The organism is Candidatus Woesearchaeota archaeon, assembly GCA_016187565.1.
Lineage (GTDB): Archaea > Nanobdellota > Nanobdellia > Woesearchaeales > JACPJR01 > JACPJR01.
In genome coordinates this window covers 1-57,671 of record JACPJR010000008.1, presented here as the reverse complement: position 1 = coordinate 57,671, position 57,671 = coordinate 1, and the positions used below count along the sequence as shown (strand labels likewise).

The 57,671-nt window shown below is 40.3% G+C and carries 56 protein-coding genes (1 of these 56 running past the window's edge); 27 read left to right on the top strand and 29 right to left on the bottom strand.

The features are described from left to right. The 6 genes from HYW21_02110 to HYW21_02085 all read right to left on the bottom strand — a co-directional run. Window positions 1–30 carry the 5' end (the start) of a DNA topoisomerase IV subunit A gene (locus HYW21_02110; GenBank protein ID MBI2548122.1) on the bottom strand. The gene continues 1,056 nt to the left of window position 1, outside the view, so only the first 30 of its 1,086 coding nucleotides appear in the window; its start codon is at window positions 28–30; its stop codon lies off the left edge, out of view. Window positions 31–110: 80 nt separating this feature from the next. Then, window positions 111–1,856, bottom strand: a complete 1,746-nt coding sequence (locus HYW21_02105; GenBank protein ID MBI2548121.1) for a DNA topoisomerase VI subunit B — start codon at window positions 1,854–1,856, stop codon at window positions 111–113. A gap of 118 nt (window positions 1,857–1,974) precedes the next feature. After that, window positions 1,975–3,210, bottom strand: coding sequence for a hypothetical protein (locus tag HYW21_02100; protein ID MBI2548120.1), 1,236 nt, complete (start codon window positions 3,208–3,210; stop codon window positions 1,975–1,977). 30 nt (window positions 3,211–3,240) lie between these two features. After that, a complete protein-coding gene (locus tag HYW21_02095) occupies window positions 3,241–3,822 on the bottom strand; it encodes an O-methyltransferase (protein MBI2548119.1) in 582 nt (193 codons plus the stop codon). A gap of 27 nt (window positions 3,823–3,849) precedes the next feature. Then, window positions 3,850–4,473, bottom strand: a complete 624-nt coding sequence (locus HYW21_02090; GenBank protein ID MBI2548118.1) for a hypothetical protein — start codon at window positions 4,471–4,473, stop codon at window positions 3,850–3,852. Beyond that, window positions 4,452–5,111, bottom strand: a complete 660-nt coding sequence (locus HYW21_02085) for a nucleotidyl transferase AbiEii/AbiGii toxin family protein (GenBank protein ID MBI2548117.1) — start codon at window positions 5,109–5,111, stop codon at window positions 4,452–4,454. Before HYW21_02085 ends, HYW21_02090 begins: the two co-directional genes overlap by 22 nt. A gap of 122 nt (window positions 5,112–5,233) precedes the next feature. Between HYW21_02085 and HYW21_02080 the strand changes: the two genes are divergently transcribed. The 4 genes from HYW21_02080 to HYW21_02065 all read left to right on the top strand — a co-directional run bounded on the left by HYW21_02080 (window position 5,234) and on the right by HYW21_02065 (window position 7,764). Next, entirely contained in the window at window positions 5,234–5,488 is a 255-nt protein-coding gene (locus tag HYW21_02080; GenBank protein MBI2548116.1) for a SemiSWEET transporter, read from the top strand. Window positions 5,489–5,555: 67 nt separating this feature from the next. Continuing rightward, entirely contained in the window at window positions 5,556–6,734 is a 1,179-nt protein-coding gene (locus tag HYW21_02075; protein ID MBI2548115.1) for a 4-demethylwyosine synthase TYW1, read from the top strand. 14 nt (window positions 6,735–6,748) lie between these two features. Continuing rightward, window positions 6,749–7,015, top strand: coding sequence for a diphthamide synthesis protein (locus HYW21_02070; GenBank protein ID MBI2548114.1), 267 nt, complete (start codon window positions 6,749–6,751; stop codon window positions 7,013–7,015). Further along, the gene (locus HYW21_02065; GenBank protein MBI2548113.1) at window positions 7,015–7,764 is read left to right on the top strand and encodes a diphthamide synthesis protein; all 750 of its coding nucleotides are present in this window, start codon (window positions 7,015–7,017) and stop codon (window positions 7,762–7,764) included. The genes HYW21_02070 and HYW21_02065 overlap by 1 nt, the downstream gene beginning before the upstream one ends. Here HYW21_02065 and HYW21_02060 read toward each other — a convergent pair. Further along, entirely contained in the window at window positions 7,751–9,154 is a 1,404-nt protein-coding gene (locus tag HYW21_02060; GenBank protein MBI2548112.1) for an ATP-binding protein, read from the bottom strand. The genes HYW21_02065 and HYW21_02060 overlap by 14 nt on opposite strands. 127 nt (window positions 9,155–9,281) lie before the next feature. Here HYW21_02060 and HYW21_02055 point away from each other — a divergent pair, with 127 nt between their 5' ends. The 7 genes from HYW21_02055 to HYW21_02025 all read left to right on the top strand — a co-directional run bounded on the left by HYW21_02055 (window position 9,282) and on the right by HYW21_02025 (window position 15,531). Continuing rightward, the gene (locus HYW21_02055; protein MBI2548111.1) at window positions 9,282–9,602 is read left to right on the top strand and encodes a hypothetical protein; all 321 of its coding nucleotides are present in this window, start codon (window positions 9,282–9,284) and stop codon (window positions 9,600–9,602) included. A gap of 26 nt (window positions 9,603–9,628) precedes the next feature. Further along, window positions 9,629–10,558 carry a M28 family peptidase gene (locus tag HYW21_02050; protein MBI2548110.1) on the top strand — a complete coding sequence of 310 codons (930 nt, stop codon included), beginning with the start codon at window positions 9,629–9,631 and terminating at the stop codon, window positions 10,556–10,558. Window positions 10,559–10,626: 68 nt separating this feature from the next. Then, on the top strand, window positions 10,627–10,893 hold the full coding sequence (locus HYW21_02045) for a hypothetical protein (GenBank protein ID MBI2548109.1): 267 nt from the start codon (window positions 10,627–10,629) through the stop codon (window positions 10,891–10,893). Window positions 10,894–10,977: 84 nt separating this feature from the next. Then, window positions 10,978–11,976: a lipoyl synthase gene (lipA, locus tag HYW21_02040; GenBank protein ID MBI2548108.1), complete on the top strand. Its 999-nt coding sequence runs from the start codon at window positions 10,978–10,980 to the stop codon at window positions 11,974–11,976. Continuing rightward, window positions 11,942–13,006, top strand: a complete 1,065-nt coding sequence (gene pdhA, locus HYW21_02035; GenBank protein MBI2548107.1) for a pyruvate dehydrogenase (acetyl-transferring) E1 component subunit alpha — start codon at window positions 11,942–11,944, stop codon at window positions 13,004–13,006. Before lipA ends, pdhA begins: the two co-directional genes overlap by 35 nt. Then, window positions 13,003–13,977, top strand: coding sequence for an alpha-ketoacid dehydrogenase subunit beta (locus HYW21_02030; GenBank protein ID MBI2548106.1), 975 nt, complete (start codon window positions 13,003–13,005; stop codon window positions 13,975–13,977). The genes pdhA and HYW21_02030 overlap by 4 nt, the downstream gene beginning before the upstream one ends. A gap of 48 nt (window positions 13,978–14,025) precedes the next feature. Then, window positions 14,026–15,531, top strand: coding sequence for a 2-oxo acid dehydrogenase subunit E2 (locus HYW21_02025; protein ID MBI2548105.1), 1,506 nt, complete (start codon window positions 14,026–14,028; stop codon window positions 15,529–15,531). An 11-nt stretch (window positions 15,532–15,542) separates the two neighbouring features. Here the strand turns inward: HYW21_02025 and HYW21_02020 are convergent, their stop codons facing one another. Further along, window positions 15,543–16,769 (bottom strand): hypothetical protein, encoded by a 1,227-nt coding sequence (locus HYW21_02020; protein MBI2548104.1) that lies wholly within the window; start codon window positions 16,767–16,769, stop codon window positions 15,543–15,545. A gap of 100 nt (window positions 16,770–16,869) precedes the next feature. On the opposite strand from HYW21_02020, the gene HYW21_02015 reads away from it, so the two are divergent. Then, window positions 16,870–17,607, top strand: coding sequence for a hypothetical protein (locus HYW21_02015; protein ID MBI2548103.1), 738 nt, complete (start codon window positions 16,870–16,872; stop codon window positions 17,605–17,607). 2 nt (window positions 17,608–17,609) lie between these two features. Here the strand turns inward: HYW21_02015 and HYW21_02010 are convergent, their stop codons facing one another. Further along, the gene (locus tag HYW21_02010) at window positions 17,610–17,843 is read right to left on the bottom strand and encodes a YgjV family protein (GenBank protein ID MBI2548102.1); all 234 of its coding nucleotides are present in this window, start codon (window positions 17,841–17,843) and stop codon (window positions 17,610–17,612) included. 41 nt (window positions 17,844–17,884) lie between these two features. Between HYW21_02010 and HYW21_02005 the strand changes: the two genes are divergently transcribed. Together HYW21_02005 and HYW21_02000 are read left to right on the top strand one after the other, a co-directional pair. Next, a complete protein-coding gene (locus tag HYW21_02005; GenBank protein MBI2548101.1) occupies window positions 17,885–18,190 on the top strand; it encodes a hypothetical protein in 306 nt (101 codons plus the stop codon). Further along, complete coding sequence (locus HYW21_02000) at window positions 18,166–18,915, top strand: lipoate--protein ligase family protein (protein ID MBI2548100.1); 750 nt, start codon at window positions 18,166–18,168, stop codon at window positions 18,913–18,915. The genes HYW21_02005 and HYW21_02000 overlap by 25 nt, the downstream gene beginning before the upstream one ends. Here the strand turns inward: HYW21_02000 and HYW21_01995 are convergent. Further along, on the bottom strand, window positions 18,905–19,339 hold the full coding sequence (locus HYW21_01995) for a hypothetical protein (GenBank protein MBI2548099.1): 435 nt from the start codon (window positions 19,337–19,339) through the stop codon (window positions 18,905–18,907). The two genes, HYW21_02000 and HYW21_01995, sit on opposite strands and share 11 nt — an antisense overlap. Next, entirely contained in the window at window positions 19,336–19,578 is a 243-nt protein-coding gene (locus tag HYW21_01990) for a hypothetical protein (protein ID MBI2548098.1), read from the bottom strand. Before HYW21_01990 ends, HYW21_01995 begins: the two co-directional genes overlap by 4 nt. A 236-nt stretch (window positions 19,579–19,814) precedes the next feature. On the opposite strand from HYW21_01990, the gene HYW21_01985 reads away from it, so the two are divergent. From HYW21_01985 to HYW21_01975, 3 genes are read left to right on the top strand one after another with little or no spacing between them, the layout of a single operon-like run. Continuing rightward, the gene (locus HYW21_01985) at window positions 19,815–20,009 is read left to right on the top strand and encodes a MoaD/ThiS family protein (protein ID MBI2548097.1); all 195 of its coding nucleotides are present in this window, start codon (window positions 19,815–19,817) and stop codon (window positions 20,007–20,009) included. Window positions 20,010–20,017: 8 nt separating this feature from the next. Then, window positions 20,018–20,950 (top strand): TIGR00269 family protein, encoded by a 933-nt coding sequence (locus HYW21_01980; protein ID MBI2548096.1) that lies wholly within the window; start codon window positions 20,018–20,020, stop codon window positions 20,948–20,950. Beyond that, window positions 20,947–22,653 carry a tRNA uridine(34) 5-carboxymethylaminomethyl modification radical SAM/GNAT enzyme Elp3 gene (locus tag HYW21_01975; GenBank protein ID MBI2548095.1) on the top strand — a complete coding sequence of 569 codons (1,707 nt, stop codon included), beginning with the start codon at window positions 20,947–20,949 and terminating at the stop codon, window positions 22,651–22,653. Before HYW21_01980 ends, HYW21_01975 begins: the two co-directional genes overlap by 4 nt. Window positions 22,654–22,685: 32 nt before the next feature. On the opposite strand, the gene HYW21_01970 is transcribed toward HYW21_01975, so the two are convergent. Further along, window positions 22,686–24,050: a hypothetical protein gene (locus HYW21_01970; GenBank protein ID MBI2548094.1), complete on the bottom strand. Its 1,365-nt coding sequence runs from the start codon at window positions 24,048–24,050 to the stop codon at window positions 22,686–22,688. A gap of 105 nt (window positions 24,051–24,155) precedes the next feature. Between HYW21_01970 and HYW21_01965 the strand changes: the two genes are divergently transcribed. After that, window positions 24,156–24,395 carry a hypothetical protein gene (locus tag HYW21_01965; protein ID MBI2548093.1) on the top strand — a complete coding sequence of 80 codons (240 nt, stop codon included), beginning with the start codon at window positions 24,156–24,158 and terminating at the stop codon, window positions 24,393–24,395. A gap of 23 nt (window positions 24,396–24,418) precedes the next feature. On the opposite strand, the gene HYW21_01960 is transcribed toward HYW21_01965, so the two are convergent. From HYW21_01960 to HYW21_01940, 5 genes are all read right to left on the bottom strand, one after another. Continuing rightward, window positions 24,419–25,513: an NAD(P)/FAD-dependent oxidoreductase gene (locus tag HYW21_01960; protein ID MBI2548092.1), complete on the bottom strand. Its 1,095-nt coding sequence runs from the start codon at window positions 25,511–25,513 to the stop codon at window positions 24,419–24,421. Window positions 25,514–25,555: 42 nt separating this feature from the next. Further along, window positions 25,556–25,963 (bottom strand): vitamin K epoxide reductase family protein, encoded by a 408-nt coding sequence (locus HYW21_01955; protein ID MBI2548091.1) that lies wholly within the window; start codon window positions 25,961–25,963, stop codon window positions 25,556–25,558. 27 nt (window positions 25,964–25,990) lie between these two features. Next, the gene (locus HYW21_01950; protein MBI2548090.1) at window positions 25,991–27,187 is read right to left on the bottom strand and encodes a thioredoxin family protein; all 1,197 of its coding nucleotides are present in this window, start codon (window positions 27,185–27,187) and stop codon (window positions 25,991–25,993) included. An 18-nt stretch (window positions 27,188–27,205) separates the two neighbouring features. Further along, complete coding sequence (locus HYW21_01945; protein MBI2548089.1) at window positions 27,206–27,955, bottom strand: cytochrome C biogenesis protein; 750 nt, start codon at window positions 27,953–27,955, stop codon at window positions 27,206–27,208. A 190-nt stretch (window positions 27,956–28,145) separates the two neighbouring features. Next, entirely contained in the window at window positions 28,146–30,146 is a 2,001-nt protein-coding gene (locus HYW21_01940) for an ATP-binding protein (GenBank protein MBI2548088.1), read from the bottom strand. Between the two features lie 330 nt (window positions 30,147–30,476). On the opposite strand from HYW21_01940, the gene HYW21_01935 reads away from it, so the two are divergent. Both HYW21_01935 and HYW21_01930 read left to right on the top strand, forming a co-directional pair. Then, window positions 30,477–31,607 carry a hypothetical protein gene (locus HYW21_01935; protein ID MBI2548087.1) on the top strand — a complete coding sequence of 377 codons (1,131 nt, stop codon included), beginning with the start codon at window positions 30,477–30,479 and terminating at the stop codon, window positions 31,605–31,607. A 324-nt stretch (window positions 31,608–31,931) separates the two neighbouring features. Then, window positions 31,932–32,588, top strand: coding sequence for a hypothetical protein (locus HYW21_01930; GenBank protein ID MBI2548086.1), 657 nt, complete (start codon window positions 31,932–31,934; stop codon window positions 32,586–32,588). Between the two features lie 3 nt (window positions 32,589–32,591). On the opposite strand, the gene HYW21_01925 is transcribed toward HYW21_01930, so the two are convergent. The 3 genes from HYW21_01925 to HYW21_01915 form a co-directional block, all read right to left on the bottom strand. After that, on the bottom strand, window positions 32,592–33,272 hold the full coding sequence (locus HYW21_01925; protein MBI2548085.1) for a hypothetical protein: 681 nt from the start codon (window positions 33,270–33,272) through the stop codon (window positions 32,592–32,594). A gap of 26 nt (window positions 33,273–33,298) precedes the next feature. Beyond that, complete coding sequence (locus HYW21_01920) at window positions 33,299–34,180, bottom strand: rhodanese-related sulfurtransferase (protein MBI2548084.1); 882 nt, start codon at window positions 34,178–34,180, stop codon at window positions 33,299–33,301. A gap of 76 nt (window positions 34,181–34,256) precedes the next feature. Then, complete coding sequence (locus HYW21_01915) at window positions 34,257–40,298, bottom strand: right-handed parallel beta-helix repeat-containing protein (GenBank protein ID MBI2548083.1); 6,042 nt, start codon at window positions 40,296–40,298, stop codon at window positions 34,257–34,259. 94 nt (window positions 40,299–40,392) lie between these two features. On the opposite strand from HYW21_01915, the gene HYW21_01910 reads away from it, so the two are divergent. Further along, a complete protein-coding gene (locus tag HYW21_01910) occupies window positions 40,393–40,764 on the top strand; it encodes a hypothetical protein (protein ID MBI2548082.1) in 372 nt (123 codons plus the stop codon). Window positions 40,765–40,787: 23 nt separating this feature from the next. Here HYW21_01910 and HYW21_01905 read toward each other — a convergent pair whose 3' ends face one another. Further along, the gene (locus HYW21_01905; protein ID MBI2548081.1) at window positions 40,788–40,925 is read right to left on the bottom strand and encodes a hypothetical protein; all 138 of its coding nucleotides are present in this window, start codon (window positions 40,923–40,925) and stop codon (window positions 40,788–40,790) included. A 245-nt stretch (window positions 40,926–41,170) separates the two neighbouring features. On the opposite strand from HYW21_01905, the gene HYW21_01900 reads away from it, so the two are divergent. Further along, a complete protein-coding gene (locus HYW21_01900) occupies window positions 41,171–41,341 on the top strand; it encodes a hypothetical protein (protein ID MBI2548080.1) in 171 nt (56 codons plus the stop codon). Between the two features lie 219 nt (window positions 41,342–41,560). Continuing rightward, complete coding sequence (locus HYW21_01895; GenBank protein MBI2548079.1) at window positions 41,561–44,395, top strand: M1 family metallopeptidase; 2,835 nt, start codon at window positions 41,561–41,563, stop codon at window positions 44,393–44,395. Between the two features lie 17 nt (window positions 44,396–44,412). On the opposite strand, the gene HYW21_01890 is transcribed toward HYW21_01895, so the two are convergent. The 6 genes from HYW21_01890 to HYW21_01865 form a co-directional block, all read right to left on the bottom strand. Beyond that, window positions 44,413–45,603: a hypothetical protein gene (locus HYW21_01890; protein ID MBI2548078.1), complete on the bottom strand. Its 1,191-nt coding sequence runs from the start codon at window positions 45,601–45,603 to the stop codon at window positions 44,413–44,415. A 38-nt stretch (window positions 45,604–45,641) separates the two neighbouring features. Then, entirely contained in the window at window positions 45,642–46,694 is a 1,053-nt protein-coding gene (locus HYW21_01885) for a hypothetical protein (protein MBI2548077.1), read from the bottom strand. Between the two features lie 202 nt (window positions 46,695–46,896). Continuing rightward, entirely contained in the window at window positions 46,897–47,832 is a 936-nt protein-coding gene (dusB, locus tag HYW21_01880; GenBank protein ID MBI2548076.1) for a tRNA dihydrouridine synthase DusB, read from the bottom strand. A 23-nt stretch (window positions 47,833–47,855) separates the two neighbouring features. Further along, on the bottom strand, window positions 47,856–48,686 hold the full coding sequence (locus tag HYW21_01875) for a hypothetical protein (protein ID MBI2548075.1): 831 nt from the start codon (window positions 48,684–48,686) through the stop codon (window positions 47,856–47,858). Between the two features lie 60 nt (window positions 48,687–48,746). Then, window positions 48,747–49,748 carry a hypothetical protein gene (locus tag HYW21_01870; protein ID MBI2548074.1) on the bottom strand — a complete coding sequence of 334 codons (1,002 nt, stop codon included), beginning with the start codon at window positions 49,746–49,748 and terminating at the stop codon, window positions 48,747–48,749. 67 nt (window positions 49,749–49,815) lie between these two features. Further along, complete coding sequence (locus tag HYW21_01865) at window positions 49,816–50,148, bottom strand: hypothetical protein (protein ID MBI2548073.1); 333 nt, start codon at window positions 50,146–50,148, stop codon at window positions 49,816–49,818. 302 nt (window positions 50,149–50,450) lie between these two features. Between HYW21_01865 and nrdR the strand changes: the two genes are divergently transcribed. The 3 genes from nrdR (at window position 50,451) to HYW21_01850 (ending at window position 54,844) form a co-directional block, all read left to right on the top strand. Continuing rightward, window positions 50,451–50,912, top strand: a complete 462-nt coding sequence (gene nrdR / locus HYW21_01860; protein MBI2548072.1) for a transcriptional repressor NrdR — start codon at window positions 50,451–50,453, stop codon at window positions 50,910–50,912. Next, window positions 50,909–53,722, top strand: a complete 2,814-nt coding sequence (locus HYW21_01855; protein MBI2548071.1) for a ribonucleoside-diphosphate reductase subunit alpha — start codon at window positions 50,909–50,911, stop codon at window positions 53,720–53,722. The genes nrdR and HYW21_01855 overlap by 4 nt, the downstream gene beginning before the upstream one ends. A 126-nt stretch (window positions 53,723–53,848) precedes the next feature. Further along, window positions 53,849–54,844: a ribonucleotide-diphosphate reductase subunit beta gene (locus HYW21_01850; GenBank protein MBI2548070.1), complete on the top strand. Its 996-nt coding sequence runs from the start codon at window positions 53,849–53,851 to the stop codon at window positions 54,842–54,844. An 18-nt stretch (window positions 54,845–54,862) separates the two neighbouring features. Here the strand turns inward: HYW21_01850 and HYW21_01845 are convergent, their stop codons facing one another. Beyond that, window positions 54,863–55,609, bottom strand: coding sequence for a helix-turn-helix domain-containing protein (locus HYW21_01845; protein ID MBI2548069.1), 747 nt, complete (start codon window positions 55,607–55,609; stop codon window positions 54,863–54,865). 171 nt (window positions 55,610–55,780) lie between these two features. On the opposite strand from HYW21_01845, the gene HYW21_01840 reads away from it, so the two are divergent. After that, entirely contained in the window at window positions 55,781–56,374 is a 594-nt protein-coding gene (locus tag HYW21_01840; protein ID MBI2548068.1) for a hypothetical protein, read from the top strand. 123 nt (window positions 56,375–56,497) lie between these two features. Here the strand turns inward: HYW21_01840 and HYW21_01835 are convergent, their stop codons facing one another. Then, window positions 56,498–57,109 carry a hypothetical protein gene (locus HYW21_01835; protein MBI2548067.1) on the bottom strand — a complete coding sequence of 204 codons (612 nt, stop codon included), beginning with the start codon at window positions 57,107–57,109 and terminating at the stop codon, window positions 56,498–56,500. Window positions 57,110–57,671 lie beyond the last annotated feature (562 nt).

Sequence of the window (57,671 nt, the reverse complement as noted above, 5' to 3'; positions counted from 1 at the left end):
CCGTAATTGATCGACAACTTTTTTTGCCATTGATAATCACATCATCAGTTTTACTTTCCTTGTCTCTCTTTATTTTTATCTGTTTAAATGTGGTTTATTTTATTGTATTATTAGGATTCTTCTTCATTGATATCTTCATCTTTATCTTCTTGTCGTCCTAACTTTGCAAGACTTTCATCATAATCTTCACTTGCGTCAGCATCAAAACGAGTAAAGTCAATCTTTCCTCGTGTCTTCTCAAGGATGACTTTTAGGTTTTCCTCAACAGTTTCTTTTTCCGAATTTTTCAATGCTAAAATCTCTTTGAGGGCTTCGCTGACATGGGGAATATACGTTTCAATATAACCACGTTTTTTGAGTTCATCGCCAACCCGTCGTTTCTTTGCAAGGTATGAATACAGTTTTCTGCCACATTCCTGCAATGCCAGTTTAATCTCTTTAATTATTTCAGGATAATGAGCAATTGCTTCTTTGCTTTCTGAGGTAAAGGGAACCCAGACAGAGCCAATATGAACAATGATACTACATGCTCCTATCGGCAATGCTCCGGTACTTTGACTCAACCCATAGGAACGCCAGTTGGTTGATGTAATTGATTTTGTAACTGCACAGGCACCCTGCTGATACAAGAGTGGGACTCTATTGGCGAATCGCATCACTCGCATAGGCTCTTCTGCTCCTTGAGAACCACCGAAAGCTAGTCCTGCTTCAATGATAAAAGGATTTCCTCGGTAGACTGCAGGAGGCCGTGTTACTGAGGTATAAAATTCAGCATTGATTTCTTTACGTAACCCTTTCTCAAGCAGATCGCTTCCGATAGGAACAACACAGTCAGATGGTGGAATGATGAGCCTTGTTTTCCGGATACCTTCCATGAGTTTATCTGCCATCTCTCTGCTCATCTGCGACGGAGACGTCGTAGGAAGTAATGCAGCATTTTCACAGATCTGTTTCGCTGTTCCTGGACCAACACGGGAGAATTCGTTTGTCAAAAAACTCTGCAATGTCCGTGTTTCAGTATACTTGAGCATCTTCATCAGCATACCAAGCTCAACACCATAAGGATGTGGCTTGATTTCCTGTGCTTCTCTGGGCAACTCTTCACTTGCTCGAGGAAAAATAAGCTGTTCTGCTTTTGGGTTAGTATAAATAATCGTTACATGGGGATTGACAATGGCAGTTTCTTTCAGATATTCATCAACCGATTGGCCGCCTTTTAGGTATGAGCCTTCAAGGTCCAACTCAACGCGTGTACCATGTTCCTTTTCCCAATCAAATTCATCGTCCTTGATAATCTCTGGCTTATTGTTTTGGGTGTCAATCTGTAATTCATAGTAATGGGCCTTATGATTCTTGCCGATCTTTGAGGTAATCTTGATTGGTCTTCCGGTGGTGAGCTGGCCATACAGAGCAGCAGCAGAAATACCGATTCCCTGTTGTCCACGCGATTGGCGTAATCTGTGGAACTTACTACCATACAACAATTTTGCAAAGATATTAGGGATCTGTTTTTTCACAATGCCAGGACCATTGTCTTCAACAATAACACGGAAACGCTCATTCCCCATATCAACGATTTCAACCATTACTTCAGGTAAAATTCTCGCCTCTTCGCATGCGTCCAGGCTATTATCAACAGCTTCTTTGATGGCGGTCATCAATGCTTTTCGCTTATTATCAAATCCCAAGAGATGTCTGTTTTTTTCAAAGAATTCAGCTACTGAAATCTCTCGCTGTTGTTTCGCCATTTCATAGGCTTTTGTAGCACTATCAGTAATCTCTTTTTTGTCCATAAATTCATTTAAATCTGCTGAATGCTCAACTTCTTTCACGACTGGTTTAGATGCTTTCGCCATTATTCCCTCTCTTTTTAAGGATAGCCAGCAGGGGAATAGAGGATCTTTATAAACTTAATTATTGAGAGAGGAGAGAGAAACAGAAGGGAAAGAAAAATAAAAAAGGATTCTGGTGTGCTTAAACGTGCAAAGGATTGTTTTTTACCCGCAGAACACCATCTAATGTTCTTAATTGATCTCTTGCCATAGAAGTAACCGGATGATCAGTACGATACACGGCTAATGCAGTTCCTTCTCTTAGGGGAACAACCGTGTTGGTATTGATGTTGATATCATAGTTTCCTAAGACCGTTCCTACTTCGCCATTAACTCCCGGCCTATCATACTGGTGGATGAATACAACATCTACTGGTAGTGCTCTTGATCTATTTTGTGCATTGGCAAAGCGGGCATAGATATTCCCATCAACTTGTGGAGGATCTAATGAAAGACACTCTATAATATACCCCGCAGCTTCCAGAGCAACACGCTCCTGTGCCTCAACCGTTGATGCACCAAGATGTGGTGTCAGAACTCCTCGTTGTCCTATACCTATGAGGGGGCTTGTAAATAACTGGGTACCCTTTTTTTCTTGATGATACACATCACAGCAGACTCCACCAAGCCTTCCTTCACGGACAGCAGTAGCAACAGTTTCCTCGTTTATCAAACTTCCTCGTGCAGTGTTGATCAGTACAGCCGTCCGCTTCATATATCCTAATTGCTCAGAATCGATAAGGGGTCTTCCATCTCTCTGAGCAGGTGTATGAATCGTTACATAATCTGCCCCTCGTAAAACCTCCTCAATACTATCCACATAGTGAATACTTGTTCCAGATGGTCTGAGGGGATCATAGCCAACGACAGTCATATGGAATGCTAATCCAAGATGAGCAACCTCTCTCCCGATATTTCCACAGCCGATGATTCCTAATGTTTTTCCTCGAAGCTCTGTTCCCTCGAGTCTGGATTTTTTCCATTCTCCTGCTTGTGTTGCTGCATCTGCTTCAGGAATGTGACGGGCATAAGCAAGCATCATACCAAAGACCAATTCTGCCACCGAGGTTGTATTTGCAGCCGGTGTATTAAGAACTCCAACACCATAGTGCGCTGCAGCATTGAGATCAATACTATCAACACCGGTACCACCTCTGACAACGACTTTCAAACGATCTGCGCCTGCTGCAAATACTCGCATTCCTTCATCACCCTTAAGCGATGTTGCGCTTCTGACAATGAGTGCATCATAGTCTCCAATTGCAGCAACCAATCCATCAAGATCGCGGTGCTCGGTATCAACTTTAAATCCCGCCTCAGTGAGTTTTTCTACACCACGCTCATGCATGCCATCATTGGCAAGAACACGCCATTCCATCATTCCCCCCTCCTTCCTTTATTTCCCTTCTTATTTATTTATCTCTTTTCTGATGCTTACTTCCATAGCATCATTCCCTTCACGAAGTCCTAATGGAACGATAATTGTTTTACTTTCATATTTTCCCGAATGTTTTACAAGCTTAAGATAATCTTGAACTTTATCACGAAAGATGCCCACATTATCAGCGACGAGAACACTACCTGGCTTGAGGTTTTTCTCGAGGTGTTTAAGATAATCACTATACTGCGTTTTCTGCGCATCAAGGAAAATAAGGTCAAACAAATCAGAGAGTTGCGGCAAAATCTCAAGGGCATCGCCATGCATAACGGTAATCTTCTTGCTCAATCCAGCCTTTGCAATCATTTGCTCTGCAACTGTCGTGTGATGTGCGTCAATCTCAATGGTTGTGATTTTTCCGTCTTCGGGAAGAGCTTGTGCCATGAGAATTGCTGAATAGCCAAAGAGCGTTCCGACTTCAAGAATATAGTTTACCTTATGTTTTTTTATTAACTCATGGAGAATTTTTCCCTTTGCTCTTCCAACAAGGGGAAGAAACTGCTGCTGTGCCATTTGTTCGATTTCATCAAGTACCTGTTTTGCTCTGTCCATTCGTTCAGCGAGATAAAGGAAGTCTATTTAAACCTTGCTTTTTGCTGGAGTATGCTTTTTGTCACGTTTCGCTAGCGCATTTATGACTTTTATGTTGATTCGTTTTGGATAGACAGAAAGGTACCTTTTTAATCTCTTGACATCTATCTTTTTTTTAAACGTCTCGATAAGTTCTGGGGATAGTTTTTCTCTGAAGACAAAAAAGTCTATGAATGATTTTTCGATATCCGAATACGGGAGATAATATCCAGCATCATCCACAAATTCATAGCCAAAAATATATTTTTTGTTAGATTTTCTGATAAGCACATTCATCCCCATGCATTTTCTTATCCCCTGTCGTACCGGGTTTGCCGTAATAACCACCGGAATGGTTTCTTGCTCCCATAATCCATGAAAACTAAGTGCTGACTGAAGGCCAAGGTAAGAAGGTTTGAAACAAAGCACGCTTAATCCCACATCATCAAAGAGGGTGTAACATCCTTTGGTTATCCTTTTTACTCTTCTTTTTTTTACCAAGGAATTGAGTAGTTGTTTTGCATAGGCTGTGTTCTTCTTGTCCTTCACAATACGATTGATATCAGAGAAAAAGACAACAGGGCTTTTTTTGAAGAGCTGCTCAGTCCGTTCTAGGTGTTTTTGCTTCGCCATTTTCTCTTCAAGTACTCGAGCATATCCTTTGCTTGAGGGATAATTCCTTCAAGGATGGTTGTTTTAAGATCCTGTTTATCAAGTGGTTCTTGGTACTGTTTCATCAGCTGTTGGAGGTAGGGTGCTACGCTTTCCTGATTTGTCACGGACGGTGTTAAGAAAAAAAGGTCATACAGATCTCGTATTTTTCTTCGTTTCAGATAGGCATGAACCTTTTCGATGATGAACTCCTCAGGTGTTAAGGAATAGACACTGGTGAATGTTCCGTCTATATTCTCATAATCGAGCAGATGCCCCTTTTTTTTCTGAAAGGTTGCTTCGAATCTAAGGTTCACCCGTTCTAACGTCATTTCTGAATAAACACTATTCGCAGCAATTTTTCTTTTTTTGAGAGTAAATCCTTTTTTCGCAAGTCTGTTGAACAGCTCATTTATTTTGGTAACCTCCCGTGGGAGATAAAAATCAAGATCTTCTGAAAATCTTTTTCCTACGTAACATCTCCAGATGGCAGTTCCACCGTGAAAGACTGCGTTATTAAACATGCCATAGACCTCTTTAACAACTATGTCTTGCGCAGCAGCTATCTTTCGATGTGATTCTTTCTTCATCCGTAATGCAAGCGGTATGGCAAGTCCCATGATAATCGTTTATAATTAACCAAAGTTAGTCATTTGCATAATCCAGGTATATCATATATTTAAAGCTTTGCTTTTTGTAAAAAGCCATAACAAATAAATAGAACATAGCTCTTCTTTTCTCTATGGACATCATCGAAGTGATTGGATTTATCGCAGCGGCATGCACGACACTTGCGTTTGTGCCACAGGTTATCAAAACATGGACAACTAAGCATACTAAGGATCTTTCGTTAGGGCTTTTTGTGGTGCTGAGCACCGGCGTTTTCCTTTGGCTGATCTATGGTTTACTGATCACGTCCTGGCCCATAATTATAGCCAATATTTTGACCCTTATTCTTTCTCTCATTTTGTTGGGCTTAAAGCTCCGATATAAGTGAGAGGATTACTACAGGAATTACGAAATGTTTTAATACGTCACGAACATTCTCTCTGGCTTACGTAACCATGTTAACCCCTGAAGCACGTGCGGAATTGGAAAAACAACAGTATCGCGTTGTTGGAGAACATAGTGCTGTCAAGGTCTGCCACTGGACAAAGAGTATGATGAAAAGTGAAGGTGGTTGTTATAAATTGACCTTTTATGGCATTCAGAGTTATCAGTGCATGCAGATGACAACCTCCATGAGCTGTGCCAATAGATGTCAGTTCTGCTGGCGTGGCTATAAAGCACCAGTCTCCAAAGAATGGAAGTGGACGGTTGATGATCCCCTCATGGTGCTCGAGGCAAGTTTGTCTGCTCATCATGACCTCTTGGCGGGGTTTAAGGGAAATAAACAAGTTAAACCTAAAGTTTATGAACAATCACGAAGAATAAAACACGTTGCCCTTTCGTTAACCGGAGAACCGATTACGTATCCCAGAATTAATGAACTCATCCGTTTGTTTCATGAGCGAGGGATTTCTACCTTCTTGGTAACGAATGCACAATATCCGGAACAGATTCGAGATCTTGCTCCTGTTACTCAGCTTTACGTGAGTCTTGATGCTCCGACAAAAGATCTTCTCAAAACAATTGATGTTCCGCTCTTTAGAGATTACTGGGAACGCCTGCAGCAAAGTCTTGCATATCTTGCTCAGAAAAAACAACGAACAACCGTTCGGCTTACCTGCATCAAGGGGATGAATATGGATAATATTAGTGAATATGCCCGCCTTATTCAAAAAGCAAGTCCTGATTTTATCGAGCTGAAAGGATATATGTTTGTTGGTGCATCCCGTCAACGACTTGTCAAGGAAAACATGCCCTATCACGAAGAAGTGGTTGATTTTGCCAAAGAACTCGAAAAAGAACTTCCAGGGTATGAGACCGTCACCGAGCACGTATCATCACGTGCTGTTATGATGGCTAAAAAGCAGTTCAACATAAACAACAAATGGCATACCTGGATTGATTTTCCTAAGTTTCAGGAGCTTGCGCTTTCTGGAAAGAACTTTACCTCAATGGATTACCTCAAACCAACACCAAAGGTTGGACTAAGTGGGGTTATCACCAAACGAATGTTTACCGAAATAGATAGTAGTGGAGAAATGAGTCTTGGAGAGAAAGGTTTAGGAGGAAGAAAAATATTAGCACCAATTGAAGCAACAACAGCTCCACAATCCTGTCAGAGTTGTCCTCTCTAACCCGTTTAACGAACATGTTTGCACTCGAACTTGACCGTGTTATTGCAGAAATAAAACAGAGAAAGAGTAAGCTCGTTCTTATTCAGCTTCCTGATGGACTTAAACCGCGGGCAAAGGAAATTGTTGACACTATTGAAAAGGAAACAGGAGCAACCACTATCATTTGGCTGGGAAGTTGTTTTGGTGCCTGTGACATCCCTCTTGGATTGAATACCGTAGGTGTGGAACTTCTTATTCAATGGGGACATAATTTCTACCATAAATCACGTGAGGGATGGTAATGGACACGCTGATTATTGATGCACGATGGGAGAAACCAATAAAACTTCCCCAACAGCTTATACGGCAGTTCAAAAAGAAAAAAGTAAAGACTATTGCGCTTTTTGCCTCGGTCCAGTTTCTTGCCTTGGAACCAGTTATTCGTCAACTCCATGAAAACAGTATAGAAGTTCTCGCCACCAAAGCCAAACGTACGCATGTGCCCGTGCAGATCTTAGGTTGTGATGCGTATCATGATACCTTTGCTGATGACATCATTACTCAGGCTGATGTTCTTCTCTACATTGGAGATGGACTGTTTCATCCCAAAGCACTTCTCCTAGCGCAATCATCCCAATCAACAAAAAAAGAAGTAATTATCTGGGATCCAGTTTCTGCAAAAACACAGATACTTACTCCCGCATTTATCCTACAGCAGGAAAGAAAAAGATATGCCAATCTCAAGAAATTCCTCGCAGCTCAGACTATTGGCGTCCTTATCAGCTTAAAACCAGGTCAGCAGTATCTACCTCTTGCGAAGAGATTAAAGGAAAATCTGGAACAAGAAGGGAAAAAGGTCTATCTTTTTCTTGATAATACTTTTGTCTTTCAGCATTGTGAAAACTACCCGTTTATCGATTGTTGGGTAAACACTGCATGTCCTCGTATAGGTATGGATGACATTACAACCTTGCCTGTTCCTTTGGTGAATATTCGAGAAGCCCTTGATCCTATTCCTGCTTTAGAAGGGTTGTCTCTCAAAAGAGTTTAATTCTTCCAATATCGTTTAAATCAAAGCAATAAACCTTTTTTCCTTCCACTTGCTTAATCCTCTTGCGGAAGGATTTGGCAAAAACCGCAAAGCTCTCTTTTCTATTTTCCTTGTTCCAATTTACCTGCTTTGATTTTTCCATGCAGTCTTTGACACATTTTTCTGCATCAACTTTGTCCTGCCATTTACATTCGCCAAAGAGGACCTTTTTATTGTTTTCATCGAGAGCAACTATATCTATTTCTTGTTCCTTGTGCCACCAGCGGCCAATTCTGTCTATTCTGCCTAATTCTGGTAACTTTCCTATAGATAATGCCTCTAGAATATAATTTTCAAATTTCCTGCTGACAAATAACTCAAAATCTACCTTAAAAGGTCTTAATACTGCCTCTGCATTGCCTTTTTCTAGCTCCTGTTTGTTCACGTAGACAAACCTAAACCAAAAATCAAAAAAATTGTCGTTTAAGGAATAGAGCGCACCTTTTGCTTTAAGTTTAGACTTATAACTATCCGTTATGGGCAGCTCTTTTTTTATTATTGCTACATTCTCAAGAACACCGAGATATTTTGAAAGAAGGCTCTTGTCGAGACTTGTTTTATTGAAGATTTCATTAAAGGTCGTCAATCCGCCGGCAATGGCAGAAAGAATTGACATATAATTGGCAGGATCACGAAATTCTTCCCTCAACAGTATTTCTATCTCTTCATATAAGAATTCTCCTTTGGAAAACACTTTTTCTTTCAGGTTTTCCACGAGAGTCTTCTCCGGAGAGAATAAAGTCAAGTATCCTGGAATGCAGTCTACACAGGAAAAAAGCCTTATTATCTCTTCAGTGGAGTAGGCAGGAAAAAACTCTTTTAGGTGGGATATGTTCATCTTATCGATTTTCCACTGTCCGGTTCTTCGCCCATAGAGCGGGCTTTTATAGTCTAAAGCATATTTCTCCATCATACTGATACTTGAGCCGGAAAGAACTAACATGATCTTTGAGCTTTTTAACTTGGAGTCCCAGTTATCTTGCAACACCGAAACCATTTCAGGAAATCTCTCAACTAAAAAGGGGAATTCATCAATAATAAGGAGCAGTCTTTTATCTGTCTTTTCAGCGAGGTAATTGAGAAAAGCGTCCCAATTTTGAAGAGGGGAATTAAAGAGGTTTTTATCGTTGAATCCTTCTATAAGCAGGTGATTGAACCTTTTCAGGGTATCTTCTCGTGATTCTAGCCGGCCCATAAAAAAAAGGCTTTTTTTATTCCTGCAGAAATTCATCAGCAGTTCGGTTTTTCCAATCCTTCTTCTGCCGTATAGGACCAAAAGCTCGGCGCGGGTAGAGCCATATTTAGCTTCCAGGAATTTCAACTCTTGTTTTCTGTTGACAAATATACTCATGAGTATATACTTATAGTTCAACTATTTAAAGCTTCCGATTAAATGAGAATACTTAACAAGAGACTAATTTTTAAAAGAACAGATCTTTCCACATCTCAATGGTGATAAAATGTCTGATTTATATCAAATGATTCGATTGGTTGGATCGACTGAAAATCCCGTAGCAGAAGTTATAGAAATGATGAGGACCCAAATTGAAGCTTGGGAACGTCAAGGCATTGGTCCAATTTGTTGTTTTTTCGCGAGGCAAAGAAGATATGTTGGAGCTGATGATCAAAAAGGTTATGTAGATTTATCCGATTATTTGTTGCCAAATTGTCCTGATGAGGAGATAGTCATTGGATGTAGCCGCGGTTGCGTTTCTTTGTCAAACGTTGGACCAATCTATGGTCTAAGACTCTGTGAACCTTGCGTTAAGGAAGCAAAACATTATTTAGGAGATGAATAGAGAATTAAAGCCTGAATTTAAGTAACATGGATCTCTATACAAACCTACAGGAACTGTGTAGCCAGGAAGCCCACCGACGGGGAGTATATATCAAACGAAAACTCCATGAAATGGGTATAGAACCCTGCACGCAGCCATTCCCGGGCCATGGAATTGTTTTTGAAAATATTTTCTATGAATTTAATAATACAAATGATCCTCTGCGAACTAATAGGCCACACATTCTCTTCGGTGCCCATTATGATCGAGTACATGAAGGCCAGGGTGCACATGATAATGGTGCAGCAGTTATTGAACTCTTGGGGACAGTTGAAAGCTTGCTTACAAGCCCAACACCACCAAAGGTACACATTACCTTTGCATTCTTTGATGCAGAAGAAAGACAAGAGACAACAGTAGACGAAACGAGCCGTTTAGGGTCAGCATACCATGCACGATCCTCTTGTAGGTATGATAACGTGTATAATATTGATTGTGCAGGTCAAGGAGAGGTTGTTGCGGCTGCTACCGGTACGGTTGTTGAGAGAAGAAATACGGAGATTTGGTGTCTTCCACATTCTCAGTCGCTTAATAATCGTGCATTATCGGTTTGTGCTGCTCAGAAAATTCCGTATGCCATACGCCTTGCCTATGGCTCAGACCATGTTTCTTTCCTGAGAAAGGGCATGCCGGCAACCTATCTCTGTACTATTCGTAAGCATGAGCTTGACGGCCATTTAGAAGGACCGCTTTTGCCTTCGTGGGCTAACTGGATTAATACCAAAGAAGATACGATCGATAAAGTTGATCCATTCACCTTAACCACCATGCATGGTTTCCTTGTTGCCTTGGCGCAATCCTATGATCCGTCTTCAAAAGTTCGAAGGAATAAACATATTCGGTCATTAGTCGCTCGGCATTCCCATACGCCTTCTATTTTTCTTCTTGACCTGCAAGACGACATCGAGAGAAGATAAACGTTGATATGCTCTTTAAATCCACAAAGTATAAAAAGGGTAGTTCTCTAGGCTTTACTTGATAGGACATGGCACTGGTAAAATACACCGGAGACGAATGCGTTCACTGTAAGCATATGGAACCGCTGATTCAGCGCTTAGAGCAGGAGTTAAAGCTAACGGTCATTCGGAAAGAGATATGGCACAATGCGCAAAACCAGGCTGAATTTAAACAGCGTGCAGCAGGAAAATGTCGAGGTATTCCATTCTTTTTTAATGAAGAAACAGGCTCATGGATCTGTGGAGCAACGAATTACGATAAGCTTAAAGAATGGGCTACAGGAAAATCTGTGTAGTTCATAGTCAAAATGTTTTTTTGTTGTTTTAACTTTCAACAACAACTGTCCTTATCGCAATGAAGCAAAAGGGGGTGAACATATATGTATCAACCATTGGTAACGATCAGAGAATCATCTCTGCAGAAACCTTCTTGGTTGCACATCAGGCCTCCTTCTCACCGATACCCTGAAATCAAAGCTATCCAGGAAAAATATAAGATTGCAACAGTCTGCCAAGAAGCACACTGTCCAAATCTAGCAGAATGTTGGAGCACAGGCACGGTAACGTTTATGGTGATGGGTGATACATGTACGAGAGGATGTCGATTTTGTCAGGTCAAGACTGCAAGAACAGGAAATCCTTTAGATCCTCAAGAACCTCAACAGTTGGTTAAGGCCCTTGCAGAGATGCGCATTTTTGATTATGTTGTGATTACTTCTGTTGATCGTGATGACCTTGAGGATCAGGGGAGCAGTCATTTTGCAGCCTGTATTCAGGCTATTAAACAATGGAACCCAAAGATGCTTGTTGAAGTCCTTATTCCTGATTTTCGTGGATCAGAAGCCTGTTTACAGCAGATTATCAATGCACGTCCTAATGTTATCGGCCATAACATTGAGACTGTCGAGCGGCTTCAACGAAAGGTGAGAGATGGCCGAGCGACCTATATCCAATCCTTACACGTTCTTGCGCACGTAAAAAAAACAGAACCATCCATTGTCACCAAGTCTTCGCTCATGTTGGGCTTGGGTGAACAGCCCGAGGAGGTTGTCCACACAATGAGAGATCTGAGAAGTCATGGTGTTACTATTCTTACCTTAGGTCAATATTTACAACCCAGTAAAAAACATCTTCCGGTTGTGGAGTATGTTCATCCTGAACAATTTAATCGATATCGAGAAATTGGTGAATCCTTGGGCTTTGCCTTTGTTGCCGCAGGGCCATTGGTTAGAAGCTCGTATAAAGCAGGAGAACTCTTCACGAAATATTATCTTCAAAGCGACCATCAAAACTTTTCACCGAAGCACGCTCAGCAAAACCAAAAAACAAACAACGAAGAAGAACATGCCGCGAACAATCCTTCAGCAATTTGCAGTTGAATTCCTCGAGATTTTGGATGAACTGGGAAATGCAGATGCAACCTTAGTTCCTACTCTCTCTGATGAACTCATCTTGCGGATCTATAAGACCATGGTATTGGCACGAGTTTTTGATGCAAAACTCCTTGCCTTGCAGCGTCAGGGTCGTATAGGCACGGTTGCCTCAGCAAAAGGACAAGAGGCATCTCAAATCCCAGTGATGGCTTGTTTGACGAAAGATGATTGGGTTATTCCTTCATTTCGTGAACATCCAGCAGCGATCTATCGTGGCCTTCCTTTACGGAATATCCTTCTTTACTCTGCCGGAGATGAACGTGGAAGCATGGTAGAAGGAGAACAGCATGATTTACCAGTTTCTATTCCCGTTGGGTCCCAGCCATTACATGCCGTTGGTATTGCCTGGGGAATGAAACTGAAGCAGCAAAGAACCGTTGCTGTAACCTTTTTGGGCGATGGTGCAACCTCTGAGGGAGAAGTTCATGAAGCAATGAACTTTGCCGGCAGATTTCAAGTTCCCTGCATTTTTATTTGTCAGAATAACCAGTATGCTATTTCAACACCACTGAGTAAACAAACTGCAGCACAAACTCTAGCGCAGAAGGCTATTGCCTATGGTTTTAATGGTATACGTGTTGATGGCAATGATGTTTTTGCCGTTTATACTGCAGTTCATGATGCAGTAGAGAATGCACGAATGGGTAAAGGTCCCAGCTTTATTGAATGCCTTACCTACCGGCTTCAGGATCATACGACATCGGATGATGCAAAGAAATATCGAAATCCTGAAGAAGTAAAGATTTGGGAAAAAAAAGACCCCATCGAACGTTTGCGGAAATGGTTACAAGCAACGAAAAAGTGGAATGATGAACAGGAACGCAAACTACAGTTTGACATCGAGCAACAAATTGCTGCTGAGATTGAGGCATTTGAGAAAATACCTTTACCAACACCAGCAGACATGTTTTCGTTTATGTATGCAACACTCCCTCCAATCGTGAAAGAACAACGTGAAACTTTTGAGAAAAAATGACCCTTCTGAATATGGTCGAAGCCCTTCGACAGGCACTACAGCAGGAAATGAAAGCTGACTCCAGTGTTTTAGTTTTAGGAGAAGATGTTGGCGTTGATGGCGGGGTCTTTCGTGTTACTGATGGCTTACAAAAAGAGTTTGGTGATGCCCGTGTTATTGACACACCATTAGCAGAAGCAGGCATTATTGGAACCTCGATTGGCCTTGCCATCTATGGATTTAAACCCGTCGCAGAGATACAATTTTCGGGTTTTTTATATCTCGGGATGAACCAATTGATCAATCATGCCTCTCGCATACGAAACCGGTCACGAGGAAAATTTACCTGTCCTCTGGTTGTACGAACTCCGTATTCTGGAGGCATTCGTGCATTGGAGCATCACTCAGAGAGTATGGAAGTCTTGTATGCTCATACTCCTGGATTAAAGGTAGTTATTCCTTCTACACCGTACCAAGCAAAAGGTCTGTTATTAAGCTCCATTAGAGACCCAGACCCCGTTATTTTCATGGAGCCGTCACGAGTGTACAGGGCTATTAAGGAAGATGTTCCCGTAGAAACATACACGATCCCTCTAGGACAAGCGCAGATGGTTACTCAAGGAAATGACCTAACCGTTATTGCCTGGGGTGCTATGTTGTGGATCACCAAAAAAGCACTTGAAAAAATGGGAAACAAATATGAGGTGGAGCTTATTGACCTTCGCACGATTTTTCCTCCTGATACTGAGACCATTATTCGATCAGTACAAAAAACAGGAAGATGTGTTATTGTGCATGAAGCACCTCGGTCCTTTGGTCCTGCAGGAGAGATTATTGCCCAGATCAATGAAAAAGCAATTTTTTCACTTGAAGCTCCTGTTGAACGCGTTACTGGGTTTGATGTTGTCATGCCCTTATACCGTAATGAGCTTACCTATTTACCTGATGAAGAAAGAATCATAAAAGCCATAGAAAAGGTTATGAACTTTTAAGACGCACTAAAGTAAACAAAAATAAACAAAAGAGATAAACGAAATACCATGGGATTTGAATTTAAATTCCCTGATGTTGGTGAGGGAATCACCGAAGGAGAACTGGTTGCTTGGAAAGTGAAAGAGGGAGATCTCGTTACAGAGGATCAGGTACTTGCTGAAGTTGAGACTGATAAAGCGGTTGTTGAGCTTCCCAGCCCTCGTCAAGGAAGAGTTATGAAACTTCATGCACAGGAAGGAAGCACGATTCATGTTAACGATGTTCTTGTTACGTTTGCCGAGCACCAAGAAACTATTTCCCAACCCATTTCTCAGCCAGTTCTTCAAAGTCCAGCAATACCGGAGTCAGAGGAACGAAAAGATCCTGGTGCTGTTGTTGGGCAGCTTCCTGAATATGAAGAACCATCACAACCAGCGCCATTTTACCTTAAGGATGGTCAAATCATTCGTACTTTTGAGGATTTCAAAAGGATTTTACCTCGTATCGATGATGGAACATTTGCCCATCATGTGAACGAACAGAAGAATGATTTTGCGAATTGGATAGAACAGAGTCTGCATCAAAAACAAGCAGCAGACATAATCAGAGGTATGAAAACAAAACAAGCAATCGTGGAGTACTTATCTGGTGTAACATCGATGGTTAAGGCAATGCCTGGCGTCCGAAAAGAAGCAAAAGAAAAAGGCATTGATGTAAGCAAGGTTAAGGCGACAGGAAAGCATGGTCAGGTAACAAAAGAGGACCTTACTGCAGGAGAAAACAGGAGAGTTTCAGCAGCAGATTCTACAGAAGATAAAATACCAGCGTCTGAAAAGAAGGGAGTAACGATCAAAGAACGTGAGTATGATCTGTATGGCTATATTGAAACCATGCCGCTGAAGGGCATTCGAAAGATCATTGCTCAGAGAATGATGGAATCACAGCAAAAAACAGCTTCGGTAACTCACTTTGATGAGGCAGACATTACCCAATTAGTGGAAATCAGAAAATCCTTGAATGCAACACTTGGAGATAAGCAGATCCATCTTACCTTTCTTCCTTTTATCGTGAAATCGGTTATTGCAGTACTCCAGAAACATCCTTCATTAAATGCCGAGATTGATGATGCTACCCAGCAAATTATTTTGAAGAAATATTATAACATAGGTATTGCAACCGATACGCCCTATGGATTGGTAGTACCTGTTATTAAGATTGCAAACAACAAATCTCTCCTTGAACTTGCCCAAGAGATAACTAAACTCCATGATTTGGCACAGAACAGAAAGCTTGATCCCGCTGATATGATGGGTGGAACCTTTACTGTTAGTAATGGAGGTTCTGTTGGTGGAAAACTTGCAACGCCTATTCTCAACTATCCTGAAGTAGCCCTGCTTTGGATAGGAAGACTTGAAGAGAAGCCCGTCGTTAGCGATGGTGCTATTGTTATTCGAAAATGTCTTCCCCTTTCTCTTACCTTTGATCACCGCTTAATTGATGGGGCAGAAGCAGCACGCTTCATGAATGACCTTATCAAATCATTGCAAGAGCCGTATTGGATGTTCCTCGGATAAGCAGCGTATGTTTACTCCTCTCTTTCCCGTGCTTCTCCCGTCATTCCCCCTTTCCATGGTCTTCGCGATTCCCACCTTGCTATCCATTCCTGTGGAGATACTGTAGTTATGGTGTACCTTCTGTTCACTTGATTAAATCGAAGCACTTTTCTATCCCATGTCTTTGGATCTTGTCCAAACACGTATCCCCAATTCGTTTCAAAGGTGGGGGTTGTCTGCTTTTTTAAGATGAGCAAATCAACATAGTTGGGATAATGTTTCTCCCAAAATGAATCGAAGTCTTTGTAAACACTACCAAGAAGATCTCTTAGTGTACGATAACTGCTGAGTACCTCTCGCATATCCCAAACTTCTGTCTCTTTTTGTGGTCTCAGATCACATGCACGAACAATCTCACCCGTATCTCTTCTCTCAAAGTAACTCGGTTCTGCTATATTTCCGTTATAACTTGCGTAGACGATCTCAAATCCCATTTGTGTTAATGCAGTTGGCGAAATATGATCGGTGTCTACCGCAGCATGAATACTATAACCTCCTGGCTTTGTGAGATTCCAGAGAAGGGCAAACATCTCAGTAAAGACTCCTTTCATGGTTGCTCCTTCTAAACCATCATGTATATCACTGACACCACTCTGTTCTGCACCACTACCAAAAACCCAGTTGGTAACGGTAAAATCGTACTGTTGTGGAAATACTTGATGATAGTTTGCTAAGGTCACTAATCTTTTTTCGTTAGGCATATCAAACCAACCAAGATCAGCATCTTGGTAATGAACCGTTGCTCCTAATGGGGTGAGAAGCTGATCAAGAACTGTTCCCCCAATTTCAGCAACAGCAATGCCCTCAAAAACTCGTTGTTCCAATATTGCTCGGGCAAGCAATTTACGAACACCCTTTTCAGTTGCAAACTTCTGTTCATACCCTTTTTCCGTTTCGTTTTGGCGCTCTGCTCGATAGCTCTGTGCACTTGCTGTTAATGATGCATACTGTTCTTCAGTAAGTGGAAGAAAGGAAAGTAAAGCTCCTAACACATTTCGATACGATGTTGGCTCGTTCCATTGCGTTACTCTATTTCTTCTTTTTTCTTCATAATCATAATGAGAAGCGATTTCGAAAACCGTACTAGTATCATGCTTAGAACCCAGAAGCTTGATAAGTGATCGGTAGCGGTGCATGCCTGCATATTCTGTTGGTTCTCGGGCTCTTTCTTTTATTCCTACGTCTTGGTCCATTGTCATCACTGTTGTAGAGATACGTGCGAACTATTTATACTTTAGTTATAAAAAAATTTATAACAAAAGAGAAAAACTTATATAGCATGTACGCTTCACTATCAGGATGATCGTCGATGATTTGAAAGAAATAGGCCTTTCAGCAAATGAAGCAAAAATCTATATAGCCCTCTTGGGATTAGGCCCTTCTACTACGGGTCCGCTTATTAAAAAGACAGGACTTTACCGGGTTATGGTTTATGACACCCTTGAAAAACTCATACGATTAGGACTGGTTAAGTATTCTCTGCAGAAAAACAGAAAACATTTTGAAGCTGAAGATCCACAACAGCTCTTTGCTTTCCTTCAACAAAAAGAAATAGTGGCGAAATCAGCAGTGAGTTATTTGATGAGTATTCGACGCAAGGTGCCATTGGAGCAAGGGGCTTTTGTGTATGAGGGTTGGAAGGGAATCAGGGCAGCACAAGAGAACTATTTCAAAGCTATGAAATCAGGAGCTGGTGGGGAATATCTCATGGTCGGCGCTTCACGAGAACTGCATAAAAAATTAGATGCATTTTTTAATGATTTCCACGAACGAAGATCCAAGATGAAAATTCCTGCACGATTATTATTCAATGAAAACAACAAACACTTTGGGAAATTGAAACGGAAATACAGACCAGTACACATTCGATTTATGCCCCAACGAATCGTTACTCCTTCATGGGTTTCAACCTACAAAGATATGACCTTGATTGGTGTAGCAGAAGATACGCCTATGGCATTTTTCATCAAAAATACTGCGGTTGCCGAAAGTTATCGCCAATACTTTTATTTTATGTGGGCGCAGAGCAAACCATAGACTTATCTCGTGGTTGTTTCTGCTCTTTTGATCCTGATGATATCATAAACGACGGCGCAAAGAAATATGATCTGAAGTATGATAAAAATGATATCTCCTATGAGCAAGCTGTAAACCTCAAGGCAAACACCACCAAAGATGTAGTACAGATCCTGCATCTTTCGTTGTTTGGTAAGGATGCCCAGCGTAATGAACACTATTCCCAAAGCACCGATGATTTTAAAAAGACCAAGCATACCTTTATCAAATAAGAGGAATATATAAACATTCGTTTCTCATGACAATGCAAAACGGATTTGGAACCGTAAAAGATCCAGGCGGAAAATTGGTAAAGGTAAAACTTTCTTATACAGGGGTCATTGAAGCCATCGAGATTACCGGTGATTTTTTCCTCTATCCAGAAGAAAAGCTTCTGATTATTGAAAAGTCACTGAAAGGAATCCCATTGAAAAAAGAGCAAATCACAAATCATCTGTACGAAATTATTCGACAAGAAAAAATCCAACTGATCGGAATGACGGTTGAATCAATAACGCAGGCGATACTGGAGGCAGGATCATGCACTGGCGATTTATCCCCTTAAGCACGCAAACTGCTGCACTGAATATGGCTATAGATGAGGCAATCCTTACTGCGATCGCCGATGGCAAATCACCTCCCACACTAAGAATCTATCAATGGAAGCCAAGTGCTGTCTCTATCGGTTGTTTTCAGGGCATGCAGGAGGAAGTCGACATTTCGAAATGTAAGGCTGCCGGAGTTCACTGCGTGCGAAGGATTACTGGTGGAGGAGCTGTTTACCATGACTATGACGGAGAGTTGACCTACAGTATTCTTGCCCCAGAAGCGCTGTTTCCCAAAGATATTACCCAATCCTATCATCTTATCTGTGGTTGGATTGTAGACGCTCTTGCTCTCATTGGATTAGAGGCTGCATTTAAGCCGATTAATGATGTTATTGTTCAGGGTAAAAAGATCAGCGGAAATGCACAAACCAGAAGAAGAGGTGTTGTCCTGCAGCATGGGACTATTCTCTATACGGTTGATGTTGCGAAGATGTTTTCACTCTTAAAAGTACCCAATGAAAAGATTCGTGATAAGATGATTGCAACGGTTCAGGAGCGAGTTACCTCTGTTAGTAATGTTGCTCCAAAGATAAGCAAGGAAGAGCTCTATCATGCGCTCAGAGAGGGATTTTTGACTGGTAAATCTTATACACCGGGAACATTAAGCGTCGACGAATTAACGCACGCCAAACGCTTAGTGCAGGAGCGTTATCAGAACGACAATTGGAATTTTAGTCGATAAGAAGAAGGATTTCCTCAGTAGTATAGACAAGTACTTTTTGTTGTTTCTTGAGAAGTTTATCGTTAGACCACAGAGGACAGCCACATGTTAACGCCAATGCAAGAAAATCGACATCATACATTAATTCTGTGCTCTCCTGTAGCGGAAGTTCTTGAGCGATTTTTGCGATAGCAGGTAAGGCTGAGGCGTACCATTTCAAAGGAACAAAATTCACTTTTGCGGTGAGTTCCTGTTTCATCTTTTGAAATTCAGGATTACTTACCTGTACTTTTTTTTGCAGTTGGTCTTCATATTTTTGTAATTCAACAAAGCCAAACACTGGTGATACGAGTCTTACGTTATTCTCTTGAATAACCCGCTGAAGGACAGAAGTTTTCCAAAAATAGGTAAAGATAACATTTGAATCAATGACGAATAACATCATAGCCATCCTTTCTTTTGGAGTTCCTTTAACCGTTCTCTTCTGTTTGGCTTAACAAGCTCAATAGCCCATTCGCTTATTTCATGGTCCTTTTTTACCTGTTTGAGCATTTTCTCTTTCCATTCAAGTTGCTCGACTTTTTCGAGTATTGTTTTTCGAATAAAGCCAGACCAATTCATTTCTGGAAATTGTTTCATTTTTTCTTTGACATCCTGTGGGAGAGATAAGGTTACGCTTACCATCTTATATGTCCTCCTGATATACATTCGTTAATTATTCGACCGGTTCCGAATAAATGCTTATGTAAAAAAACATAATTACGTTAAATTATTTAAATCTATCTGCTTACGCAACATTTTTATAATCCTCATTCATTCTCTTCTCTTCCTTGAAAGATATAATAGAGGACAATAGTTTTTAATATGTTTTTTCCTCCATTATATGAATGATTTCACGGGAATTAGTCTCGGAGGAGTCAATGAAAGTTTTGATTGAGAAAGATAACCAGGAGATTGAAATTACCAAGGCATGCACTGGCTTTGAACTTCTTGCACAATTAAGTATTGTTCCAACGACCGTCTTGATTGTTCGTAACGGCGAAATCGCTTTTCCTGAAGAAAAACTTGCTGAAACTGATGACGTTAAGCTCCTGTCGGTAATCTCCGGCGGATAAGGTGACGTATGCAATGCACAAAATGTCCAAGGAATGCAGTCTATAGGGAAAATCACCATCTGCTCTGTAAAACTCATTTTTTTGATTATGTTAAGACAAAGGTATTCAGAACAATAAAACGATATCAATTATTCACGAAAGGAGATAAGGTTTGTGTGGCAACCTCTGGTGGAAAAGACTCACTTGCATTACTCTATCTCATTCGGCAATATGCAAAAGATCATCCACTACATTATTTCGCACTTGCCATTGATGAAGGTATTCATGATTATCGTGAGCGGACATTACAAGATCTCAAACAGTTTTGTACCCAGTATGATATTCCCCTCCATATCGCTTCGTTTCAAGAGGCTTTTGGTTCTCGTTTGGACGAATTCCAGGAACGTGCCTATACAGAGAATGGAAAAAAACCATGCACCGTGTGCGGTATTTTCAGACGAACATTACTCAATCGTGCAGCGCGTGAATTAGGCGCAACAAAGATAGCAACAGGGCACAATCTTGATGACGAGTCACAATCTTTTCTGATGAACACTTTATTGGGAAATATGCGTCATAATGCTGCATTAGGCCCGGTAACTGGATTAACAACGAACAATAAATTTGTGCAACGTGTGAAGCCGTTATATTTTGTATCTGAACGAGAGACGAAATTATTTTGCTACTTGAAAGGATTCCAAATTGAATTCAGCGAATGTCCAAATATCCATCTTTCTTTCCGTGCTTCTATTCGGGATAAACTCAATGAGCTTGAGGCTCAAGTTCCCGGGGTTAAGCATAGTATTGTCAATTCTTTTTTAGAGGTCCTTCCACTTTTGAAAACAACCTATCAGCATGAAAAACCATTTTCTTATTGTCAGGAATGTGGTGATGCTTGTGCTAGAGAGATTTGCAATGCCTGTAAACTGGTGAAAGAGCTCCATCTCAAGCTCATTACATGAATGCTTTTTTTGATGAGCTTATTGCATGGATTAAGGTAGCTCAACCAACAAGAGGGGAGCTTGAAGCCAAAAAGTTACTCCTCTGCCGAAAACACAGCATGCGACGAATTCCAACGACCATTGAAGTTTATCTCCATGCTTCTGATGCTGATGGTGTTCTTATTCGGCCGTATGTTCAGACAAAACCTACCCGTACTGGCTCTGGTGTTGCTGTTGTAGCTACCATGACCAAGCCATTTAACTGTCCCCATGGGAGTTGTACGTTTTGTCCTGGAGGGTTAAACAGTTTTTTTGGTGATACTCCTAAAAGTTACACCGGAAGAGAGCCGAGCACTATGCGAGGAAGAAGAAATGAGTATGATGCCTATCGTATTGTTTTTAATCGCCTTGAGCAGTACATTCTTCTTGGCCAAAATCCAGATAAAGTAGATCAGATTATCATGGGGGGTACCTTCACTGCCTTCCCCTTAGCCTATCAGCAAGACTATGTTTATTATTCTTTTAAAGCCTATAATGATTTTTCCCAGTTATTTTATGAAAATGGAGTCCTCAATTTGTCTGCATTCAAAGCCTTCTTTGAGCTGCCTGCCTCTCACAATGATAAGCATGATCAGTACCGTGAACAAAGAATTACCGAGAAGATTCTGGCCATTAAAGATAAAGAAAAAAAAACATTGGAAGAAGAGCAAACAATAAACGAAAATTCTTTTATTCGATGCATCGGACTAACCATAGAGACTAAACCAGACTGGGCTTTTGCTGCACAGGGCATAAAACTTCTTGATCTTGGCGCAACCCGAATTGAACTGGGTGTACAAACGATTTATGATGAAGTTCTCAAAAAAGTTAACCGTGGTCATACCCTTGCAGATACAAAAAAGAGTATTGCAGATCTCCGTGATTTAGGATTCAAATTAAATTTTCATATGATGCCTGGTTTACCGGGGAAAGAGGGAAAACGCTTGAGCAAAGAAGAGGATCTTGTCAGTTTAAAGACCCTTTTTACCGATGAGGCATATCAGCCAGACATGCTTAAAATCTACCCTTGTTTAGTTATGCCAGGGACAGCACTTGAACGAGACTACAAAACAGGAATATTCCAACCATTAACGACTCCTGAGGCAGCAGAGCTGATTGTTGAGGCAAAACAATTCGTCCCTGAATATTGTCGTATTATGCGTGTTCAGCGTGATATTCCAACCTATGTTACTGAGGCAGGTGTTGATAAAACTAACCTTCGACAGTATGTTGATCAATTAGCCAAGCAACAAGGTATACGATGCCGATGTATCCGTTGCCGAGAAGCAAGAACTCTTGCTATCAACGCAACTCCCCAACTGATTATACGGGAATATAACGCAAGTAAAGGTAAGGAATTTTTTATCAGTATAGAAGCAGAGGATAGCTTATTGGGGTTTGTTCGATTACGCTTGCCTCCACGATCTTTACATTCTGCTATTACGTTACAGAGCGGGCTTATTCGAGAACTCCATGTCTATGGAAGTGCCGTAGCAATAGGAACGCGAGAAACAGCAAAGGTACAGCATAAAGGTATTGGAAAACAGCTTATGGCAAAAGCTGAAGATATTGCAAAAATACAGGGAAAGAAAAAAATGGTTGTCATTAGCGGTATAGGTGTTCGCGAATATTATCGTAAATTGGGTTATGAACGAGAAGGCCCGTACATGGTCAAATGGTTATAATGATTGTTGAGCAGAAACGGCATGGACAGGCTCTATGAATTCTGAAAGTATCTTCCATCTCTAATATTTGCTTTAATTTTCTCAGTACTTTTTAAACCAGAAACTGGACGACCAATTCTTGCTTCAAGGAGAGCATTTCCCTGAGGAGTTGTTTGCAGCCATTCGTTGAAATAATGAAAGTTCTTCCAGAGGCTAGGATCATAGCCAATGCACTGTTCAAGTGTTTTTGGTATTTCATGGGAAGACCTTTGCAACAGGCCATGTAAACGGGCTATCTCATCTATGGTTGTTGATTGAAGCTCTCGTGGAATCACAGCAACGAATGCAGAGGGGGATAAATAAGGTAAAATTCCTTCTTCATTTGGTCTTGCTATAACATCTGTTCCCGTCCCCTTCTCTCCATCAATCATTACCGACATGCTGTTAGTAAATTCACAACCAAAACCATTTTGAGCAAATAGCTCTACGGGAATGACTACACCTCCTTGAAATCGCGGATACCAGTTCATGATCATTAAATCAGCACGATCAAGCGTGCCATAAAGCTCTGCTGGATTAATACCACTGACAACTCCTCCGGGAACAAGACCATAGGTGGCGATAGATCCTAATTTTGCTGCGGTTATTGTGGCAAATTGTTCATAGGTTCTCCAGGCTTTTGCAGATGCCTGACTATCGATACTATGAACCACAAATTTGCCTGGAAATGCTCCTTCTTTTTCTCTTCGCGCAAAAAATTCTTCTGCGAGAGTTCGTTCATCATTAATCCTTAGCACTTCATTTCTCCCAGAATCATTTCTCTCATAAGAAAATGACCGTTCATAATTTCCAGCAATTGCTCGAGCTAGTTCTTCAGGGTTTCTGGATTGTTCGCCAAATCTAAATCGTTCTGGATGGTTTAATGCTTCGTGTACATAGAGCGGGTCATAAAGAGCTTTCTTCCCTAATAACGTGTTGAGAAATACGACTGCTTCTTCTCGAGTAAAACGAACACCTTCACAAAAAGCAACAACACCTTCCATTGAATGATACCATGACAACCCTTTATCTTTGTCTAATGTGGTTCCAGAAAATCTCTCTAGTTCTTGTTCAATTTCTTCAGGTGAAGAATCAAAGTGGCCTTTATATCCGACGAACATTGCACGTATGAGTTGTTCATGGTCGAATCGTTGCTTGTCTTTAGGAACATCATCCCATCTCAAAACAGTTTTCGTCTCTTCAAGGAATTGCTCATACGCCCTAAGGATAGAAGAAGCTATGGATGGAGCGTCATAAGAATCTCCTGGGTTAGGCAATTGACCAATTCTCTCGGCATAACCATACGCAAGACCACTAACTCTTTCACGGTCACGCCAAGTTTCGTGCTTCTTAAAGCCGATATCTCTCCAAATGAGCATTGACAAGAGGAGAGTCACTTCCTTTAAATAATTTACTTTTTCTCGTTCTTTTTTACAAAAAGCCTTTTTTTGACAAACGGACTATTTTTTTCCTTCTTTTGTTGAATGGATGGCACAAAGAGTCTTCTTATCCAAAATGTAATCCACCAAGCATTTGTAGAAGTTAATGAAGAAGGAACTGAGGCGGCTGCTGCAACAGCAGTTGTTGTTGGAATTGACTCAGTAGGACCAAGAATTCCAATGTTTAGAGCAGATCATCCATTTATCTTTATAATTCAGGAAAAAGAAACAGGAAATATATTATTCTTAGGTAGAGTTGTTGATCCAACAAAAGAGAAGGAATAAATAACTAACACGTCCTACTCACGTTATCGCGGCGCTAGACTTTTTCGAGTGAGCAGACTTTTTCCTAATATCTGGAAGCCCAGTTTCCATAATTTTGTCTCTTTCATAAGAAGCTGAAGAATAAACTTACTAGGGAAATCACGATCATGTTTTTCAATAATTGCTTTGGTACTTTCATTGTTAAAGATACGAACCAACTCATCGCACTGTTTGGTTGTCATAGTGTTCATGGCTTGCCTCATTTTTAAACTGATCCAGAGATCCTTCCCTAATTTTTCATTAAATCGTTTCTCATACGTTTCTGGATTTTCTGCAAGATACGAGCCTGCAACCAGACCATAGATAATCCCACCATAGGTTGTTGCCTTCACCTGGGTAGCTGCATCTCCAATGAGGAAAACATTCTTCTTTCGTAAACGCTGTTTTGGGTTGTAAAGGGGAACAATGCCACTCTGATCTTCAAGAATTTTACAGCCTTTGAGAAGCGTTTTATACGCGCCTGCTACCTTTGTTCCGATCACACCAACTCGTGCAACATGTTCGTCTTCAGGAACAACCCAGGCAAATTCTCCTTTTCCCAGATGAACTTCGGTAACGCCCATTTCTCCATGGTAACGTGCTCTTGCTTGTAGTCCCGAGAGAAACTGACGCTTTCCATAAAGCCCTGCTGTTTTCGCTACCGTACTTTTTGGGCCATCTGCACCAACAACCATTTCAGTTGTAAAATTTCCTTGAGACGTTTTGATGACGGTTTTACCATCTTTTTTGTAACCATCTTTATAGCCTAGGAATTTATGTCCTGTTAAAAGTTTTGCACCATTGTCAAGTGCTTTTTCCATAAGCCACTGATCAAATTTAGCACGGTCCATCACGATGTTTTCTTTGTCAAGATGAATATCAACAGATTTGCCATTAGGAGACACTAATCTGAAAGTATGGATTCGACTTACTTCAAGATCTTTTGGTAAAGAAACATTTCGATAGATAGAATTCGTCACAATACCCGTACACGCAACCGGATATCCAACACGTTTATGCTCTTCAAAAATAGTCACATCAGCATCAACCTTGCTGGCATAATGGCACCCCGCAGGACCGGCTCCGATAACTGCAATCATAGGTCTAACACAAGGTTGTTGTTTTATAAATCTTATGAATCATTACAAGAGGGAAACGCTTAAAATTAAGAGAGCAACATTAATGCCATAGATAAGCATACACACTAGACAGAAATTCTTGATCCTAAAAAAGGAAATAAAACCGAGATATATTGAAACAACTACAGTAATCAAGCTCACTGGAACAATCAACAGGGGATAACTCCACGTAAGAAATAATATAAGACTGTATACCATAAGCCCGTAAACCCCATTAGATATGCCAAAAATCCGTCCATACGGACTTTGAAATGCTTTGGTACAAGATATTTGCTCAGCAAGATCACACAATGCTTTGTATGGCTTTTTTGACCATTTTTTTCGAGCATGATACTCAACCCAAAGCGCATACGCTGATAGCAGGAAACCAAGAACGGAAATCCATTGGATAGCTTGTGTTACTTGTACCATGGTTACATGATTAAGGTTCTTGTACCATTATCCAAATGTAAAGGCACTGAGAACAAATCCTTCTTGTTCTGCTGTTAAGATGAGCAGATGCATGTCCCACTCATTACTCTTGATAACATTGTATAGTCTTGGCTCACTGACGAGAATAAATGCAGCATCGGTGTCATTGGTGAACTGGACGTCTTCACCAGCCATTGTTTTTGGCAATGGATGATTATCAAAACTGACAAAAACTCTTACTGGATTTCCATTTTCTAAAGGCATTGCAACAAAATTTACCGAGCTCGCTTCGTAGTCTAAAAGTAATGAACCATTCTTTTCGCTACTTTCAAGGTTTTCTGGGTTGCTCTTCCACAGACCACTAAGGTAAATGGTATTTTTTCTCGTGGTTGATGGAAAGGTGTAATTGATCATTTGGTTACGCTGTAGTCCCTCATCGTTTCCTATATTCTGTCCACGGGGGATAGCAAAGTCATAGCCCGTATAGAGTTCTGGAGTACCTCTTTTTTGAGGTGTTAGATCTTGAACGTTGGTACTTTCATCAAGCGAAACACCGGTTTCTGTTAAAAGTTCTCGGATCTTCTCTTCAGTTTCATCGTATGAGCCTTCACCGATATGATCATACCTGATAAAACCATCAACATCAATAAGATACTTGTGTGGCCAATATCTATTTTGATATGCACGCCATGTTTTATAATCATTATCAAGCACAACAGGGTATTTAATGCCGTATTTTTCAACAGCTATCCTTACATTTTCATATTCTTTTTCAAAGGCAAATTCAGGTGTATGGACACCGATGATGACCAGACCTTTATCACCATACTTTTGATTCCACGCATTGAGATGTGGTAAGGTTCTGATACAATTGATACAGGTGTAGGTCCAAAAATCAACAAGCACTACTTTATTATCTAAATCTGAAATCTTTAGCCCATCCTCAGTGTTAAGATACCCTTGTATCCCTACTAATTCTGGTGCACGTTGATATTGTTTCTCTTTTTCTACAATTCTCTTTGCTCTTTCATTCTCATCTTCAAGAGATTCTATGGTGCTGTTGAGTTCAGTAGGATTTTTTACAATTCGTTGTTCTCCTTTATCAACGAGTTCTATGCTTCCCTCCTCGGTTGTTAGGGTGCTTGCTCTTTGATGTTCAATAGCGTAAATGATAGCGATGATGGATAGAACGACTATGCCCAACAAAATTGTTTTTTTTTGCATTGTTATTTTTTCAAAAATCTATTCTTTTTTTACGGCAATTGAAGCAAGGTATGACAAAAATCCTGGAAGGATGGGAAGTACACAAGGGCTGAGGAAGGAAACAAGACCAGCGAAAAAGGCAATACCCAAGGTTACTGATGCTCCTGAGTCGAGGCTTAGTGTCGAGGATTCAAGCCTTAAGAGAACGTCTGATGCAAGCGCAAAGTTGGCTAACTTGCCCAATTGATTCGTAAACACAAGAATACCTACGCCAATGAGGATAATCCCAAAAAAGATCTGGAGGTATTTCAGCCAAGGATTAACTGTTTGTAAAAGGGATTGTGCTTTATTGGTAAAAAGTCCAAGGAGTAAGAATGGCAAGCCCAAGCCGAGGGAATAGGCGAGAAGCAGAAAGAATGCTCCAGTAGGCTGTGTTATAGCTAAAGTAAGTACAGCTCCGAGCACAGAGCCTACACACGGAGTCCATCCAATGGCAAATGCAGCCCCAAACAGAAAAGAGGTAAGATAGGCAGACTGAAATCTTTTTTTGACTAACAATTTGTGCTCAGTATTGAGGAAAGGAATGCTGATGAGCCCCAATAAGGAGATGCCAAAGAGTATGATAATAATGCCGCCAATGCGACCGAGCCATTGCTGTGTTTCATAAGCAAAGCTTACGAGAACACTTTGTAACAATGCCCCAAGAAGTGAAAATATCAGAGAAAATCCAAGGACAAAAAAGACGCTACAAAAAAAAATAGTCCAGTTTCGTTGTGATGCCATGGTCATCTTTTGACTTCTTCTCTTAAAATTTAAATCAGTTTTATAGCAAAGGACACTAATAATCGTAACTTTATGTCCTTTGCTTATTAGGAAAAGACATACAAATTATTACGAAAATTAATGTCTTTGAGTATAAATAAGTCTAAATAATCACTCCCTATAGTGAATTCATTTATAAGGTTTGTGAACGAAAGATTTACTGTATTTTCTCTTTCGTGAATCCATTAAATTGGATAATCCGTTTATGCTTACCTTGTAATATCATTTCCACAACTGGAAGATAGACGACCATGGTGTTTACGATGGCATAACCAAACCATGTTGTAATAGCAAGAATAACCTGCTTCTGATCAATGTTTTCTGGTAATTTTTTTCCTTTTTCTGAAACGCCGTAACTCAGTTGATCAGTATGGAGCTTTTCAGCAGAGGGCGGTAGATAAGAACGTTTAGTTACCCTCCATCGTGACTTTGAAGTATCTTTTTTTATTTGCTCGATATGTCCCTTTCTTTTAAGACTAAGAAGATTTTTTTTGAGCAAATAGTCACTCAGATTAAGCATTTTTGCCAATGCTTCTTCTTCTTCTACCCCTGAAATAAGCTTCTTAAGCAGGAGTATCTCATCTTTTTGTAAAGTAAAGAGATCTTGCAGTCCAGTCTTTTTTTTCATAGATCCATTCTTATACTGAAGGACATCACCAGTATAAAGATCAACAAGGATGTCAAACTCTTTTGTTTCAGAGGAAAACCCTAACAATTTCTTTTCTTTTCCCCTAATCTGAAGTTTCAGCAATGGAAAAAACATTGTTGTTATCGATGCAACTTCTTCTTTTTTTGATGGGAACAAGCTAATCTTTTTTCTATTTTTTTCGATAGTTTCATGTATTTCTTCTTCGCTAAAATTTTGCTGAACATACCGATAACTTTTTTGCTGAGAAACATTGAAACTACCCTTATCAATCTCAAATTTCTTTTTCTTTTCTGTGGGAAGTAGTGGTTGATATGGCTGCATAAGCTCTTTTATTTCTCCTTCGGTTAGTGTTTTATGGCGGCTGAGAAGCCATTGCGTCTGGAAATCGGTAATATCCATTTTTTCATCAGGAGAGAAGAGAAGAAAATGTCCCTGCTGCATGCTCGCAAGAGTCTTGATATCAAGAGAAGTTCCAAAACTTTCTAATGATTCTTTTACTTTTTTTCGATCCTGCTCGGTTGTTAATCTTCCCAAACACCATGTTGAGAACTGAGCAAATGCTTTGTAATCAATGTCTCCTGGATTTTGTGTTGCAACAAGACAACCAATACCATACTTTCTGGCTTGCTTAAAGAAAAGCTTCAAACTTTCTTTTGCTGCGGTTTGTTTCATCCCTGCAGGTAAGTAGGGAGCAATCTCATCAAGACAAAAGAGAAGCTGCAGCTCTTGTGAGGGATGGTGCAGCATCCATCGATAAAGTTCCATGACAAACGTTGTTATAAAAAAGTCTTTTTCCCGTTCATTTACGAGATGATTTAGATAAATAACACTGATCTGATTTTTGTTCATAAAGAGATCAATGCTTAAGGGAATGCCATGCGTTAAGAGTTTAGCACTAGGGCTGAGCAGTGTTGTTTTTAACTTCTTGATGAGTGTTTTAATTTCTGCTTCTGAACAAAGTGTTTCCTCTTGAAGGGCTTCTTGTTGATCTAACAGGAGGTCAATGAGCTCAGAAAGTTCTGTAATTGTCTGATGCTTCGTCTGGTTACTTAATACCTGACGCAACAAAGCTGCTGCAGTTTGATACTTCTCCGAGGAGGGGGTATAACCTAAAAGATTGATGAGATTTGCAACAGACACGTTCAATAATTGTTCATCATATTCCTGAGTTTTGGGAACGACAAATGGGCTTATACGAAGGGGGAGTCCAATTTCTGCACCTGGCGTATAAATTCGTACTGAAACATTACTAAACGGTATTAATGAATCCTGAGATCGCCCATTTTTCTGAACCTCTTCAAGACTTGCCTTAAGCCCAAGTGAACTGAGATCTCCCTGCAGGTCAAAAACAATACTCGGAATTCCTTGAAGGGCTGCTTCTTCAATAATTCCTTTGAGGAGAACCGTCTTTCCACTTCCACTTCCTCCAAGCGCTACCAGATGTTTCTGTAATGTTTTGCTTTGTAATGTAAGCAATTCATTTTTTCGTTTTCCAATAACGATCTCCATACAACCTTTAATAAAATCCATCTATTTATATGCTTTGGTTTACACGAGACATTTTATATTCTGCGCAAAAAGACCAGATAATGACGAATTTGACAATGAGGCATATTCCTAGCAAAATCTTCTTATAATTTAGGTCATGTGAAAAAATTCTGTCACAACGATTTAATACAACTGATTAATTTAATACCTCATGCATGACGTAAATATGTGGTTTATCCCCTTTACTACAAGATCTGGAACAAAGAATCAGGGTGTTTCTTCTAAAGTTAAATCTCTTTCTGAGTTAGTGCTTATTCTTATTCTATAAACCCCTTGTCTACGGTGACTCTTATGCATAATCCATCTCTCTCTCAACACGACTATCTTCCAGATAGCGATCAACATAACCAAATGAGTGCAGCATTTGTAGGTCTTGGTAATATGGGATCTAAAGTACACTATCTCGCTGGCCAGCCCTCAAACGGATTTCCAACAGCGAGAAGAAGAATCTGTTTTAGATATGGCATAATTAGACCGGATGATATTACGTTAACAAATCTAACCTTTTTAGTAGAGAGAGAATTCCTTGAGCAAGGCACTACCTTTTTTGTTGCCGGTGATGCTAAAGATGAAAGAACATTGAAAGAAATCGTTGGTGATGGATTTCATGTGTATAATGAAAAGGACTTCGATCCTAGCCAATTAGAAGTAGATCTTTATGTAGACTTCACGTATAATGCAAAGGATTTTGTAGAAAGAGTAAGAAGAGCTAATCGGAATATACCCGTAATTGTTCAATCAAATAACTATGGATATGGAACATTGTATGTGCCACCTCTTAGAGAAACAAAAAATCAAAAACCAGAGGGAGTATATAGGGCTGCAGACTGTTCGTTGGGGGGTACGATTCCTGTTTTAGCCCTCTTAAAACAATTTTTCGAAGAATGGTATATTCATTTTGTTACCGATAGAAACGTTGGTAAAGGACCAAAAAGCGAATTTGATAACACGTTCTACTTTACTGATTCTTATGGGAGAAGAAAAAGTAATGAATTTAGTTTACTTACCGGTGTAAGCACCGTCACTACATTTGTGAGTTCTCCGATGACACATCCATTTTATATTGCGACGATTTCAGGAAAATTGAGAGAAGAAGAAATCGAAGCCGAGTTTAAATCTTTGACTCAGTTTGAAAAGCATGGTTACTTCAGCCCTCTTTTAGAAAATAACAGTTTAGTTTGTATTTCTACGGAGGATAGTACTGCACCTTATCATCTCCCTCCTGAACCTCCTGACATAAGAGCATTTTCGTCTCAATATCCAGATTTTCCTTGTCGGCCACCTATTGTTTACTTTAGGAGGTCACACACAAGACGAGGAGCTATGGCTTCGTTTACCATCGGGTTTGACGTAAATATTGCAGCTACAGTAAATAACATTCAGGTAATGGATGCTATCAGTACATATGCTCTCAGTACATAAGATGTCAACTTCTTTAAACCAGTTAGCATAAACATAAACAACGAAAAACCAAAAAATTTATATAAAACAATGATAAAAGTATTTCTCATGAGCAGTAGTTGTTTGCTTTGGACTATTGAATGTGACGAGCGCATGCTACTGCTACCTATCGTGGGATAACCAAGACTTGTGTGATGTTTATTTGTTTTCGGGGTCTTGGAACATTTCATGGTTGTCTGAGTTCTGAAAGCATATAACATCATGCAGGCTAGATAACAGTCTAAAAGGCACAGAATAGCTAAACTTGGCATAACATTTATAAATCTAGGCAAGGTGAGGTCAAAAATGACATCGATAACCCAACAGATCTGGAAAGAGATAGACGAAGATGTTATCGTACGAAGCGCGTTAGCAAAAGGCATAATCAGCCTTAAAGGTCTTGCCATCTATTTGATGAAGCATAAGGGAGTAGAGGCAACGCCTGATGCCGTCATTAGTGCTATCCGACGTTATCGAGAAGAACAGCCTCTTGAAAAGACTTTTGAAAATGCACGCCACATGCTTGCAAAATCAGATGATATTCGTATTACCAGCAATATTGTTAGAATCTGGTTTGAAAAAACAAAACAGATTCAGGATATTTTGCCCAAGGCATTTTCTTTAATAGATTATGACAAGGGAGAAATCTTCCTCATCATCCAGGGAGAGCAGGCCATTAAACTCTTAATTAATGAAAAGAATAAAAAAAAGATTCTTGCGTTATTCCCGAAACAGTCTATTTTCCAGGTCGATGATCACTTAGCAGAAATCAATATTCAACTTTCCAAGGATGCACTTATGACGCCAGGTATTGTCGCAGTCTTAACGACTGAATTAATGGTTCATGAGATTAATATCATGGAAGCAATGAGTTGTGTCCCGGAAATGTTGTTTTTTGTCCAACAGAAGGATGTCGTGAAGAGTTATGAGATCCTCTTTAATCTCTGTAAGCCAGCAGAATAACCTTCAATTAGTCAAAGAATGTAAAATCTCATGTTCAATACTATTTTGGCGACCAGATAAGACACCGGCCATAACAACTTTCCGATCATTTTTATAATAAGCAGTGACCTGGTAGACAATACGGTCTCCTGATGTTAGAAGAAGACATCCGCGTGGAAACCGTTCTTTAGGGCTAAGGTCTACTTCCAGATAGTATGAGGATCCAATTTGTTCTGAGTAGCTTCTCGACCCATTACTCCACAAAAGCCTACACGGTTCAACTTCACTAACCTCAAGGCCATTAACCGTAACCCCCCGAGGTTGATAATATAAGCTGAGATCGTGGTACAGCGTATCAATTCTTCGCTCTAACCACGATCCAGGCCTTAGTTTTTCAATGACCTGCATCTTTCCTGTATTCGTAAGGAGATCAGCGACTGGATCAATATTCCTATCACCTAATACTATCCGTCGATTCGCTGGATCATAGATAAGGTTTGGATAGGTAACTCTTCTTACTTTTCGTCCAGATGCTTCAGCAACTAAATCTATCAGTAACCCCTCAGTCATTCTATTCCACGAAGCTGCGAGGAGCTGATCAGGAGTTAATTGCGAACCACCTTCATGAGGATAAAAGTCGCTAAAATCCCACCCATCCTTCGGGTTATGGTCGTTCCCATACATCTCACGAAAAAGATTACGCATAATCTAAACCTCAGCAATTATTCCTCTTACTGCGCCTTTAGTTCAGGATACTGTAAAATACTCTGAAAACACGCTGGTGAACAACAGCTCTTTAGTTTTTGCATGCAGTCATCACAGGCGATAAAGCGTTTATCACATCTTGTATAGGCACAATGGTAATACGTATCAGCTGGCAGTGAGCAGCTGCTACACGAAGTGATGATCTTTGTTTGCTGAGAGGTACCAAGAGCAATGGTCATTCTTTTGTCAAACACAAAACACTTTCCATCCCAATGTTTATTACCTATTTCGTGACCATAGTTGATGATACCACCACGGAGGTGACGAACATTTGTGAATCCTTGCTGTTTCATATACGCAGATGCTTTCTCACAGCGAATACCACCGGTACAGTAGAGCACAATAGGTTTTTCTTTCAGATGCTCGAGCTGCTTTACTGCTGTAGGCCATTCTCGAAAGTTATTGATATTTGGTGTAATAGCATTATAAAAATGACCAACATTGCTTTCGTAGTTGTTTCTTGCATCAACAACATAAACCTCTTCTCCAGAGTCGAGTAATCTGTTGAATACCTCTGGTTCTATATACTCTCCTCTCTGTTGCAGAATATCAGAAGCCAGTCCAGAGGTTACGATCTCTTTCCTGACTTTAACCAGAAGTTTATCAAAATTATGCGTACTCGTTAGTCCTTGCTTAAATTCGAGATCACAAAAGCGTTGATCATCATGTAGCCATTCTTGATACTTCTGTATATTTCCCTCTGTTCCGGTCAAGCAACCATTTATTCCCTCGGTGGCAATAAGGATCGTACCTTTGAGGTCCCATAGTCTGCAGTGTTCGCGTTGCTCCTTCTGCAGTTCCTCGGGATTATCGATAACTATGTATTTGTAAAAGAGTATATTTTTCATAGGTCAAGGAGATACTCTGGCATTTAAAAAAGTTAGGGAAAATTCGAAAGTTTCTCTTTTTCCCCATCTTCTGTGGTTAATTAAAGACTTTGTATCTTATGCCCCCACGGATACATTCTCCTAAGAAATTATTGATCGGATAGCAGGTAGGAATAACAAAGGTTGTGCTATTGGTGGTTACAGAAGCATTATGGATGTCGGTGAAGCGAATACTGATTGTTACATTCTCTCCAGCACGGTATGGTTGTCCTTCATAGGTTGTATTGGTCGTGAGCGCTGTCCAGCACGTTCCATTCACGTCCACAACACCCGATAGCCATTCAAATGATACCTTATTACTTGGCTTATGCAACAGTGTGCAGCTCAATGACTCATTCTCTGGATCGTATGCAGATGCGGTTATATTATACCCAAAGGTTTTGATAACTATTAGCTCTTGTTCCCCTTTAATAATTGGTTTTCCATTGAAGTAAAGAGGAGGAGCAGTTAGTATGTTGTTACTTTCATTCGTATCAATGTAGTCATCAAACGGACTTATCATTACGGTAATTGTTTTATTCCCGTGTGTTGCCTGCCACAACAATGTTTCTTGGAGGGTTTGAGAAGGTAAAATATCTTCAACAATTATTTTTCTAATCAAGGTACCGTTGTTGTCAGGGAGATTATCATACACCACGAGCGTAAGGTCGTGTAATGTTTGATTCCCTCTGTTAGAAACATTCATGGCAATCACTACAGGTATGCCTTCATTTGCTTTTTCATAGCTAAGATTGACATAATCTATTTTTCCATCAGTAACCGTTTCAACACTGAAAAAGAATTCCTCTTCTCGGATAATAGTTTCATTTACGTAATCAGTGACCAGTATCCCCTTGACACCATAAACTCCATTTACTTCAGTTTGATTAAAGGAATTGCCGAAATATCCATCAGCAGCTTGAAGATCATTGTGTAATCCATCATCGTAGAGCTGGATTTGGGTGCTTTCCTGCCTGTCAGGGTGGGTTATATTGACGTTAATAGTAGAAGATAAAATCTTCTGTTGTCCTATTTTCGCATAACCAAGGATCGTAAGATTATCGTACGGTTGTAGTGTTGTTCCTTGTCCAAAGGGTTGTAAGGTAAAATAAAGAGGGGTCATAAAAGAGGTATCAAGGGTATAGGAAATCTCTTCTTGATTTGGATTATGTATTTGCACTGTCCAGTTTCCTGGTGTGCTGTTTCCCTGAATACGGAGAATAAAAAAGCCAGGGAAGGTCAACTTTGTTATGTTAGAGGTTGTATCATTGACTAAACGATCTTCAGGATCAATGATGGTTATGCTAAGATTATTGATAAGATCTTGCCAGATCACCATAAAAGTAGTATTGTAACTCATCGAATCAATGGTTATAGTGTAGGTGTTTACCTCACCACCAGAGAGTAAACCTTTTTCTGTTGGGCTTGACTGAAGATAAAGCAACTCTTGTTGTAATGCAGTAATTCTTTCTTCAGCACGACAATCATCTCCCTGAGGTTTGTAAGGATTTTCAAGATAGCTCAACACATTCTCATAAATATCCTGATTGTGAAGCTCGCCGAGATGCCATTCTCTTGTTTCATGACATCCAATATCTTGAAGTTTGAGAGAATAGGCAGCCACAATACCATCTCCTAATTCAGTTATCCACGGATAGGTAAAGGGCACACCAAGTACCTTATCTTTGAGAACAACCATGGTTGGGTATTCTGTTCCAGCAAGAATTTTGTAGTTAATGTTCGGGTATAAGTTCTCTTTGGTCATCCAGGTGTTTATGTTAAAGAATAGTTCATCATAATTTAATTTTGAGAGGTATGAGCTGAGCTCAGACATCTGAACCGTGGCAAAGCCAAGTTGGGACATGCAATGGAACATTGTTGGATCGAATCCTCCTCCGAGAGTTAGAGCAACATTTGCAATAACCGAAAGGTCAGCCAAGGTCGATCCGTGATTAGGTGTTCCAATCATAATCAATTGATTTACATCCTGAGCATACACACTGCTTTCAATATAGCTTCTGCTGACTAATCCACCCATGCTGCTTGCAATGAGATCAACCTTCCTGGCTCCTGTCTCTTTCTTGACTTCTTGGATTATCTCTCCAAGTTTTTCCCCATTATTTTTAATATCACCATTTGCACATCCAGGCATGGTAAGAACAAAGGGCAGACATGGACCTGGTTCATAATCCGCGATGTAAACAGTATAGCCAGCATCTCGTAATTTCTCTTCATAGTTGAAATCTTCATCTGTCCATGCATCAGGAGAGCTACAGTATCCATGAACTAATACCACTGGGTTTTGTTGACCGTCTCCAATCCAAGGTTCAAAATACACCTTCCCCGAGCGATTATTTTCCTCATCATCATAGATGCTTGCATCAATCGCTTCAGTAGTATCTAGGCCCCAATTATTGAATCGAGCATCCTTTTCCCCATTGTATGGACCATTGTAATAGTTATACTGAATATTGTTTCGTATGATATTATACTGGACCGTATTCCCGTCACGTGCAGCATCATTAATACCCATGCCCGTATTGTTCTCAATGGTGTTTGACTCAATGACATTATAGTCATCAAACAGTGCAATACCGTTCCTATTCTCTCGAATAATATTCTCACGAAGGGTATTGTTATTCCCACTCAGCGATATACCATCGGTACTATGCTCTATCAGATTATAGGCTATAAAATTATTTGGTGCATAATACAATTTGATTCCTGCATTATTATTGATAAAGAGATTAGAAAGGATTGTGGAATTTTTTGCACTATTAAAATAAACCCCGTAGGTATTATCTTCAAAAACATTAGACCCCAGAGTAATGTTTGTTGGATAAGCAGTGTTTTTGTAGGTTGCATACATACCATAGGTGTTGTCGCTGAGGTAATTATTGTAAACCTGACTATTCACAATACCTCCCTCAGCAAAAATTCCTTGATCATAGCCAAGTAATGAACACCCTTCCAGGTAAGTACGACTGTCGAGTTTAATTCCGAACTCATCATTTTCTCCTAAGAGACGAGTAGTATTGCACCATAGCTTTCCCGCATACACAAGGATATATCCACCAGTGTAATAATCTCCTGAGCAAAAGATAGTTTCTCCTTCAATTCGCGTGTTTATTCGCGTATTATTATTCATGGGTTTGAAACAGTTACAGTCATCCTGTCCTTCAGCTCCTCCATACAGGTAATTCGGTTGCTCTCCCAAGCAGAATTTATTATAGGTATTGTAGATCTGCATCCCTGTTTGGTAAAAATCATTCACTGCAATGATGTTCTCTGAGGAATACTCATCGCTAAAGATGCCCTGTTCTGTGTTATTGAGGAATGCATTATAGGTAATGGTATTACTCTGACTGTGGCTTAAATATATTCCATACCCATTGAGGAGAAAGGTATTTCGAGAAAAGGTATTATTAACACTTTCTCCATACAGCCCATATGCCCCATAAACACTTAGCGTAATGACATTATCAAACAGCTTATTTCTTTCTCCTCGAATCTGTATACCTGAATAGGTATTGTTTGTCATACGGTTATTACTTATGAGATTGCCATGAGAGGAATAATCAAGAACGATTCCGTCATTGTTCTGTTCGAGAGTGTTATTACTAATCGTATTATTTTCTGCCCTGCGAAGATAGATCCCATTATCATTATCAGTGAGGAGATTCTCTCTTACCGTAATATTATTAGGGATGTAGTATTCTTCATAATAGAGCTCAATACCATTTCTGGTGTTAGATATCTTGTTTTCTTTGAAGAGAATATTGCTTCCTTTGGTTGAGATTCCAACATCATAACCGTTTAAGGTACAACCGTCAATTATTGAACCAGAGTGGGGATATAACCCAATTAATGATCTATTCCCTACGAGAACGGTTTGGTTACAAAGTAAGGCATCATCTACCTCATGCCCAGCGCTACTATAGGTTCCTGCACAAAACGTTGTATTGATAGACAGCTGAACGTCATCAAAAAATGGTTTAAAACAATGGCATTGATCTTGGCCTCTTCCTCCATTATAAAAACGATTGGGTTCTTCAGTTATACAAAAAATGTTATCAGTATCGGTAACAATCATATCTGAGCCATAGAAACTATTTTCAGCAATGACATTCTCGCTACTATATTCGTCAAGATAAAGCCCACTGAAATTGTTGTATTGGAATACGTTCTTGATGATAGTATTTTGACGTCCATTAATCCGTACTCCTCCGTTGTTAAAAGCAAAGGTATTCCCACGAAGGACACTATACTCGGCGTATCCTCCATTATCCCACAGAGAGAGACCGGTGTAGGTACTGTTTTGGATGGTATTGCCTATAATGCTTTGGTTCTGTCCTGCGTCAATAGAAATACCACGCTCATTATTACTAAACAAATTATACGTCATATTATTTTTGTTTGCATAACTTGTCATTCCATTACGGTTCCGCAAAAATGTATTGTTATGAATTTGATTTTGCTCGCCTCGTCTTCCTGAATAGCCTGAGAATGATAATCCGTTACTATTGTTGATGAAACTGTTACGTATCAGCGTATTATTATATGACGGTGTTCCGTATCTCGACAGGCGGTAGATTTGAACTCCATTGTCATTTTCAAGCAACGTGTTGTTATAGATTACCGTATGGACGGTATCCTCTGCATAGATCCCATTCTCAAACTTTTGTAAGGTGCATCCTTCAACGTGGCTATTATCATTGAGAATGAGACCATCTTGGGTATTGTTTCCTTGAAGAATTGTTCCTCTACAGATAAGGGAAACAGAATCAAGAGTATGTTGAGAGGAATTATATCTTCCTGGGCAGAATACGGTGTCGACTGAAACATATATTTGATCATGCCAGGGCTTAAAACAGTTGCAATCGTCTTGTCCAATAGCGCCGTCATAGAAGGCATTTGGTTCTTCTTGATCACAATACGTGACATTGGTGTTGGCTATTTTCATGCCTGTGCCATAGAAGTCATTATGTATAATTATAGCTCCAGTTCCTGTAATGTATGTTCCTGCTTCAGCGTTATACCAAAATAGATTATCAATAAACACCGTCTTATCACTTCCTCCGCTTGCTCCGATGTTGTTATCCCTGAATTCATTCATCGTAATGGTGCTGTTTTCACTTGAGACCTGTAAACCTACATCGTTATTTTGGAATGAGTTATCACGGATGAGATTATTTTTTCCGCTTACTGAACTCCCTGATCCAGGATTATTTTTTACTGTATTGTTGAGAAACGAGCTATTCTCATTGGAAACGTCAAGACCTTGGTACGTGTTATTTACAAAAAAATTTTGTACATACGTTACGTTAATTCCCCCTCTGATTGACATGCCATACTGACGGTTATTGATGAACGTGTTGTTATAAACCCGATTATTACTAAACTCTGTTCCTGTATATTGATTCATCAAGATACCATAGGTGTTATTAAAAAACACATTTCCTTGATATTCATTCTGTTGTGCTGTTCTTCGATAAATCTTACCAATACCATAGTAGTTGTGAGCAAAAGTATTTTGCGTCAGTGTTATCTTCGTTCCATCCTCGATAGAAGCACCATACTGATATCCACGGAAGAGACAGTTGGTGAGATAAGCATAATTTTTTATCCGCACACCCGTTCCACTTCCGGTTAAGATTGCCCCATTGCAATCGAGCACAACACGTTTTGAGAACCACAGATCAACTTGCGTATTGTTCCGTGGTATACCTGCAATTATTTCAACACTTATGGCTGATGTACCAAGATATGGATTTGGTTCATAACGGATATTATATTCGTCTTTGTTGAGCGTTCGGTAGCTATTATTTGTCTGAAGCCATGCACGAACACTGGTAATATTTTCAACATCAAATTCGTTGAGAAAAAACTCTGTTTGTTGGCCATCGCCAGAAAAATTCTTCCATGAAATAGGATTAATAAAGGTTATGTTCTCGAGAGCGTAGGTCCCTGGGTTGAGGATTGTTCTATCAGAGACCGTACATCCTGTTTTTAAATCCACAGAACATTCAACAGCCATACTGGTACTTGCACTCAGTATAACAAGACAAATAATCATTAAAAAATATGCCTGCCCCTTCATTCATAGAGGGAACAGGGATCTCTTTATAAAAATTGTCAATACTCAATCCAAGACACCCATAACTATTTAAACCGATTTTGTTTTCTCCGGTACAATGACTTGGAAAACAATCTACACTGATGGAAAGATTTTTGCTGATGCTTTTTTTATGGAACACTACCAGCATCAGAGTGGTTATATGAATGAGAACTGCTTTGCAGCTGCTGTTCAGGAAGCACATGGAGAATTATATCCAAGTACCATTCGTGCAACGAGAGTTCTCAAGGACCAATTTAGGTCTTATGATCTTAACGTTCCTAGCCGTGGTACATCTACCTTAACATTAAGGACCGAGCTTGACCCGGTAGTGAGGAATGTTTTAGGAGTGCCTGATGGAACCAGTCTTGAAGGAGTTGTTGTTCAAGCATTTGGTACAACAGAACAGATTTTTGGCTTTAGGGCTTTACCAAAGCCAACGAGTAAATGAAATAAAGAGGTTACGTTTTCTTACTAATTATCTTTTTGTCCTTCCCAGAAAATAAGATTGCCTAGGCCACAGTGTTCAGTTCTTGTTTGAGATCCCTGCCTTGCAACAACCCCCATAACCTCTTCAACAGAGAGACAGGTGTAGGTATAGCCACCAGACAAGGTGATACTTCCTCCCTCAACCGTTGGTGCAAATCCTGCAGAAGCGTAGTACTGGGCAAGCAGTGGAAGCTGTTCATGATCGTAGATACTGACAACACCCTGCTGAGAACTGGCTACTATTGTTGCAAGAGCCTCTGGCCAGCTTTCGCCAAGTAATGGTAAGGTGCAATAGCAAAAGCAATCGCTGAAATTATTGATTCTCTTGATCGAGCGATTCTACATGAGTTGTGTAAATTATTTATATTGTGGAAGGCATTGGTTTGCCAGCAGATATAGACATCGAACTGATGGTTCCTTCGAATGACCATCTCTTTCGATTTATCGAAGAACTCAAGTTGACCTTTCCAGCACTTGTTGGTGATTATGAATTGGTAGTCCTTCTTGATACGCTTAAGGTTAAATATCTACCATTTTAGCACTTACCAGCTTCATCCAAAAAAAGGGTTAGCAGCCTCAAGTCAAAGTCCCATCACATTATTGAATCCAACCGACAAGGGGGATGTCCCTTACGGGGAATGTCGGCGATCATACACAACAGAGAGGACTTTGAAGCTGCTAACTTGAGCGTTAGCGAATTGTTGGATGAAGCTGCACTTACCTATAACTTTAAATAATTCCCCTGTTCCCTGATGGTTATGAAACGGCTATTCAAATATTATCCCCAAGATTTTGGTGAGCTTACAGTTAAAGTCCTTCACCTCGATCTGACTTTTGATGTCTATGATGATCATACGGTTGTTACTTCTCTCTTTACTGCGAAAACACGACGATCTATTCGCGAACTCGCTATGGATGCAAAGAATCTTCAAATTCTTGAAGTTACGGGTAGAGACATGCAGGTAACTTATCAATATGATGAACCAAAAAATAAACTTCATGTCTCTTTTGCAAAGACTCTGAAGCCTGGAACGACATTCATCCTCGAGACAAAAACCATTTGTCGGCCAACAAAACATATTCTGGAAGGTCTCTATTATGATGAAACACCACCCGGATGTCCTCCCACGCAAATCACCCAATGTCAGCAGTGGGGATTTCAACGACTCGTACCGTGCATTGATGATATGACGGCAAAATGTACCTACACCACCACGATTATTGCTGATGAACGTTACACCAATATGATTACGAATGGGGATGTCATTGAGACAAAACGATCATTGGGAAACGGACGAGCAATGATAACGTATGCCAATACCAAAACTCCGATGGCTCCCTACCTTTTTTTCCTTGGTGTTGGAACCTATGCTACCTTTACCAAAGCCTTTGAAGATCCTGATGGAGACATCTTCCAGCTTGAACTGCTTGTTCCTCCACAATCAGATCCAGCTATTGCTCAACAGGCACTTGATGCTCTTGCAGATGCTATTCTTTGGGTAAGGATTTTTACCGGGCCAGAAGCCTTTACTGGAGTTGAGCAGAAAAAAAAACTCTTTTCGTTGGTAAAACAGCGTGATGCATTAACAGAGAAGGAATCTTCCCCAAAAAAGGAACAGGAACTTAAAAAATTAAGAAGAGAAATAAAGACATTAGCCTTATCACTTATCTTGGGTTATAAATATACAGGAACGGTTTACCGGGAAATCGGCATGCAGAACTCTGATTTTGGCGGCATGGAAAATGTTGGTAATACTACCATAAGCACGAATCGCATCATGCCCTTCCTTTTTATGACTGATCCTTTATTCGAATATATGATTTGTGTAAAGGTGCATGAGTACTATCATAATCTCAATGGTTCTGAGGTTACTGGGTGGAGTCCTTTTGAGCTCTGGCTCAATGAGGCAGTTACCGTCTATATTGAAAAGCAATATCATGCATTCTTGTTTGGTGAAGCGTATTCACGATTACAAACGGTTTTACAAATTCTGTCTCCTGATGGCGGTACGCTTCAGCTTGATTCAGGTGCAACATCAATGCCCATTGAGCCCGATGGCTTTAATGACCCTAATGAGCTGATTACGGGTATTACGTATGTGAAGGCACCAGAGTTTGTACGGATGATCCAAACCCTGATGGGTAAAGAGAAATTCGTTAAAGCACTCGCATTATACCATCAACGATATGCCCATGCAAATGCCACACGAGCACAATGGCTGGCATGTATGGAAGAAATTTCTGGGACGAATTTTCAGCAAATGGCAAAGCAGTGGTTAAAACAAACAGGGTTTCCAACACTTCATCTTACGCGGATGTATGATCCAAAGAAGCGTGTCTACACCATTATTTTCACCCAAGAAGAAAGTCATGTGAAACAGGTATGGGAATTCCCCCTCCAGATTGCGCTTGTTGACAAAAATGGGAAAACTCTGGAAGAAAAGACAACATGGATACAGAGCAGTAAAGGAAATATTACCTTTGCGAATGTTCCACAACCAGCATTTGTTTCTATGAATCGTGATTTTTCTGTCTATGGAAAAATTATTGATCAAACAACAGAGAAAGAACTTTTTTCTCAGGTAAAGCATGATGCTGACATTGTTAATCGTTACATGGCTTTTTATCATTTGCTTGATCGCGAAAAAATGCGTCTTTTAACAAATCCACACGAAAAAGTAAGGGCTGAAATTCGTGACCTTATTTACGAATTTTTGTGCAATAAAACACTCATGCAGGAAGTGCCTAATTTCCTGACGATCTTCGAGTCTGTTGAGGATCAGACATGGGCACATCGTTATCAGGAGCTCTATGATGTGAAAAAGAAAATCTTGCAGAGCGTTGCTGAACGCTACGAAAAGGAGCTGTTAGTGTTGTACCGCAGGTATCATGACCAAACGACCTTATCGTTTCCACAGGCTCATGAATTTCAACAACAGATCAGTGCTCTAAAAGCCAGGCAGGTGAAAAACAGTATCCTTACTCTTCTTGCAGCTCATGACACTCCCCCTATCCAGCAACTCATAAAAGAGCAATTCTTATCTGCTCGTGCTGCTACTGATAAACTTGTTGCCTTTCGCTTGTACATGAATAGTGCTGCTCCTGACAATGTGCAGATCCTCAGAGAATATCAGGAAGAAGCAAAGCAACATCTGGTAAGCTGGGAGTTATTTTTAACGGTTGTTGGTGGCAATGACAGTAAACAAGCTCTTGCATTGATTCGCGAAGTTGAATGTGCCAAAGCATTTCGTATTGAACAATCCAATGACCAACGAGCACTGTATGGAAGGTTTGCGCTCAATAAAAAAAGATCTTTGTTAACGAAAGAGGGAAGAACATATCTTCAGGAAATACTCACAAAACTGGCGCAGGTGAATGAATACACTACCGTCATTATATTGAATGTCTTTGGGAACATCGATAAGATTGCACCAGAATACCATGTCGATGTAGTTAACGTTCTTGTTGGTGTCCTTAAAACAGTAGATAAAGAAAAACAGCCAAGTGTCTTTAACACCATACGAAGAATTCTCCTCGGAAATCCGAAAGCTGTGGAACGATACGAACGAGAAGCTGGAAAGATCAATTGCTAAGTCCACGTTTTTAACTGCTAACGCAATGCACGCGAAAAATTAGTGGTTAAGCGTCCAGCAGAGTCGGCATTATAGCCTCCTTCTTGAATAACGCTGATGGGTACATGGGGGAATAACTCTTTTATAAGCATACCAAGATGGCTATAGGTTTGATCATCTAATTTCAGTTTCCCAATAGCATCGTCCTTATGCGCATCTGTTCCGAAGCCAACAATAAGGTAACGTACCCTATCACCATATCTTTCTTTTACGTCAGTTAGTACCTCTCTTGCTCTTCTTACGTATTCTTCTCCCTCAGTACCATGAGGAAGGGGGACGTTAAAAATATTCCGTCCAGGATCACTTCGTGAACCACCAACTCGAGGGAAGTGATTGAAAGTATCAGCATGCTGAGAAACATAGACAATGTCATTAAGAATAAAATGGCTTGTAGTTGTAGGAAGTCGTGAATGCTTTTTTGAAATGGAGGTAAATCCATTTCCAAAATGATTATCAATATCATAAATAAGAACTACTGAACCGTCTTGGCGAGGATTAAGATGCTGCGCAAGTGCATAGACTGCTGCAATGACCGTATTGTTGACAAAACAGTAACCACTTGCAAGATCGTATCCTGCGTGATGTCCCGCGATAGGAAGAGCATGGTTTAATGAAGAGCGCTCTTGAAAGATGTCATCTACTGCAGCAAGCGTTGCACCTATAGATTCTCGTAAAGAGGTCAAGGTTAATTCTCCGATTTTTGTATAATTATCCCCTAACACGTAATCAACAAGATCAGTCACAACTTGGCTTGCCTCATCTTTAACCTGACTCATATCTCCCGAAGCAATTCTTTCAAGCACCCCTGTATTGTGGACTAGCTTCCTTCGTTGGTCCCTTTGCCATCGATGTACAGAACGTAGATTATGAACTCCAGCATTAAGATAAACGTCTCTTCCATCAACCTCGCTTAAAACCCTTGCAAATCTTGCTAATGACTTAATACTCTCCCAGTAGAGAGGTGAATGTACCTGGGTAACCCAGTGATCAATACGGCTGTGATCGAGCCTACCTTGGTCAAGGGCAATTATCTTATCTCCATCCTCTTGTAAAGAAGAAGCTACTCTCTCCAGCGTAACACCTGGAAGGTGATACTCCTCTAAAGAACCATTATACTCCCACTCCAGCCCAGGCTGATGATAATGAGTAATGGTAAATAGAGGTACCATGCTTACCGGGGATTTGTTAAGGTATAAATACCTTGGGGTTAAATCTGTGGGACAACGATATACCTCCCAAAGGTAGGAAGTGTCTCTTCACCAAGCGCAGCTCCGGGTTGAGAGCTAAGGCTTAACCATCGAGCCTGAGGAGTACTCTCGTCGAATGCAGAGTGGTTGTAGGGATGTGAAAGTCCAATGCTCCCCCACCCAGGTGCAATTTCTCTTTTTCTAAGACCATCGCATAATCTCTGGAGAAATGCATACGGCCGCTGACCTCCTCCTGCCAAAACAACCAGCTGTGAATCCTTTACTCTTCCGGTGTCATCAAGGAGATTTCCCAGTTCTTGGTATCCAGAAAACGACTCGCGAACAAGATCAAGTGGGCGAACGACTGCATGGGGCTTATAACCAGACGGAGCACCTTCCCGGAAATACCAGCCATAAGGAAAGACTACTAGAGGGGAACCATCAGGCATTCTTCCTGCAAGCATTTCTCCAACAATATCCCTCCTCGTATAAACGTCTTCTCCAGGATAAATTTCATCAAGCACAACCGTCCCAACACGGGTTATTCCTTGGTGGGGAGCCTCATAACATAAACCATCGTGTGCCTCTGTCAAGGATAATGGTTCAGAGCTGTAGACTTCTGCCTCTGCCCGTGCCCAACGAAGAAAACCCACATTAAAATTGTTTCGTATCCTTGCTTCTAGTACATCATCATCCTCACGAACAGTTATATCACTTCGCGCAGCTTTTCGGACATTCGCTGCATGTTCATGAAGTGCGAGGGCTTGCAATTTTTTCTGGGGTGAAAGTACGCTGTTTCGTCCGCCATGGTAGGTGATAACAACCGGTGTTCCTGGGGTGTAATATATCCCTTTATGGTCAAAACCATATATCTCTTCAGTATGAGGAACAACCGTGCCAGGTAATGAAGGAAGGTATGGTAAGAGTGTATAGGAGGGAGCAAGAACTCCTTCTGTTCCCGCATACCTGAGCGATCGACGATGTGCCTCTCCAATATTGACATGAGAAACAGCAGTAGCTTGCGTTTTTCCTAACATGACCTCACTTGTTTCGTTATGAACAGGTACAAACATGGTCTTATTCCTCTTACTTCACGTTGGTCTAACTTCATAGATGACCCTACCTTGTCAATTTTCAAAAAAGTCAATAAAAACTCAACGTATTTATAAGTGATTTGACCGTATATTGCTATGCTTTGAAAAAAACATCACTAAATTCTCAAAAATAGCCTCGTTTCATCTCTAAAACGTACAGCTAGCCAATGAAGATGAAAACTTAACCATGATTAGGTAGATTGTTGAAAAGCTGTTGTAATTCCTTGCTGTCTTTACATCCGCTGATCATTTCCCGTATCTGGGTACTTCTGTTCATTCCTTTGGTAAATCCCATTGCCTGTTGTTTTATGGTGATAAAGGGAAGCTCATAATGGTTGGCAAGTTTCGCATATTCCCAGAATTGTTCTGTCTTATTTTTTTCCTCGTAATTTCCTTTCTCAAGATAGTCGTTGATCTGTTTGAATAAAAACGGATTGCCAATGGCACCTCTTCCTATGAGGATATAGTCTACACCACTTTCATCAAGTCTTTTTTTGAAATCTTGAGGAGTAAAAATATCTCCATTGCCGATAACAGGGATAGACACTGCTTTTTTTACTTTCTTTATCATTTCCCAATCAGCTTTTCCACTGAAGCCTTGTTTTTGTGTTCTCCCATGAACAGCAATCGCAGTTGCTCCAGCTTCTTCTGCACGTTTGGCAATTTCTACTGCGGTAAGATGGTGCTCGTCAATACCCAGCCTGATTTTCAGCGTCACCGGTTTATGGACAGCACTCGTTAAGGTCTTGATGAAATGATGGATCTTCTCAGGGTTGTTAAGCAACGCACTTCCTGCTCCTGTCTTAATGACCTTCCAGGCTGGACAACCACAGTTGACGTCGATAATATCAAAAGTGTGCTCAAGAAGTTTTGCTGCACCAACAACCTCTGCAAGATTGTTGCCAAATACCTGTACTGCACATGGCCTCTCAGAGGGATCGAGTTGGAGAAGCCTTATCGTCTTTGCATCCCTTCGAACTACCGCAGCACTACTCACGAATTCCGTGTAGGTTAATCCAGCACCGTATGTTCTAGCAAGTGCGCGAAACGCAACATCAGTGATGCCAGCCATAGGACTCAGCAATGCTCTACTCGTAAGCTTAGGGAAAGATGCCATGAGTATCAGAAAGAGGCTTCACTTTAAAAGTTACGCAAAAATAGAAATCGTTCTCCTCTTATGACACGGCACCCATTGCCGGGGATCATGATGTACTTATTTAAGGTGATTGGATCTCCGTTTCCATCAGCCACAACACCACCAAATGCCTGTGCCGTTGCCATACCCGGCACAAGATCCCAAATTCCTGGATGAGAATGTTCAATAACTGTTGCTGCGTTTGCATGGTCGTTAATGAAGCAGTACTGGGATGTTAAGCCGAGGGGATGGAGCGAAATGACTTTAATATCAGCCATTTTTTTAATCTGTTCCACGATGGTACTGGTAACCGTAGGGTCTGTATAGAGGACGTCTTTTCCCGTGTACAACCTTTTTTTATTCTGGGTAATACATCGTTCTTTGTGATTACTGTCAATAAAAATCCGTTCTTTGGTGAGGTAATGATAACAGCAACCAAATCGCGCCTTTCCCTGTTCGACAATTCCTATGAGCAGGCAGAAATCAGTACTTGGCTTCATGGTGTCGTCAAGAAATGCCTTGATATTTTTTGAGGCAAGAGCAGCTTCAACATGAGCAATATAGCCCAAGGTTCCATCGATAGGATCAATGGTTACATAAGAGGCGGATTGTACGATAGCTTTCTCATGGTCCCCTTCTTCAGAGATAACTGAAAAGCCTTTTGCCTTTGCATACGCTGTTAAGGTTTTATCGATCTGTTTATCCGCCTTGGTAACTGGCGTATTGTTCTTCTTGAGGTCAACACCCCAGTTCTGGTTGCACGTAACCTGCATAACCTCGCGTACTGCCAGCTGAATCATCTGCTCAAAAAAATCATAGGCTTCTTTTGTTTCCATGGTTCACGGTAACTAGCATAGATTCATAAATCTTCTTAATCTTGCTCCTTTTTTTGAGCTTTACCCTCTACCAACATTACTTTCAACAATGGTATCAGAGCTGGTGCCTGTTTCAACCCGAGGTTGTTCAACCATCTGCTCGTTCGGTCGTATTGATTGTGGTGGTCTTTGTCCAGAGGTAACCGTTGGTAACGGTGGTGGAGGAATCGCCTCTCCTCTGCCTTCAACAGCCTCTCCTACGGCCTGACCTTTTGCGATGACCTCTTCAATTTTTTCTCGTGCCTGATCAGGAACAATGGTTGCAACGTTTTGCAACACTTCAACATGTACGGCAGTTGCCGTAGCCACAACCTCTCCAACAGCAGTTTCTCCTGTTCCTATCTGTCGAGCAATCGTAGAAATCTCCTGTCCGAAGGTAGCATATTCCTCGTATTCAGCAGCAGCAGTAATAACTCTCTCGCTAGACCCTTGTTCAGCATATTCCTTTACTGCTTGAGCTCTTGTTTCTGCAACACCCATAGCAATCTCAGCAGCTCGCACGGGGTTATACTGGCTTAACTCCTGTAATGCTCCTTTGTTAGCAGCAATGGTTGTGCTTCGTGCTTCTTTTGCTGTTGCAGTTGCCTCAACAGGAATGATGGTTTCAAAGCTATCCAGTACCTTAATCTGGCGTGAGGTCGCTTCTGACACGGTTTCTGCAAGACGTTCCTTATATTCTGTACTCTTGGTAACATACGAAGAAGCAATGGTAACTTTATCCTGATACTCTTGGGTTAGTGGAGCAATATATGCTGTTTTTCCTTCGCGTGCCATGACCTGAGCCTCAAGAAGGCGTCGATCTGCCAACTGCAATGCTCGTTCGGTTTTTTGTTCCTCTCCGACGGTAAAGAAGGTACCAACGGTCTCAAAGAATCGTTTGCTCCCATACCAAGGGCTGTCAGGTAGAATCCCAACATCTTGGCTTACCGCTCCCTCGCTAGTTGTTGCTTCTTCAGCAATACTCGGGGGCAGAGTAAGGAAGAGCATAAGCAGACTAATAACCACAAGAAGAGTTGTTTTCATTATCATCACCTTTTATTTATTATAGTTTTATTATCTTTGATTCACTGAAGAATTTTTAAGGTTTTGCTTATGCTGGAATTTCTACTCTCTTTTCTGTTTCTTCTTGTATATTGTTTAATTTTTCCAACAGTAAATTATCATACAACTCAATTAATTGTTTAACTGCAACGTTTTTTTGATTTATTTTGTAAAGAGTAGCTCTCCCAATCTTTCTTGTCTTTACGACAATCCCTAAATCTAAAAGTTTAGGGACCAAAGAATTTAAAGTGCCCCAACTCACTCCTGCATTGAGTAAATCGGTAAGAGTGTAATCAAAGTCACGACCTTCTATGAAGTATTGCAATATCCTCATTCGGGGATTATCTCCAACATGATCCAAAAAGATTGATTCTTCTTTCATGACGGTATTGAAAACAAGCCACTATTTAAGTCTTTCGTTATTATACATCAATGTACAAACAGTTCAGGTAAAGGTTCTGACGATCATCTTTCTTTAAATCAGCGAAGAGTGAGTGAGATAAAACAGTTTCTTGCAAGTTCGTAGAAAGGATCTACTGCGTAGCCTCTAGTTACGTACCTGTATGCTTTAATCTATAGCCTTTACCATAACAAAGTTTAAATAGGAGATCTACCATATATTGTGGTTATGCTCAATTAACCCCACAACAGGTGGGGTACGTTCACGAGTGAGGAGTGATGACGATGCGTTGTCCTTATTGCCAACATACAGAAACAAAGGTGCTTGATAGCAGAGAAAGTGAAAATGCTGTACGAAGAAGAAGAGAGTGTCTTCAATGCGAAAAACGTTTTACAACCTATGAACGAGTAGAAATGGTAGATCTTCTCGTTGTCAAGAAAGATGGCAGGCGTGAAGCCTTTGATCGTGCAAAACTCATGAAAGGACTCGTGAAGGCATGCGAAAAGCGGCCGATTACTATGGAGGTCTTGGAAAAGGTGGTACACGAAATCGAACAGGAATTACGGAAACGAGATTCCGTCGAGATACCAAGTAATGAGATTGGCGAGCTGGTTATGGCAAAACTCAAACAACTGGATAAAGTGGCGTATATTCGTTTTGCCTCTGTCTACCGAGAATTTGAAGATATAGCCCATTTTCAAAAAGAGGTTTTTGCTTTGCTACAAAATAAGGGTGATCATCAATGAGTATGCTTAAGGTTGTCAAACGTACGGGAGAAATTGTTGATTTTGATGTCGTCCGGATAAGGAATGCCCTGCTTAAGGCAGTTCGTGCAGTAGCAGCAAAAATAAGCCCAGAAGAACTTGATCTCTTGGTAAAAACCATCACTGAAGAAATTGAGAGTAGATTTACTGATTTCTACCCAAATGTTGAAAACATCCAGGATGTTGTTGAAAAACACCTTGTTAAGGCTGGATGGTATGAGGTTGCAAAAGCCTACATCCTCTACCGTTCTGAGCGGCAAAAAGAACGGGAACAACAGAAAGAACAGGTTATGCAACGTGCAAAATTAGGAAAATTAACGGTTCAAAAGCGTGATGGGAAACAAGTACTCTTTAATCTCACGAAATTGCGAAAATCTCTTGAACGCGCAAGCAAAGGATATGAGCACGATGTTGACCTTACCTCGATTGAAAAAGAAGTTATTAAAAATATATATGACCAGATTCCAACTGGTGAACTTGCAAAGGCCATTGTCCTGGCAAGTACGGCATTTATTGAACGAGATCCTGCCTATAATAAAGTTGCAGCACGATTATTTCTCCAGAAACTCTACAAAGAGGTATTTGACCAGTCAATGGAAGAGGGGCAACTTCATGCACTTTATCAAGAAGCGTTTGTTCGGGGTATTCAAGAGGCAGTTGCTTCTGAGATTATGGATAAACAACTTCTTTCCTTTAACCTTGAAACACTTGCTCAGGGATTAAAGCCAGAGCGGGATGATTTTTTTACGTATCTTGGACTACAAACCTTATATGAACGTTACTTTGTTACATGTAACAATAAGAAACTTGAATTGCCCCAATCCTTTTGGATGCGTGTTGCGATGGGCCTTGCATTGCACGAGCCACGAAAGGAAGCAGCTGCGCTAAGCTTTTATGAAGCGCTTTCAAGTTTACGGGTCGTGTCTTCAACCCCAACCTTATTCCATTCTGGATTGGCCCATCCACAGTTGAGCTCTTGCTATCTGACAACGATTAATGATGATCTTAGCCATATCTTCAAATGTATTGGTGATAATGCCCAACTTTCAAAATGGTCTGGTGGTCTAGGAAATGATTGGACCAATATTCGGGCAACAGGAGCAGATATCCAGAGTACGAAAGTAGAAAGTCAGGGTGTTGTTCCTTTTTTAAAGATAGCAAATGATGTTACGGTTGCTATCAACCGTTCAGGAAAACGTCGAGGCGCTACCTGTGCTTATCTTGAAACCTGGCATCTTGACATTGAAGATTTCTTGGATTTGCGAAAAAATACTGGAGATGAACGACGAAGAACGCATGATATGAACACGGCAAATTGGATTCCTGACCTTTTCATGAAGCGCGTTATTGCTCATCAAGACTGGACATTATTTTCTCCCCATGAAGTCCCTGACCTTCACCATAGTTATGGAAGAGCTTTTGAACAAAAATACACGGCTTATGAGCAACAGGCAAAAGAAGGAAAGATAAAACGCTTCAAGGTAATACCTGCTCAACAGCTCTGGCGTAAGATGATTACTATGCTCTTCGAAACCGGACATCCATGGATGACTTTTAAAGATCCGTGTAATGTTCGTTCACCCCAAGACCATGTCGGTGTTGTTCATAGCTCTAACCTCTGCACTGAAATTACCTTAAACACGTCAGCTGAGGAAACCGCTGTCTGTAATTTGGCAAGCATCAATCTTGCACGACACGTGGAAAAGGGAAGGCTAGACAAAGAGCTTCTTGGACAAACGATTGCCATGACACTTCGTATGCTCGACAATGTTATTGATATTAATTTTTATCCAACTCAGGAAGCAAAGCAGGCAAACCTGCGTCATCGTCCTGTAGGCTTAGGAGTTATGGGATTACAGGATGTACTCTTTATGCTTGATCTTCCTTTTGATAATGAAGAAGCGGTTCGTTTTGCCGATGAATTGTTTGAATTCATTTCCTTTCACGCTATTCTTGCATCTTCGCTATTGGCTAAGGAACGAGGAACCTATGCGTCCTATAAAGGTTCAAAATGGGACCGAGGGATCTTTCCCATTGATTCATTACAGTTGCTTGAACAAGAAAGAGGAGTGGCTATTGAGGTACCAAAAGACACAACCCTTCCCTGGGAGAAGGTTCGAGAGCATGTTCAGAAATATGGCATGAGAAATTCAAACACCATGGCTATAGCTCCAACAGCAACGATTTCCAATATTGCCGGGTGCTTCCCCTGCATTGAGCCCATTTACAAAAACATCTATGTCAAAGCAAATATCAGCGGTGAGTTTACCATAGTGAATACCTACCTTGTTGAAGATTTAAAGAAATTGCACCTCTGGAATCAGGAGATGCTTGAACTTTTAAAATACTATGATGGAAATCTCCAAATGATTGCAGGCATTCCTGAACATCTCAAGGAAAAGTACAAAGAGGCCTTTACCATTGATCCGCATTGGATTATTCGCCATGCCGCTGTCCGCCAGAAATGGATTGATCAGAGTCAGTCAGTAAATATTTTTTACAAAGGAACTTCGGGAAGAGAGTTGCATGATATCTATCTCTATGCATGGCGCATGGGACTCAAAACTACTTATTACTTACGTTCATTGGGTGCAAGTCAAATTGAAAAGTCAACGCTCGATGCTGCAAAATATGGATTTACTCAGAAGCGAGAATACAAAGCGCTTGCATCAGAAACAAGCCAACAGGAAGAAGAGGGCTTAGCAATGCAGGAAGGAGTAAAAAGTACGACGGCTGAGAAGGCACCAAAAGTGTGCTCGCTTAATGATCCTCACTGCGAGGCTTGTCAATAGATTATAATCTTTAGGTGATCATACTCATTCCCCCTTAACAAATGAGAAGACGGACGTAAGCATAAATCCTATGTTTGCGTCTGTTTTTTATATTCAAGAGTTATCAATAATCTCCGAGGGATAACTATGGGAATCATCAACAATCCAAAGACCGATCCAAATAAGATCTTACCAATGACCTACAACTGGGCTCGTGAACATTATAAAACCGGTGTTGCCAACAATTGGGTTCCTGAAGAGATTTCGATGCAGAAGGATGTCGAGCAATGGAAGAATCCTCAGTTTCTTAATGAAACAGAACGCCGATTGATCCTTTGGAATCTTGGATTTTTTTCTACCGCAGAATCGCTTACTGCTAATAATATTGTTCTTGCCATTTATCGTCATGTCACGAATCCAGAATCACGGCAATATTTGCTTCGACAGGCGTATGAGGAGGCGATTCATACGGATACGTTTATCTATTGTTGTGACACTTTAGGTTTAAACCCTGATGAAATATACACGATGTATCAGAGGATCCCTTCAATCAAGGAGAAAGACGACTTTGTCGTTGATTTAACCAAGTCAATCTTTGATCCGATGTTTGAAACAAGAACACAACAGGATATCCAGAAGTTTATCCATGATCTTATTGGCTATTATGTTATTATGGAAGGCATCTTTTTCTATGCAGGATTTGCCATGATGTTGGCATTAAAACGCCAAGGAAAAATGGTTGGAATCGGAGAACAATTTGAATACATCATGCGTGATGAAAGTGTCCATCTCGCCTTTGGCTGTGACCTTATCAATACTATTAAGGCAGAAAATCCAGAATTGTGGACAAAGGAATTTCAAGATGATATTGTTCACTTGATCAAAAAAGCGGTTGAGCTTGAAAAGATATATGCACTTGATGCCTGCCCTAAAGGGGTACTCGGTATTAATGCAGAACAGTTTGCTGATTATGTTACCTATATTGCAGATCGACGACTTCAGCGTATTGGATTGCCAAAAGTGTATAACATGGAAAATCCCTTCCCTTGGATGTCTGAAGTAACTGACTTAAGCAAAGAGAAGAATTTCTTCGAAACACGAGTAACTGAATATCAGACTGGTGGAAGCCTGAAGTGGGATTGAACAAAAAATTAATGATATCTAGGCGTTTCCTTTCTCACAATTCTGCCACATAAACTCAAAGTATTTCTTATACCCTTCTGCAATAACATCGCTAATCGTAACGACAACCATAGGCTCTTCTCCCCAGGTCATAGAACCAACACGATTACCATAGATGATTATGGAACATGAGGACGTAAAATCTTTGGGTAAAAAGCGGTGTTTACTATTCTTCAACATTTTTGTAATCGCGTGTCGTGGATGTTGAGGATCTTTCAATTCGTAATAAAATAAGTGACGAAATTTTATTCCTTTCTTTAGGCGTTCCCTGTCGAATTTGGGAAGAAAGAATTCCCACCGTGGATCTAACCAGTTTCCCCTTCCGCCAATGGTATAGTAATCTTCACCAACTTTTATCACATCCCAATAAACATTTTTTATGGCTTCCATTCCTCTATAAACAATGGTTTCCTCTACTTTAGAAATTACTTCGTAGTGTTTAATCATTGTTGGGAGCGTTTGTTGAAGAGCGTCTTCTTTCTCTTTGAGCATATCTAATAAGCGGTGTGGATTTATTGCCTTAAATTTTCTAATATTTTCTTCAACATACTCAGAACAGAGGCCTTTTTCTTTAAGTCTCTTTATGGTATCGTAGACATTTCTTCGTTGTATCTTTGCTTCTAATGCAATCTTGTTTGCCGTGGTAACCCCGAGTGTAAGCAGAGCCTCGTAAACTTTAGCTTCATTCGTACTTAAGCCCATCTTCTGAAGTATTTCTTGATACATATTTCTCTAAAAGCGCCTCCCCTATATATTACTTTTGTTAGCGGTTACTATAAACACCACATTTAGTGGTTACAATTAACACCGCTTAATGTTATATAACTCTGAATTTTACACTACTTAAGAGTAATACCTAAATCAATGCTGAGGTGGTATAATTACTGGAGGAATAAAATGACACGAGAAAAAACGATAGAACAACTTGAAACATTGAGAGCAGTTTTGAGATTTGATCCTGCTGAGACAACGTACTGGCAGAACATGGAAGCGCAAAGAAATACCCAGGTTAGGAAAGGAAATTATCAAGGCCGCATTAATTTTTATCTTAATGAATTACAGACAACTCAAGGGAAGTTTGGTGAAAGGGTTGGAGTTGAAGTTAGCTTACGGTACCTGATTGGTCATGCGTATGAATGGTTGGGTACCTATGGCTTAGAAGGGCATGAACCACAAGAGCGAGCAGAAATGCTTGCAACAGCGGTTTTGTGGTACCAATCAGTTGATAAGTCCCTTGGATTTCATTCTGGTTGTGCAGGAAGACAAATTGAATCCTGCTGGGGAGCAGCAAGGTTTAGGACTGATGCTGGACTAGAAGATCAAGTTACTGAGGCTTTTTGTGAACGAGGAGCAGTGTTATTAAGGCATGTTTTAGGATTAGTAGAAAGCAGTGCTAACCTTGTCGCTATTGACGGGACTCTTGGTGAATACCTAAAGCAAATGGCAGATGCAAAAATGGATTCTGTCACAAAAGCATATCTATTCAAGTGAAACCGTCGACAAATCCTAAGAAAGAGAAACATAAAAATGTCAGCGTACAAAGCATTTTATTCTTACATCTCTTTTTTCTTTTTTGGTTTCGATTGCACTGACTGAACATAAGCAGCAGATTCTTTATGACCTATGTTTTAGAAGCAACCCTATGGATTCATAGGCTATGATAAACGGTACAGAAAAGAGAAGTATAGCAATCACATTCTCTCTTGAAATCTCTATCATCATGTACTGTAACGGGTAAAATGCTATTGCGAAATAGCCCCATATGCTATATCTTCCAAATACTACTGAAAGGAAGCTCTTCGAAAAACCTACAATGAAAGCTAGAAGGCCAACGACTCCAAATGACAATGCAATAACCCAGTTGAGGTTGGAGAAACTAAATGAAATGCCTTTCATGATATAGTATCTTATCCAGTCTGCAGAAGACCATAATAAAAGAAATCCGCACCACACCGAATTGGAATGCATCTCATCTTCTCCAAGCAAAGTTCCTATAACCATTTCTGCGTATATGGGGATTATAGACCATACTTCTTCCAGATTTCTTAATGGTATACTGAAAACAGAGTACACTATGGTGAAAATAGACATCGAGAAAACAGATGTTGTGGTAGCCTTGGCAGCAGTAGTCTTTGCGGCGGTTTTAGCAACCTCTTTAGCTATGCACAATTTTACACTTATCAGCGCAAAGAATCCAGCGATGTAATATTTGATTTTATTTTTCATGTTTAGGGTAATATTTGTATAATATAATCGCTTTAATCAAGAAATACGTCAAAAAGATGATAGCTATGTAGTATATCTTCTCAAAGATTAACCGATAAAGATAATAAACCATAAAAATAATGATAAATATCACCCAGATCAAAGAACGGTGCTTATTAGAGATGTACCATGGCAATATATGTTTTTTTGTTCGTCTTTTAAAAAACATCTTCATATTAAGAACGAACCATTATATAAATATTATGTTGACCGGGGGGTCAGTCCATCATTCTCCATTAATGGAATCCTTTCTTTAATATCCATAATTATCACTTTTTTTAGTAACTTCTGAGCAAGAAATCCCCTGCTTTAGCTTTGGGGATGAATTGCGAAAGATACTAATTCTGCTGCGTTATGCTCTATGGCTTGGTAAAGTCATGGGCCCCGTACAAGAGGTGATATACAATGAGCATTTACCAAGACCACGCATACAAACATGGTGTAGGCTGGAGTACCTGGCACTTTCAATGGGTAACCAAGTACCGCTACAAAGTGTTTAGTGATGTCAAACTACAAAAGCTTT

What these genes read in the sequence shown, in the direction of transcription:
- HYW21_02105 (MBI2548121.1), bottom strand. Translation starts at nt 1,856, where the DNA reads ATGGCGAAAGCATCTAAACCAGTCGTGAAAGAAGTTGAGCATTCAGCA.
- HYW21_02100 (MBI2548120.1), bottom strand. Translation starts at nt 3,210, where the DNA reads ATGGAATGGCGTGTTCTTGCCAATGATGGCATGCATGAGCGTGGTGTA.
- HYW21_02095 (MBI2548119.1), bottom strand. Translation starts at nt 3,822, where the DNA reads ATGGACAGAGCAAAACAGGTACTTGATGAAATCGAACAAATGGCACAG.
- HYW21_02090 (MBI2548118.1), bottom strand. Translation starts at nt 4,473, where the DNA reads ATGGCGAAGCAAAAACACCTAGAACGGACTGAGCAGCTCTTCAAAAAA.
- HYW21_02085 (MBI2548117.1), bottom strand. Translation starts at nt 5,111, where the DNA reads ATGGGACTTGCCATACCGCTTGCATTACGGATGAAGAAAGAATCACAT.
- HYW21_02080 (MBI2548116.1), top strand. Translation starts at nt 5,234, where the DNA reads ATGGACATCATCGAAGTGATTGGATTTATCGCAGCGGCATGCACGACA.
- HYW21_02075 (MBI2548115.1), top strand. Translation starts at nt 5,556, where the DNA reads ATGTTAACCCCTGAAGCACGTGCGGAATTGGAAAAACAACAGTATCGC.
- HYW21_02070 (MBI2548114.1), top strand. Translation starts at nt 6,749, where the DNA reads ATGTTTGCACTCGAACTTGACCGTGTTATTGCAGAAATAAAACAGAGA.
- HYW21_02065 (MBI2548113.1), top strand. Translation starts at nt 7,015, where the DNA reads ATGGACACGCTGATTATTGATGCACGATGGGAGAAACCAATAAAACTT.
- HYW21_02060 (MBI2548112.1), bottom strand. Translation starts at nt 9,154, where the DNA reads ATGAGTATATTTGTCAACAGAAAACAAGAGTTGAAATTCCTGGAAGCT.
- HYW21_02055 (MBI2548111.1), top strand. Translation starts at nt 9,282, where the DNA reads ATGATTCGATTGGTTGGATCGACTGAAAATCCCGTAGCAGAAGTTATA.
- HYW21_02050 (MBI2548110.1), top strand. Translation starts at nt 9,629, where the DNA reads ATGGATCTCTATACAAACCTACAGGAACTGTGTAGCCAGGAAGCCCAC.
- HYW21_02045 (MBI2548109.1), top strand. Translation starts at nt 10,627, where the DNA reads ATGGCACTGGTAAAATACACCGGAGACGAATGCGTTCACTGTAAGCAT.
- lipA (MBI2548108.1), top strand. Translation starts at nt 10,978, where the DNA reads ATGTATCAACCATTGGTAACGATCAGAGAATCATCTCTGCAGAAACCT.
- pdhA (MBI2548107.1), top strand. Translation starts at nt 11,942, where the DNA reads ATGCCGCGAACAATCCTTCAGCAATTTGCAGTTGAATTCCTCGAGATT.
- HYW21_02030 (MBI2548106.1), top strand. Translation starts at nt 13,003, where the DNA reads ATGACCCTTCTGAATATGGTCGAAGCCCTTCGACAGGCACTACAGCAG.
- HYW21_02025 (MBI2548105.1), top strand. Translation starts at nt 14,026, where the DNA reads ATGGGATTTGAATTTAAATTCCCTGATGTTGGTGAGGGAATCACCGAA.
- HYW21_02020 (MBI2548104.1), bottom strand. Translation starts at nt 16,769, where the DNA reads ATGACAATGGACCAAGACGTAGGAATAAAAGAAAGAGCCCGAGAACCA.
- HYW21_02015 (MBI2548103.1), top strand. Translation starts at nt 16,870, where the DNA reads ATGATCGTCGATGATTTGAAAGAAATAGGCCTTTCAGCAAATGAAGCA.
- HYW21_02010 (MBI2548102.1), bottom strand. Translation starts at nt 17,843, where the DNA reads ATGCTTGGTCTTTTTAAAATCATCGGTGCTTTGGGAATAGTGTTCATT.
- HYW21_02005 (MBI2548101.1), top strand. Translation starts at nt 17,885, where the DNA reads ATGACAATGCAAAACGGATTTGGAACCGTAAAAGATCCAGGCGGAAAA.
- HYW21_02000 (MBI2548100.1), top strand. Translation starts at nt 18,166, where the DNA reads ATGCACTGGCGATTTATCCCCTTAAGCACGCAAACTGCTGCACTGAAT.
- HYW21_01995 (MBI2548099.1), bottom strand. Translation starts at nt 19,339, where the DNA reads ATGATGTTATTCGTCATTGATTCAAATGTTATCTTTACCTATTTTTGG.
- HYW21_01990 (MBI2548098.1), bottom strand. Translation starts at nt 19,578, where the DNA reads ATGGTAAGCGTAACCTTATCTCTCCCACAGGATGTCAAAGAAAAAATG.
- HYW21_01985 (MBI2548097.1), top strand. Translation starts at nt 19,815, where the DNA reads ATGAAAGTTTTGATTGAGAAAGATAACCAGGAGATTGAAATTACCAAG.
- HYW21_01980 (MBI2548096.1), top strand. Translation starts at nt 20,018, where the DNA reads ATGCAATGCACAAAATGTCCAAGGAATGCAGTCTATAGGGAAAATCAC.
- HYW21_01975 (MBI2548095.1), top strand. Translation starts at nt 20,947, where the DNA reads ATGAATGCTTTTTTTGATGAGCTTATTGCATGGATTAAGGTAGCTCAA.
- HYW21_01970 (MBI2548094.1), bottom strand. Translation starts at nt 24,050, where the DNA reads ATGCTCATTTGGAGAGATATCGGCTTTAAGAAGCACGAAACTTGGCGT.
- HYW21_01965 (MBI2548093.1), top strand. Translation starts at nt 24,156, where the DNA reads ATGGATGGCACAAAGAGTCTTCTTATCCAAAATGTAATCCACCAAGCA.
- HYW21_01960 (MBI2548092.1), bottom strand. Translation starts at nt 25,513, where the DNA reads ATGATTGCAGTTATCGGAGCCGGTCCTGCGGGGTGCCATTATGCCAGC.
- HYW21_01955 (MBI2548091.1), bottom strand. Translation starts at nt 25,963, where the DNA reads ATGGTACAAGTAACACAAGCTATCCAATGGATTTCCGTTCTTGGTTTC.
- HYW21_01950 (MBI2548090.1), bottom strand. Translation starts at nt 27,187, where the DNA reads ATGCAAAAAAAAACAATTTTGTTGGGCATAGTCGTTCTATCCATCATC.
- HYW21_01945 (MBI2548089.1), bottom strand. Translation starts at nt 27,955, where the DNA reads ATGACCATGGCATCACAACGAAACTGGACTATTTTTTTTTGTAGCGTC.
- HYW21_01940 (MBI2548088.1), bottom strand. Translation starts at nt 30,146, where the DNA reads ATGGAGATCGTTATTGGAAAACGAAAAAATGAATTGCTTACATTACAA.
- HYW21_01935 (MBI2548087.1), top strand. Translation starts at nt 30,477, where the DNA reads ATGCATAATCCATCTCTCTCTCAACACGACTATCTTCCAGATAGCGAT.
- HYW21_01930 (MBI2548086.1), top strand. Translation starts at nt 31,932, where the DNA reads ATGACATCGATAACCCAACAGATCTGGAAAGAGATAGACGAAGATGTT.
- HYW21_01925 (MBI2548085.1), bottom strand. Translation starts at nt 33,272, where the DNA reads ATGCGTAATCTTTTTCGTGAGATGTATGGGAACGACCATAACCCGAAG.
- HYW21_01920 (MBI2548084.1), bottom strand. Translation starts at nt 34,180, where the DNA reads ATGAAAAATATACTCTTTTACAAATACATAGTTATCGATAATCCCGAG.
- HYW21_01915 (MBI2548083.1), bottom strand. Translation starts at nt 40,298, where the DNA reads ATGAAGGGGCAGGCATATTTTTTAATGATTATTTGTCTTGTTATACTG.
- HYW21_01910 (MBI2548082.1), top strand. Translation starts at nt 40,393, where the DNA reads ATGACTTGGAAAACAATCTACACTGATGGAAAGATTTTTGCTGATGCT.
- HYW21_01895 (MBI2548079.1), top strand. Translation starts at nt 41,561, where the DNA reads ATGAAACGGCTATTCAAATATTATCCCCAAGATTTTGGTGAGCTTACA.
- HYW21_01890 (MBI2548078.1), bottom strand. Translation starts at nt 45,603, where the DNA reads ATGGTACCTCTATTTACCATTACTCATTATCATCAGCCTGGGCTGGAG.
- HYW21_01885 (MBI2548077.1), bottom strand. Translation starts at nt 46,694, where the DNA reads ATGTTTGTACCTGTTCATAACGAAACAAGTGAGGTCATGTTAGGAAAA.
- dusB (MBI2548076.1), bottom strand. Translation starts at nt 47,832, where the DNA reads ATGGCATCTTTCCCTAAGCTTACGAGTAGAGCATTGCTGAGTCCTATG.
- HYW21_01875 (MBI2548075.1), bottom strand. Translation starts at nt 48,686, where the DNA reads ATGGAAACAAAAGAAGCCTATGATTTTTTTGAGCAGATGATTCAGCTG.
- HYW21_01870 (MBI2548074.1), bottom strand. Translation starts at nt 49,748, where the DNA reads ATGAAAACAACTCTTCTTGTGGTTATTAGTCTGCTTATGCTCTTCCTT.
- HYW21_01865 (MBI2548073.1), bottom strand. Translation starts at nt 50,148, where the DNA reads ATGAAAGAAGAATCAATCTTTTTGGATCATGTTGGAGATAATCCCCGA.
- nrdR (MBI2548072.1), top strand. Translation starts at nt 50,451, where the DNA reads ATGCGTTGTCCTTATTGCCAACATACAGAAACAAAGGTGCTTGATAGC.
- HYW21_01855 (MBI2548071.1), top strand. Translation starts at nt 50,909, where the DNA reads ATGAGTATGCTTAAGGTTGTCAAACGTACGGGAGAAATTGTTGATTTT.
- HYW21_01850 (MBI2548070.1), top strand. Translation starts at nt 53,849, where the DNA reads ATGGGAATCATCAACAATCCAAAGACCGATCCAAATAAGATCTTACCA.
- HYW21_01845 (MBI2548069.1), bottom strand. Translation starts at nt 55,609, where the DNA reads ATGTATCAAGAAATACTTCAGAAGATGGGCTTAAGTACGAATGAAGCT.
- HYW21_01840 (MBI2548068.1), top strand. Translation starts at nt 55,781, where the DNA reads ATGACACGAGAAAAAACGATAGAACAACTTGAAACATTGAGAGCAGTT.
- HYW21_01835 (MBI2548067.1), bottom strand. Translation starts at nt 57,109, where the DNA reads ATGAAAAATAAAATCAAATATTACATCGCTGGATTCTTTGCGCTGATA.